General features: G+C 46.4%; 43 protein-coding genes and 4 pseudogenes. 21 read left to right on the top strand and 26 right to left on the bottom strand.

The features are described 5' to 3' along the window. Positions 1 to 141, top strand: a pseudogene (locus NC997_RS25690) (IS630 family transposase); the annotation flags it as partial. Between the two features lie 344 nt (positions 142 to 485). Continuing rightward, the gene (locus tag NC997_RS25685; RefSeq protein ID WP_190526006.1) at positions 486 to 1,376 is read left to right on the top strand and encodes a site-specific DNA-methyltransferase; all 891 of its coding nucleotides are present in this window, start codon (positions 486 to 488) and stop codon (positions 1,374 to 1,376) included. On the opposite strand, the gene NC997_RS25680 is transcribed toward NC997_RS25685, so the two are convergent. The 3 genes from NC997_RS25680 to katG form a co-directional block, all read right to left on the bottom strand. Continuing rightward, complete coding sequence (locus tag NC997_RS25680) at positions 1,339 to 1,887, bottom strand: restriction endonuclease (RefSeq protein ID WP_190526000.1); 549 nt, start codon at positions 1,885 to 1,887, stop codon at positions 1,339 to 1,341. The genes NC997_RS25685 and NC997_RS25680 overlap by 38 nt on opposite strands. After that, positions 1,880 to 2,092 carry a helix-turn-helix transcriptional regulator gene (locus NC997_RS25675; protein ID WP_190525998.1) on the bottom strand — a complete coding sequence of 71 codons (213 nt, stop codon included), beginning with the start codon at positions 2,090 to 2,092 and terminating at the stop codon, positions 1,880 to 1,882. The genes NC997_RS25680 and NC997_RS25675 overlap by 8 nt, the downstream gene beginning before the upstream one ends. A gap of 489 nt (positions 2,093 to 2,581) precedes the next feature. Beyond that, positions 2,582 to 4,810 (bottom strand): catalase/peroxidase HPI, encoded by a 2,229-nt coding sequence (gene katG / locus NC997_RS25670; RefSeq protein WP_190525996.1) that lies wholly within the window; start codon positions 4,808 to 4,810, stop codon positions 2,582 to 2,584. A 526-nt stretch (positions 4,811 to 5,336) separates the two neighbouring features. Between katG and NC997_RS25665 the strand changes: the two genes are divergently transcribed. The 6 genes from NC997_RS25665 to NC997_RS25640 all read left to right on the top strand — a co-directional run bounded on the left by NC997_RS25665 (position 5,337) and on the right by NC997_RS25640 (position 11,389). Continuing rightward, positions 5,337 to 5,690 (top strand): DOPA 4,5-dioxygenase family protein, encoded by a 354-nt coding sequence (locus NC997_RS25665; protein ID WP_190454780.1) that lies wholly within the window; start codon positions 5,337 to 5,339, stop codon positions 5,688 to 5,690. A gap of 508 nt (positions 5,691 to 6,198) precedes the next feature. Continuing rightward, positions 6,199 to 8,094, top strand: a complete 1,896-nt coding sequence (locus NC997_RS25660; RefSeq protein WP_190525994.1) for a potassium transporter TrkA — start codon at positions 6,199 to 6,201, stop codon at positions 8,092 to 8,094. 23 nt (positions 8,095 to 8,117) lie between these two features. Then, complete coding sequence (locus NC997_RS25655; protein WP_190525992.1) at positions 8,118 to 8,738, top strand: DNA-3-methyladenine glycosylase; 621 nt, start codon at positions 8,118 to 8,120, stop codon at positions 8,736 to 8,738. Positions 8,739 to 8,932: 194 nt separating this feature from the next. Continuing rightward, a complete protein-coding gene (locus NC997_RS25650) occupies positions 8,933 to 10,657 on the top strand; it encodes a DUF262 domain-containing protein (RefSeq protein ID WP_190525990.1) in 1,725 nt (574 codons plus the stop codon). A 241-nt stretch (positions 10,658 to 10,898) separates the two neighbouring features. Further along, positions 10,899 to 11,129, top strand: coding sequence for a hypothetical protein (locus tag NC997_RS25645; protein ID WP_190525988.1), 231 nt, complete (start codon positions 10,899 to 10,901; stop codon positions 11,127 to 11,129). Next, positions 11,126 to 11,389, top strand: a complete 264-nt coding sequence (locus tag NC997_RS25640; RefSeq protein WP_190525986.1) for a hypothetical protein — start codon at positions 11,126 to 11,128, stop codon at positions 11,387 to 11,389. The genes NC997_RS25645 and NC997_RS25640 overlap by 4 nt, the downstream gene beginning before the upstream one ends. Here the strand turns inward: NC997_RS25640 and NC997_RS25635 are convergent. Both NC997_RS25635 and NC997_RS25630 read right to left on the bottom strand, forming a co-directional pair. After that, positions 11,368 to 12,744 (bottom strand): aminotransferase class V-fold PLP-dependent enzyme, encoded by a 1,377-nt coding sequence (locus NC997_RS25635; RefSeq protein ID WP_190525984.1) that lies wholly within the window; start codon positions 12,742 to 12,744, stop codon positions 11,368 to 11,370. The genes NC997_RS25640 and NC997_RS25635 overlap by 22 nt on opposite strands. 182 nt (positions 12,745 to 12,926) lie before the next feature. Continuing rightward, a complete protein-coding gene (locus NC997_RS25630; RefSeq protein ID WP_190525982.1) occupies positions 12,927 to 13,823 on the bottom strand; it encodes a pirin family protein in 897 nt (298 codons plus the stop codon). 220 nt (positions 13,824 to 14,043) lie between these two features. Here NC997_RS25630 and NC997_RS25625 point away from each other — a divergent pair, with 220 nt between their 5' ends. Both NC997_RS25625 and NC997_RS25620 read left to right on the top strand, forming a co-directional pair. Then, complete coding sequence (locus NC997_RS25625; RefSeq protein ID WP_190525980.1) at positions 14,044 to 15,243, top strand: FAD-dependent monooxygenase; 1,200 nt, start codon at positions 14,044 to 14,046, stop codon at positions 15,241 to 15,243. 65 nt (positions 15,244 to 15,308) lie between these two features. Continuing rightward, positions 15,309 to 15,782, top strand: a complete 474-nt coding sequence (locus tag NC997_RS25620) for a shikimate kinase (protein ID WP_190525978.1) — start codon at positions 15,309 to 15,311, stop codon at positions 15,780 to 15,782. Between the two features lie 144 nt (positions 15,783 to 15,926). On the opposite strand, the gene NC997_RS25615 is transcribed toward NC997_RS25620, so the two are convergent. Continuing rightward, the gene (locus tag NC997_RS25615; protein WP_190525976.1) at positions 15,927 to 16,808 is read right to left on the bottom strand and encodes a LysR family transcriptional regulator; all 882 of its coding nucleotides are present in this window, start codon (positions 16,806 to 16,808) and stop codon (positions 15,927 to 15,929) included. A 140-nt stretch (positions 16,809 to 16,948) separates the two neighbouring features. Between NC997_RS25615 and NC997_RS25610 the strand changes: the two genes are divergently transcribed. Then, positions 16,949 to 17,311, top strand: coding sequence for a SnoaL-like domain-containing protein (locus tag NC997_RS25610; RefSeq protein WP_190525973.1), 363 nt, complete (start codon positions 16,949 to 16,951; stop codon positions 17,309 to 17,311). A 35-nt stretch (positions 17,312 to 17,346) separates the two neighbouring features. Here NC997_RS25610 and NC997_RS25605 read toward each other — a convergent pair whose 3' ends face one another. The 3 genes and pseudogenes from NC997_RS25605 to NC997_RS25595 form a co-directional block, all read right to left on the bottom strand. Further along, positions 17,347 to 17,886, bottom strand: coding sequence for an inorganic diphosphatase (locus NC997_RS25605; RefSeq protein WP_190525971.1), 540 nt, complete (start codon positions 17,884 to 17,886; stop codon positions 17,347 to 17,349). A 540-nt stretch (positions 17,887 to 18,426) separates the two neighbouring features. Beyond that, the gene (locus NC997_RS25600; protein WP_347276082.1) at positions 18,427 to 19,236 is read right to left on the bottom strand and encodes an ATP-binding protein; all 810 of its coding nucleotides are present in this window, start codon (positions 19,234 to 19,236) and stop codon (positions 18,427 to 18,429) included. Positions 19,237 to 19,295: 59 nt separating this feature from the next. Further along, positions 19,296 to 19,720: pseudogene (locus NC997_RS25595) on the bottom strand (RNA ligase family protein); the annotation flags it as partial. A gap of 351 nt (positions 19,721 to 20,071) precedes the next feature. Between NC997_RS25595 and NC997_RS25590 the strand changes: the two are divergent. From NC997_RS25590 to NC997_RS25575, 4 genes are all read left to right on the top strand, one after another. Next, the gene (locus NC997_RS25590) at positions 20,072 to 21,322 is read left to right on the top strand and encodes a glycoside hydrolase family 10 protein (RefSeq protein ID WP_190525969.1); all 1,251 of its coding nucleotides are present in this window, start codon (positions 20,072 to 20,074) and stop codon (positions 21,320 to 21,322) included. Between the two features lie 508 nt (positions 21,323 to 21,830). Continuing rightward, a complete protein-coding gene (locus tag NC997_RS25585; RefSeq protein ID WP_190525967.1) occupies positions 21,831 to 22,424 on the top strand; it encodes an HPP family protein in 594 nt (197 codons plus the stop codon). A 294-nt stretch (positions 22,425 to 22,718) separates the two neighbouring features. After that, positions 22,719 to 23,582, top strand: a complete 864-nt coding sequence (locus NC997_RS25580; protein WP_190525966.1) for a neutral zinc metallopeptidase — start codon at positions 22,719 to 22,721, stop codon at positions 23,580 to 23,582. 151 nt (positions 23,583 to 23,733) lie between these two features. Further along, on the top strand, positions 23,734 to 24,294 hold the full coding sequence (locus tag NC997_RS25575; RefSeq protein ID WP_190412861.1) for a Uma2 family endonuclease: 561 nt from the start codon (positions 23,734 to 23,736) through the stop codon (positions 24,292 to 24,294). Between the two features lie 132 nt (positions 24,295 to 24,426). Here the strand turns inward: NC997_RS25575 and NC997_RS25570 are convergent, their stop codons facing one another. Beyond that, a complete protein-coding gene (locus NC997_RS25570) occupies positions 24,427 to 25,419 on the bottom strand; it encodes a Rieske 2Fe-2S domain-containing protein (RefSeq protein WP_190425519.1) in 993 nt (330 codons plus the stop codon). Between the two features lies 1 nt (position 25,420). On the opposite strand from NC997_RS25570, the pseudogene NC997_RS25565 reads away from it, so the two are divergent. From NC997_RS25565 to NC997_RS25555, 3 genes and pseudogenes are all read left to right on the top strand, one after another. Further along, positions 25,421 to 26,074 (top strand): annotated as a pseudogene (locus NC997_RS25565) (TetR/AcrR family transcriptional regulator); the annotation flags it as partial. A 57-nt stretch (positions 26,075 to 26,131) separates the two neighbouring features. After that, a pseudogene (locus NC997_RS25560) lies at positions 26,132 to 26,236 on the top strand (TetR/AcrR family transcriptional regulator); the annotation flags it as partial. A gap of 257 nt (positions 26,237 to 26,493) precedes the next feature. Next, positions 26,494 to 27,069: a hypothetical protein gene (locus NC997_RS25555; RefSeq protein ID WP_190432929.1), complete on the top strand. Its 576-nt coding sequence runs from the start codon at positions 26,494 to 26,496 to the stop codon at positions 27,067 to 27,069. Between the two features lie 125 nt (positions 27,070 to 27,194). Here NC997_RS25555 and NC997_RS25550 read toward each other — a convergent pair whose 3' ends face one another. From NC997_RS25550 to NC997_RS25495, 12 genes are all read right to left on the bottom strand, one after another. After that, positions 27,195 to 27,818 (bottom strand): antibiotic biosynthesis monooxygenase, encoded by a 624-nt coding sequence (locus NC997_RS25550; RefSeq protein WP_190525961.1) that lies wholly within the window; start codon positions 27,816 to 27,818, stop codon positions 27,195 to 27,197. A 48-nt stretch (positions 27,819 to 27,866) separates the two neighbouring features. Then, positions 27,867 to 28,520, bottom strand: coding sequence for an antibiotic biosynthesis monooxygenase (locus tag NC997_RS25545; protein ID WP_190430491.1), 654 nt, complete (start codon positions 28,518 to 28,520; stop codon positions 27,867 to 27,869). 127 nt (positions 28,521 to 28,647) lie between these two features. Beyond that, entirely contained in the window at positions 28,648 to 29,523 is an 876-nt protein-coding gene (locus NC997_RS25540) for an AraC family transcriptional regulator (protein ID WP_190525959.1), read from the bottom strand. Between the two features lie 162 nt (positions 29,524 to 29,685). Next, entirely contained in the window at positions 29,686 to 31,959 is a 2,274-nt protein-coding gene (locus NC997_RS25535; RefSeq protein WP_190526004.1) for an ATP-binding protein, read from the bottom strand. A gap of 252 nt (positions 31,960 to 32,211) precedes the next feature. Continuing rightward, a complete protein-coding gene (locus NC997_RS25530) occupies positions 32,212 to 33,036 on the bottom strand; it encodes a M90 family metallopeptidase (protein WP_190525957.1) in 825 nt (274 codons plus the stop codon). A 176-nt stretch (positions 33,037 to 33,212) separates the two neighbouring features. Then, a complete protein-coding gene (locus NC997_RS25525; RefSeq protein WP_190525955.1) occupies positions 33,213 to 34,517 on the bottom strand; it encodes an agenet domain-containing protein in 1,305 nt (434 codons plus the stop codon). A 334-nt stretch (positions 34,518 to 34,851) separates the two neighbouring features. After that, positions 34,852 to 35,271: a Spy/CpxP family protein refolding chaperone gene (locus NC997_RS25520; protein ID WP_348257834.1), complete on the bottom strand. Its 420-nt coding sequence runs from the start codon at positions 35,269 to 35,271 to the stop codon at positions 34,852 to 34,854. A 282-nt stretch (positions 35,272 to 35,553) separates the two neighbouring features. Next, positions 35,554 to 35,823, bottom strand: a complete 270-nt coding sequence (locus tag NC997_RS25515) for a hypothetical protein (RefSeq protein WP_190525950.1) — start codon at positions 35,821 to 35,823, stop codon at positions 35,554 to 35,556. Beyond that, a complete protein-coding gene (locus NC997_RS25510) occupies positions 35,820 to 36,038 on the bottom strand; it encodes a hypothetical protein (protein ID WP_190412440.1) in 219 nt (72 codons plus the stop codon). The genes NC997_RS25515 and NC997_RS25510 overlap by 4 nt, the downstream gene beginning before the upstream one ends. Before the next feature lie 71 nt (positions 36,039 to 36,109). After that, positions 36,110 to 36,289, bottom strand: a complete 180-nt coding sequence (locus NC997_RS25505; protein WP_190525949.1) for a hypothetical protein — start codon at positions 36,287 to 36,289, stop codon at positions 36,110 to 36,112. Positions 36,290 to 36,358: 69 nt separating this feature from the next. Further along, positions 36,359 to 37,690 (bottom strand): response regulator, encoded by a 1,332-nt coding sequence (locus NC997_RS25500; protein ID WP_190525947.1) that lies wholly within the window; start codon positions 37,688 to 37,690, stop codon positions 36,359 to 36,361. An 8-nt stretch (positions 37,691 to 37,698) separates the two neighbouring features. Next, positions 37,699 to 39,687, bottom strand: a complete 1,989-nt coding sequence (locus tag NC997_RS25495) for a PAS domain-containing hybrid sensor histidine kinase/response regulator (protein ID WP_242030510.1) — start codon at positions 39,685 to 39,687, stop codon at positions 37,699 to 37,701. Between the two features lie 292 nt (positions 39,688 to 39,979). Between NC997_RS25495 and ilvA the strand changes: the two genes are divergently transcribed. Further along, the gene (gene ilvA / locus NC997_RS25490) at positions 39,980 to 41,524 is read left to right on the top strand and encodes a threonine ammonia-lyase, biosynthetic (protein ID WP_190525945.1); all 1,545 of its coding nucleotides are present in this window, start codon (positions 39,980 to 39,982) and stop codon (positions 41,522 to 41,524) included. A gap of 119 nt (positions 41,525 to 41,643) precedes the next feature. On the opposite strand, the gene NC997_RS25485 is transcribed toward ilvA, so the two are convergent. The 3 genes from NC997_RS25485 to NC997_RS25475 all read right to left on the bottom strand — a co-directional run bounded on the left by NC997_RS25485 (position 41,644) and on the right by NC997_RS25475 (position 44,482). Beyond that, complete coding sequence (locus NC997_RS25485) at positions 41,644 to 42,753, bottom strand: vWA domain-containing protein (RefSeq protein ID WP_190525943.1); 1,110 nt, start codon at positions 42,751 to 42,753, stop codon at positions 41,644 to 41,646. Between the two features lie 332 nt (positions 42,754 to 43,085). Beyond that, complete coding sequence (locus tag NC997_RS25480) at positions 43,086 to 43,991, bottom strand: type 1 glutamine amidotransferase domain-containing protein (RefSeq protein WP_199306104.1); 906 nt, start codon at positions 43,989 to 43,991, stop codon at positions 43,086 to 43,088. A 188-nt stretch (positions 43,992 to 44,179) separates the two neighbouring features. After that, positions 44,180 to 44,482 carry a hypothetical protein gene (locus NC997_RS25475; protein WP_190525941.1) on the bottom strand — a complete coding sequence of 101 codons (303 nt, stop codon included), beginning with the start codon at positions 44,480 to 44,482 and terminating at the stop codon, positions 44,180 to 44,182. A gap of 109 nt (positions 44,483 to 44,591) precedes the next feature. Between NC997_RS25475 and NC997_RS25470 the strand changes: the two genes are divergently transcribed. Together NC997_RS25470 and NC997_RS25465 are read left to right on the top strand one after the other, a co-directional pair. Beyond that, complete coding sequence (locus NC997_RS25470) at positions 44,592 to 45,815, top strand: ROK family transcriptional regulator (RefSeq protein WP_190525939.1); 1,224 nt, start codon at positions 44,592 to 44,594, stop codon at positions 45,813 to 45,815. A gap of 192 nt (positions 45,816 to 46,007) precedes the next feature. Continuing rightward, positions 46,008 to 47,330, top strand: coding sequence for an amino acid permease (locus NC997_RS25465; RefSeq protein WP_190525937.1), 1,323 nt, complete (start codon positions 46,008 to 46,010; stop codon positions 47,328 to 47,330). A 296-nt stretch (positions 47,331 to 47,626) separates the two neighbouring features. Here NC997_RS25465 and NC997_RS25460 read toward each other — a convergent pair whose 3' ends face one another. Next, complete coding sequence (locus NC997_RS25460) at positions 47,627 to 47,947, bottom strand: hypothetical protein (protein WP_190525936.1); 321 nt, start codon at positions 47,945 to 47,947, stop codon at positions 47,627 to 47,629. Positions 47,948 to 48,139: the final 192 nt, after the last annotated feature.

The raw sequence follows: 48,139 nt of genomic DNA, 5'->3' as shown, positions 1-48,139 counted from the left end.
AACTTAATTGAAATCTTATGGAAGTTTATGAAATATGAATGGATAGAGATAGAGGCTTATCGGGACTGGAAAAGTTTAGTAAAGTATGTCAAAAATGTGCTAAAAAAAGTCGGAACCGAATATGTAATTAATTTTGCTTAAGCACTTACAAGGAAAAATTCCATATAATCCTCCTGTAAAAGGTAGTTATACGGAAAAATTCTGTATATTACCTAAATAAGCGGGTAAAAAAGAAGTTTTCCGTAGATTCAGGCAAGAATCCGTTATAATGCTTGATGTATTAGGATTGAGAAAAAGATTATACGGAAGCTTTCCGTATAATAAATAGTTATGCGGCATTCCTCCCAGATTCCTTGGTATATCTGTCCGTAATATCATTGACAAAAGACAAAATGCACTCTATAAGTATCATATTGATGATACTTTAATGACCTGTGACAGCATTGCCACTTAACGAAGTACTGCTTGGTGACTGCCGCGAAGTGATGGGGAACATCCCCAGTGATTACATATCGGCTTGCATAACTGATCCTCCCTATAACTATGAGTTCATAGGGCACAAGTGGGACGACTCAGAGATACAAAGGCGAATAGATAGAGTCAGCACCAAAGATAGTAAAACCCTGGTGAAAAATATTCCTTACGGTAGTGGTTTAGCTGGCGGAGTTAGAAACGAAAGGTGGTATCAGCGAAATCGTGAGAATATTCTGGATTATGAAAAGTGGTGCTTTGATTGGGGCACAGAACTTTTTCGTATTTGTAAGCCAGGTGCAACAGTTCTTGTTTTTAATAGCACACGTACAGTTGCACACGTGCAGGTAGCTCTTGAAAGTGCTGGTTTTTATGCAAGAGACATAGTTGTTTATAGAAGATCAAGTGGCATTCCAAAAGGAGTGAACATTAAAAAGCAACTTGAGAAGAGGGGGTATAAAAATCCTGAATCATGGGATGGTTGGCATAGCTGCCTGAGAAATGAGTGGGAAGCTATTTGTGTACTACAAAAACCTCTTATTAATAATTACTTGGAAACTTTAATGGAACATGGCACAGGTCTTTTCTTTACTAAGAACGACTTAGGGGGGTTTCAGTCAAACATCCTAGAGAATGTTCCGAGAGAGAAAAATGAAGACTTTAATATCCATTGCACTGTCAAGCCTTTGGCGCTTATGAGAAAGTTGGTTGAAATATTTGTGCCTAGAACTGATAGTTCGATTCTGCTAGATCCCTTTGCAGGTTCAGGAACTACTTTAGTTGCAGCAAAAGAACTGAATATCAACTATGTCGGCATTGAAATAGTGCCTGATTATGTTGACATCATCAAGTCACGGCTCGACAATGTTAGCGGTTTACAGGGTAGGCTCCCGCTCTCTCTATAAGAAAAGCTTTAAGATCAAACCCGGTTAAATTTCTCAAAAATCCAAACGAGTCGTCGCCAATATAAACACCCCAAGTTCCTACGTGACATGCTGTAATGGCAGCAGCTAAATTATCTTTCCTGAGAATCAGGAAAATCGGCTCATATCCATTTTCCCTAAGTAAGGAACCATAAGATTTAAACTTCTTTAAAGTTCCTGAATCACCAGAACCGATTCTGTACTTGGTATCAATCGCGCGATTCCCAACTACCAAGTCGCAAGGTTCATCATTTTTAAATCTAAGGGCTGGTTGAAAGTCATTACAATGGGTTCGACACACCTCAATGACTAACGATTGCCAGCACATGCCGAGTTCTCGTCCCCAGTATTGTCTGTTCTCCCTCTTTAGTTGAGGTGACAAACTGAATACATCCATTAAGGGATCGTGATCATCATTTTCATCAATATAAACTTTTTCGACAAAAGAATTTTGATATTTTATTAAAATACTTTCCAAAGATTGTTCAGTCATTATTCTTAACTAAGTCACACAAACTTACTGAAAGAGCATGAGCTATTTTTTCCGCATTAACTAGGGTGATATTTCTTTCACCCCGCTCAACAGAACCGATATAGGTTCGATGCAGTCCACAGAGCTCAGCCAGTTCATCCTGTGAAAGCTGCCTAAGTTTACGAAAATGCCTGACCTTGCTTCCAAAGAGTTCTACGATGTCCATGCATAAGGCAATGTCAAACAATGATGACTATAAGTAGACAGACTATAGGTGTCAACAGACTATTAGTAGCGAAAATTGAAGAGTTGGTACTCTTGTACAGTGCCTAACCCGCATAACAACCCCAATGCACTCGACCGCCGCGAGTATATCTGTGAGCCTTTAGGGATATCTGCGGCGGGTGATTGGGAACGTTATGCTTCGGAACAAGTAGCGACGTACATCAAGAGGTTAGATTTACTCTGCATGCAGCCGCACATAACGTTGTGGGCAGCTATTTTATATATTGGATTTTCTGTGTGCTTTGGGTCATGTTAACGATCGCACAATTAGGCACCAACAAGAACCTAATTGCAGTTTTTAAGCAGCTTTGCATCAAGGTATAAAGCCGAGAGCGGCGTTTCAAGAAAAGTTGAAACGCCGCTCTCATTTTTGTCTCTGGCTTCTACTCGCGTTCAAAATTACTGCAAGTTAGCGTAGCTGATACTAGGCTTAAAAACTCCTCGCAGAGGTTTTCGCTAAGACTGAGCGAAGGTCATAGCGATCGCAGTTCATCACCTTGTCCCACGCCGCCACAAAGTCATTGACAAACTTCTGCTGCGAGTCCACACATCCATAGACTTCCGCCAGGGCGCGGAGCTGAGAGTTTGAGCCGAAGATCAGGTCAACACGGGTAGCAGTCCACTTCAGGTCGCCTGTTTTGCGATCGCTCCCCTCGAACTCATACTCATCTTCAGAGGTCGCCTTCCACGTCGTACCCAGGTCGAGCAGGTTCACGAAGAAGTCATTGGTCAACGTCTCTGGACGATCGGTGAAGACGCCGTGTTTAGACCCTCCAAAGTTTGCACCCAGAACGCGCAAGCCGCCCACGAGAGCCGTCATCTGAGGGGCTGACAGGGACAGCAACTGCGCCCGATCGACCAGTAGCTCTTCGAGCGATTCGCTATGTTTGCCGCCTTTGTAGTTGCGGAACCCGTCCGCAGTCGGCTCAAGCACGGCGAAGGACTCGACATCCGTTTTCTCTTGCAGCGCATCCGTGCGTCCCGGCTTGAAGGGAACCGTCACATCGTGACCGGCATTTTTCGCCGCTTGCTCAATGCCCGCGCATCCGCCCAGAACGATCAGGTCAGCGAGCGAAACCCGCTTGCCGCCAGACTGCGAGCTGTTAAACTCCTGTTGAATTCCCTCCAGGGTTTGCAGCACTGTTGCCAACTGCTCTGGCTGGTTGACTTCCCAATCCTTCTGCGGCGCGAGACGAATGCGCCCCCCGTTCGCTCCACCGCGCATATCGGAGCAGCGGAACGTTGACGCCGACGCCCAAGCAGTCGAAACGAGTTGGGAGACAGACAGTCCCGAAGCAAGAATCTTGCCCTTGAGGGCAGCGATGTCCTGCTCATCAATCAATTCATGATCGACTGCGGGAATGGGATCTTGCCACAAGAACTCTTCCTGGGGAACCTCTGAACCGAGATACCGCGAGCGGGGACCCATGTCGCGGTGCGTCAGCTTGAACCACGCCTTGGCGAACGCCTCGGCAAACTCATCCGGGTTGTCGTGGTAACGTCGCGCAATCTGGTTGTAGATGGGGTCCATCTTCATCGCCATGTCCGCCGTGGTCATCATGGGGGCGTGCCGTTTCGACGGATCGTGCGCGTCGGGTACCGTACCCGCACCAGCGTCGCCCTTGGGCTTCCATTGCCACGCGCCAGCGGGGCTTTTCGTCAGCTCCCAGTCATATTTAAACAGGGTTTCGAGATAGCTGTTGTCCCACTGCGTCGGAGTGGGAGTCCATGCGCCTTCGATACCGCTGGTGATCGCATCGACGCCGACACCCGTGTTAAAGGCGTTCTTCCAGCCGAGACCCTGATCGATGATGGTGGCACCCCCAGGATCAGCCCCTACGTGCGTCGCCTCGCCCGCACCGTGACATTTGCCGAACGTGTGGCCACCGGCGGTGAGCGCGACTGTCTCCTCGTCGTTCATCGCCATCCGACCAAAGGTGTCGCGAATATCGCGCCCTGAGCCGACCGGATCGGGCTCGCCGTCTGGCCCTTCCGGGTTCACGTAGATCAGTCCCATCTGAACGGCGGCGAGAGGATTCAGGAGCACCCGATCGCCTTCGTAACGCTCATTGCTGAGCCAGGCTTTCTCAGAACCCCAGTAGATGTCTTCCTCTGGCTGCCAGACATCCACGCGCCCACCGGCAAAACCCAACGTCTTGAAACCCATCGACTCAAGCGCGCAGTTGCCAGCGAAGATCATGAGGTCTGCCCACGAGATTTTCTTGCCGTATTTCTGCTTGATTGGCCAAAGCAACATACGCGCCTTGTCGAGGTTGGCATTGTCCGGCCAACTGTTGAGCGGCTCAAACCGCTGGCTACCCGAACCCGCGCCGCCGCGACCATCGCCAATCCGATATGTGCCGGCGCTGTGCCAAGCCATCCGGATGAAGAGCGGCCCATAATGACCGTAGTCGGCTGGCCACCAGTCCTGGGAGGTGGTCATCAGCTCGTAGATATCTGCCCTCAAGGCAGCTAAGTCAAGACTCTTGAATTCCTCAGCGTAGTTGAATTCCTCACCCATAGGATTGGCTTGGGGGGTGTGCTGGTGGAGGATGCTCAGATTCAAATAATTCGGCCACCAGTCTCGGTTCGACGGCATATGACGAGGCTGAGATTTCTGACCGCCGCCCGTAAATGGGCATCCGCTTCCGCTACTCATACTATTTTCCTATCAAGATGTGTGGGTCGATTTTTTGATGTACTGCGGGTATTGCCAACAAATAGCACATAGTAATTACTGGAATAATCGATGAACAAATAATCGAAGAGAAATATAATCAACGTTATGATTTGAAACAATGAATTTGTGATTTGCAACAATTAGTTAATTAGCAATAAACCAAGAGTGCGATCGCGTTAGCGAAGCGGGACGTACTCCAGCGCTGCATTCGCCCTACGGCTCTCCCTTGCATCCTACGGCAGGTGTTACCGAAGCGTCGCGCAGATTGCAACCCGATTAGTTAAGTTACTACCACAGCGTACTGATTGCGATCGCACTGATTGTTCATTATGGAATTGGATCAAACTTTGCCGTAGGTTGAGTTTCCTTCTGTCAACCCAACCTACGGCAAGGGGCGATCGCACTAGACGGACAAGAGTGTCAGTTATGATGCAAGTATTGGCTGCCACAGAGGAACTCAACCGTTACGATTAGTTGACGCCCAGATAAAGTGGAGCTAAGCGCTATGAAAGATACTGCCCAGATTACGGGTTTTCATGCTCATATCTACTTCGATACTTCCAGTCGTGATGCGGCGGCGCGTGTACGTGAAGGATTGGGCGCGTCTTTTGAAGTGCAACTCGGACGTTGGCATGACAAGCCCATTGGTCCACACCCAAAGGCGATGTATCAAGTTGCATTCTTACCAGAGCAATTTGGCAAGGTTGTCCCTTGGTTAATGCTCAATCGTGAGGGATTGGATATTCTCGTCCACCCCTCAACAGGCGATGATGTGGGAGACCACACCGATCGTTCTCTGTGGTTGGGAGAGAAGCTAGAGCTGAATATCGAGATCCTAAGGGCGATTGGAATCCGCTAATAATGAGACAGCTAGTGGCGATCGCAGTTATCTATCTCCCCTAATAAGGGTGTTATGGGGCGATCGCACTCCCATTCACAAAGTGAAGGCTAGCCGCATTTTCACACCTCTCGCCCAGTTCGGTACCTAAACTGAGAGCGATCGCCCAGCATCTGATCGTGTACTAGAAGTTGGTTTCCGTAGGCAATTAGCTTGCTTCATTTGTGAGTTGTGACGGTACACTAAGCTATCTATTTTGTCTTCGAGCGACAGTAACTCCTCATAATATTCCTGGGTTTCATCCGGTCAATAATTGATTCTTTGCAACGTGCGATCGCTTCTACTAAAAAGGTACGCAGCTCAGCCCTTCGTAACAAACTTTCAAAAAATAGCTGTAGTGCCAGTAAATCTGGGAATACTTATATAGATTACCGAAAGGTACTAGGGAACCTGAAATTCATCCAAAATTAGGAGTTCCGCTCCCTCACCTAAAACTATTTGTCATCGCAGCAAGGAAACTTCCATCAAGATGAGTAAAATTACGCTTTCAGAGCGCGTCCGCTACGGGTTCGATAATTTCATGGCTAGAGGTACTGTTGCTCTGATTGGCGGATTAGCCTTGACCTCTCTAGCCTTTATCTTTTTAATGGGGTTCTTGGTCAGCATCACCGGAGTTGCGCCGGAAGGAAGCGATCGCCTTCATCCTCTAGAAGCGATTTGGAGCGTTTTCATGCGGACTCTAGACTCAGGCGCAATGGGCGGCGATACAGGCTGGCTATTTCGGTTTGCGATGCTCTTTGTCACCTTTGGCGGTATCTTCATCATCAGTACCCTAATCGGCATTCTCAGTAGCGGCATCGATACGAAGCTAGAAGACTTACGGAAAGGACGTTCCCGTGTCGTTGAAACCGATCACATTGTAATTTTGGGTTGGTCGCTGCAAGTATTTACCCTCATCTCAGAACTCACCCTTGCTAATGCCAATCGACCCGGTACTTGCATTGTCATTCTCAGTGAAGAGGACAAAGTACAGATGGAAGATACCCTTTCTAATATCTTGGGTAAACGTTCCAAAATTCGCTTAGTTTGTCGCACGGGTAGTCCCAGCAATATTACTGACTTAGGGATGGTTAACGTCCAAACGGCACGCTCAATCGTGATTCTAAGCTCATCCAATGCCCATGCTGATATTCAACTCATAAAAACTCTGCTGGCAATTACCAGTATTCCGCGCAGCGTGTCCCAGCCTTATCACATCGTTGCTCAAGTTCAAGACCCCAAGAGTTCCGACGTTGTTAGTCTAATCGGACGCAACGACATAGAGGTTTTACTGACGAACGATCTCATCTCGCGGATCGTCGTGCAAACTTGTCGTCAATCAGGCTTATCAACGGTTTACATGGAGCTACTTGACTTTAGTGGGAATGAAATCTATATCAAAGCAGAACCAACTTTACAAGGAAAAACCTACGGCGATGCGCTTTTAGCCTACAACGATTCTGCGGTACTGGGAATTAAACACGCTGATGAGACGATCCAGCTTAATCCACCGATCGACAGGTCGTTACAACCCAACGAACAACTTGTTTTGATTAGCGAAGATGACAGTACCATTCATCTGTCTCAACTATCTAATATCCCTATCGATCGTCAAGCGATTCAAGTTAAAGAGAAAAATGCGATCGCTGCCGCAGAAAACACCTTAATTTTGGGATGGAATGACCGGATTTCTACCATTATTCAACTACTCGATCGTTACGTTGCTCCCGGCTCCACCGTTACAGTCGTTGCTGAGTTTCCAGAGGCTGAGGTCGTATCAACTGAATCGCTCAACTTACAACAACAGACTGTGCGGTATTCTCAGGGAAATCCTACCGAGCGTCAGGTATTAGAAAGCCTCGACTTAACTAAATACAATCATGTTCTTGTACTCTGCAATACTGACTTAGAACCAGAGCAAGCGGATGCTCAAATCTTGATTACATTGCTTTATCTGCGGGATATTGCCGATCGCTATAAGTGCAATTTTCAGGTTGTCACGGAAATTTTAGATTTGCGAAATCAAGCCTTGGCACAAGTGGCTCGCCCGGATGATTTTGTCATCAGTGAGCAAATTGTTAGTCGGCTGCTGGCTCAAGTTTCCGAACAGAAAAGCCTCAATGCTGTGTTTGCCGATCTCTTTAGTCCTGAAGGCTCAGAAATTTATCTTAAGCCTGTCGGTGAGTATGTTGCGCTCGATCATCCCGTTAATTTTTACACAGTTGTTGAAGCCGCCAAGCAACGTGGTGAATCGGCAATTGGCTATCGTTGTAAAGCGGATGCTAATAATTCAGGTAGAGCTTATGGGGTGACGATCAATCCCAAAAAAGATCAACTGATTACGTTTGCCCCGCAAGATACGATCGTTCTATTAGCGGAAAACTAAATTTCAGTTTCAATCTTTTTGTATTGATGTACGCGATCGCCATTGACTTTCTTAAGGATTCCGACCCTATCCTGGGACGACTCATTGACCAAATTGGTGCGTGTCAACTGAATCAGTACGAACTGGAAGGAGACTTGTTCTTTTGCCTATCCCGGTCAATTCTCCACCAACAACTTTCTACCAAGGTGGCTAAAGTCATCCACGAAAGGTTTCTCCAGCTTTACCCGGACACTCTGTTTCCTTCAGCGCAAGATGTCCTCGACACGCCGGATGAAGTCCTTCGCAGCGTGGGAATTTCGCGTCCCAAAATCTCTTATATCAAGGACTTGGCGCATCATGCGCTTGATGGATTGCCCACGATTGAGGAGTTGGAAGTCATGGAGGATGAGTCGATTATCAAGACTCTGACGCGGGTGAAAGGTGTCGGACGTTGGACTGTGCAGATGCTCTTGATTTTCCGTCTCAAGCGGTTGGATGTCTTGCCCGTGGATGACTTGGGTGTACGTGCAGGCATTCGGAAACTCTACAATCTTGAGGCACTTCCTGACCGCAAGACTACAGAACGTTTCGGACAAAAGTGGAAGCCTTATTGCAGTATCGCTTCGTGGTACTTGTGGCGCAGTTTGGAACTAAAGCCAGTTTGAGGATTGGTGGTGGAAAAGGGGGGAAGATGCGATCGCTCCTACCGCTCATCCTTTACATCCAGACTGTGCGATCGCACCTACCGTCCTAATATTGACTCTAATCAGTACAAATATCCTAGTAATTAGGTCTGCGTTAAGATTAAATGGACAAGAATCTTTCATATACGGCTTCTTTGAGCTAGAGAAAAAGCACGATGGAAAACGGACAGAAGGCTATCAGTGATCTCTTTGAGAGCCGCAGAATTTTCAACATTCCGAAGTATCAACGTGCATACGCATGGGAAACAAAGCAGCTGCAAGATTTTATTAGCGATCTCGATAACCAGGCTTTAGGCAAAGATTACTTCTTTGGCACAATCCTACTGCAAATAGGAGATAGTGAGGGGTATTTCAAGATAATCGACATTGTAGATGGTCAACAAAGGCTGACAACACTCACAATTTTTATGCGGCTGTTGCTTGAGCAACTTGAGTTTTTGGGTGACGATGTATCAATTCTGCGCGAAACATACGTACAGTACCGAAATGAATATAAGTTACGAGTGCTGGAATATGATCAACAGTTTTTTTGTAAGTGTATATTAGAAGATTATGATAACGCCGAAAGCTTAATTGGTACCCCTTCACAACGTCGTTTACTCGAGGCAAAAAACTTCTTTACTAAAGAATTACAAAAGCGTAATCTTGAAAACTTGCGTGAGCTTCGTGAGAAGATTGAGAATGCGAAAGTGCTAACATATGCAGTTCTCAATAATGCAGAAGCAACACTGATTTTTGAGACAACTAACGACCGGGGTAAACCCCTCACAAGTCTTGAAAAAATCAAAAGTTTTTTGATGTATAAGGTTTATCTTGCAGCTGATGATCCAGATAGCTATCTGAAAACAATACAGAATCGGTTTGGTGAGATATACAGGCATTACGAAGAGACTACTCCTAACCTTTTAATTAGCGAAGATGTTATCTTGCGAAATCACTATATAGCTTTTGAGGCTAATGTAAGAACAGACACTCAAAAGGATTATTCAATCCATTTAGGGTTGATAAAGGAAAGAATTAACTCACTTACAGCGAATCCTGCTACTTTTGCTGAAGCAACAAAATTTATAGATGAGTACTCATGTGAATTGAGAGAAAGTTTTGCAATAGTTAACCAAATCTCCAAAAATCTCAGGGGAAACTTACTAAATCTTTTTCATCTAAATCGAGTTGCAAATTTCTGGCCATTACTCCTCGTATCTTTGAAGTATGACGATAGCCAAGAGTACCATAATTTTGAGCGAGTAACGAAACTTATGGAAATTATAAGTTTCCGAGTGTATGGAATACGAAAGCGAAAACTAAAAAATACTGTAATCCTAAAGCGGCTATATGAGTTAGCACAAAACTTCAGAGGAGACTTTGAGATTTTAATATCAGCTCTTAAGGATATTGTTGGTGAGTTCTGTAGTGATCGTGAGTTTCAGAACCGACTTATTTCATCAGAGTTTTATGACGCTATTTCATTAAATGATTTGAACTATCTATTTTGGCAGTATGAAAATTACCTTCGACGAACTGAGTTCCAGGAAGATGCACAGATAGGGTTTCGTCAGTACAGAGGTCTCTCGATTGAGCATATCATTTCCCAGACTCCTAGGGAAATTCATCCGTGGATGGATGCACGTTTCCGGAGTACTTATATCCATAGTATTGGAAATTTGGTGATTGATATATCTTGGGAAAATTCCGCCAAATCAAATCTACCTTTTAATATGAAATATCATAGCTTCTATCAGCATTCAAAATTTCGCTGTCAGCAAGAACTGAGCAAATTTACTAACTCGAATACTGGTGCGTGGGATGAAACATCCCTTATTGAGCGGCAGAGCAAAATCGTAAACTTTGCAATGAGGTATTGGGATTATAAGATTACCTAATTCACCTAATTATTTCAGATGAGGTGATGAGGTGAGGTAAAGGCAAGCTCCTAGAATCTATATCTAGAGTTAAGCCAACTATAATTGGTGAGCAAGAGGCTCTCAGGTAAGGACATGACTACAGTTGCTATCTTGCCAGTATCCGATGCGAGTGCTAAGAGGATTTATCGAGCGATCACCTCTGATATGCTGTGCGATCGCTCATACTAGAATACAGAATGTCGCATGAGAGCAGTACACCATGTCATCAGCAGCGATTGCCACAGTAGTAAAGATGATGGAGTCTTTGCCTGTTGATGTACAGGCGCAAGTTGCAGAGCATCTTCGAGACTACATTGACGAGTTGCAAGATGAAATTCGATGGAATGAATCTTTCCAGAGAACACAACAAAACCTTATTGCTGCTGCCAAACGAGCCAAACAGGAAATTGCTGAGGAGCAAGCTACTGCAATGGACTACGAGCAACTATGAAGTCGGCAGTTCTTCCCTCATTTTGGGTTGAGTACCGACAGTTAAGCAATGATGTCAGGCAGAGTGCCAGGAAAGCTTATCGGCTGTGGGCAAACAATCCATTTCACCCGTCTTTACATTTCAAGTGCATCAATAGCCAAGAGGATATTTGGTCTGTTCGAGTAACGCGAGGTTATCGGGCACTTGGGATATTAGATGGTGATACAGTTACATGGTTCTGGATCGGTAGCCATGACGATTATGAGCGGTTCTTCTCGTAAGGAGAACAATATTTCCCAGCTACTCGCAGCATAGCTGCCAAACTTTTTTCTACATCAGCATCCGTTGTTGCCCAAGACGAAACACTAATTCGCATCGCCGTCTGCCCTTGCCAAAGCGTACTGCCACACCAACAAGTCCCCTCGGCTTGAATATCGGCGATCGCTCGATGGGTCGTTTCTGCATCCCCAAACGACACTAAGACTTGATTCAACACCACATCGTTGAGAATGGGATAACCCGCAGCTTTCAACTCCTTGGCAAAATGTCTAGCATGGCGACAGGTACGCTCAATTAAGTCTGCCAAACCAGAACGACCCAATGAGCGCAAAGCTGCCCACACTTCAACACCACGCGCACGCCTTGACAATTCAGGAGTATAGTCTGACGGGTTGCGCTGCTCGCTGACGGTGGGTAAATACTCCGCAGTAATCGCCATTGCCGCTTGCAACGCCTGGGCATCGCGAACAAACGCCAACCCGCTATCATACGGCACGTTCAACCACTTGTGAGCATCTGTCGCCCAAGAATCTGCCTCTTCCATACCTGCGGTGAGGTGCGCCAACGATGGAGCGGCGGCGGCCCAGAGTCCGAATGCGCCGTCTACATGCACCCAGGCTCCCACTTCCTTGGCGCGAGCGCAAATTGCTCCAACTGGATCGCACGCGCCGGTGTTCACATTTCCAACTTGGGTACAGATAATCGCAGGACGAATCAGGGTGGGAATAGCTTCCGGGCGCATCCGCCCCTGTCCGTCAACGGGGACTTTCACTACTCGGCTTCGACCTAATCCCAGCAATCCTAACGCTTTCAACAAGCTTGGGTGTACTTCCTCGCTGACGGCAACCGTAATCGGTGGCGCACCAAACAACCCGTCTGCTTCTACATTCCAACCCTCTCGTTCGAGTACCGTGTGGCGGGCAGCGGCTAATGCGGTAAAGTTAGCAACGGTTGCTCCCGTAACGAAGGCACCACCGCAGTCGGCGGGAAGATGCAGTACGTCGAGGAGCCAGCGCAGAGCTACCTGTTCTAGTAAGGCTGTGGCTGGAGTGATGCGATAGAGTCCACAATTTTGATCCCACGCGGCAGCTAGCCAGTTAGCTGCCAAGGCGGCAGGCAGGGAACCACCCGTAACAAACCCGAAGAAGCGGGAGCCTGCCTGTGCTATTGATGCGGGTGAACCAATTTCATCGAGTAGTTGCAAGACGAGTTCAGCTTCGACAGGCTGATTGGGAAGAGGTTCATCAAACTGGATGAGATTAGCGATCGCTGCCTCCGTTGGCTCAACGTTACGAGCGTCTAAGCCTTCAAGATAGCGAATCGCCAATTCAGCCGTTGTTTGCAAGAGTTTTCGCATATCTTCTTCCTTCCCTGCACGGAGCTAAACAATCCCGCATAAGCGAGCATAGCGCTGATGGAATGATTTTTGGATGCAACAAGCTGCCGCCACGCCTCAATAGGAATAAGCTCCTGTACCTAAGAAAGATAATTTTAAACAGGTAGGGCTGAACAGCGTTAAAACAAGTTTGAGGTAGCCTTTTAAAGAGGTTGTTCAGGTCGCGAGAGGGGTTCTTCAGGCAGCGGGATAAACTCGGTTTCATGTGGAACCTGCTCAAACCGTCCGTTCTTCCAGTCCGCTTTCGCTTGCTCAATGCGATCGAGGCGACTAGAAACAAAATTCCACCACTTGTGCCGCTCACCGACAGGTTCACCACCTACCACAATGCAACGAGCGTCAGCTTTCGCACTAATGCTCACAGTCTGCTTAGGTTTCAGTACGATCATTCGTTGTGGCTCCAGCGGTTCGCCATCTATGCTCAGACCGTTTGTAACGCTGTAGACGGCTTGCTCACTATAGTCCGGAGGCAGCGTGAACTGGGTTCCACTCGGCAGTTGGACATCGAGGTAAATCATCGGCGAGAACGTTTGAACGGGTGATGTGCGACCATAGGCCTGCCCTGCAATTAGTGTGATTGAGACACCCCCATCTTGCCAAGCGGGGATGTCAGTCGCTGGGTAGTGACGAAACCAAGGTTCGGTCTCCTCATGTTCCGAAGGAAGTGCGAGCCACGTCTGGATACCATGTAGCCGTCTTTCGCGACTCCGAACCGCATTGGGCGTTCGCTCCGAATGGACAATGCCACGACCCGCAGTCATCCAGTTCACTGCTCCGGGATGAATTTCTTGAACAACCTTGAGACTATCGCTATGGAGCAGCACCCCTTCAAACAAGTAAGTCAGTGTTGCTAAATTGATATGCGGATGCGGTCGCACATCCATCCCTTGACCCGGTGCAAAGGTAGCTGGGCCGAGATGGTCGAAAAAGATGAATGGTCCAACCATCTGCCGAGTTGCGTGAGGCAAGATGCGCCTCGCCTCAAATCCGCCCAAATCTTTAACTTCGGGTTCAAGAACATCACCAATGCTGTTGGACATAGCAAAGATTACCCCGTAATTCTGACCAAAGCCTGATTAATTTTCTAATCTTAGAGCTATATCAGCTTCTTCCTTTTGATTAGGGATACAGATTGTTGATCGCATCTTCTCTACAGCCTGGAGCTGCTTACCTCATTTTGGCTGTGCCACGCTATTGCTAGGAGTTAGATGGCACAGATAACTTTGGTATTCTCAAATCATTCAAAGCAGTTTTAAAGTGATGACTCAGGTTGTAATTGTCGGAGCTGGGCCTGCTGGTGCAACGCTTGCACTGCTTCTCGTGAAACGTGGCATCGCCGTCAAACTGATTGAATCCTCCCGTAACTTCCGGAGAGTTTTTCGCGGTGAGGGACTGATGACTAGTGGGCTAGATGCTCTAGAGCAGATGGGATTGTCGTCTGTGCTAGAGAGCATCCCTCATCGACCTTTGGATGCCTGGGAAGTTCTGATTGAGAATCGGTTTTTGTTTCGAGTTGATGAGCCAATCGAACCGGGTGGTAAGCCCTGCACCCTCGTCTCACAGCCAGCTTTCCTAGAAGCAGTAATTGACAAGGCAAATACTTATCCCAACTTTGAGTTTGTGCAGGGTGAGCCTGTGCAAGATTTGCAGTGGAGCGATCGCCGGGTTTCGGGCGTAAAGCTGGGTAACGATCGCTCTATTTCTGCGAATCTAGTCATAGGGGCAGATGGTCGGAATTCTGTTGTTCGGCAGCGAGCTAACTTGCCTCTAGAACAACAGTCCGGAAGCTTTGATATTCTTTGGTTTAAATTGGCTGATAGCGATCGCTTTGAATCCGAGAACGTATTTTATTCGATTGTGCGCGATCGCAATGCATTTGGGCTGTTTCGCTCTACGTCCGGGAATCTTCAGATAGGCTGGGCACTCCATGACGATGCGCCTATAGACTGGAAGCAAGCCGATTGGCCGGAGATTTTGGCTTCTGCATCGCCCCCGTGGTTAGCCGAGCATATCCGGACTCATGTAGAAACTATTGAACGGCCTGTTCTGTTATCTGTTGTCGTCGGGCGTTGTCCGCGTTGGTATGCACCAGGATTACTGTTGCTAGGCGATGCTGTTCACCCGATGTCACCGATTCGCGCCCAAGGCATCAATATGGCTTTACGAGATGTAATTGTTGCAGCAAATCATCTAGTTCCCCTGTTTTGTGAAGGGGCAACAGATGCGGTAATTGATGCAGTATTGCCAAAGATTCAAGCTGAACGGGAGCCGGAGATTATTCGAGCGCAGCAGCTTCAACATCAGGAAGCGGCTCAGGCTGAGCTATTGCGTAAAAGCGCACTGCTGCGATGGGGAGCAAGTCAACTAGCACCCCTGCTAGGCAAGCTCGTGAGGCTCTCTTGGCTCTCTAGGCAGCGCCAGTTGCGCCAAGGGGTAACGCAGATACAGTTAACGGTGTGAACTAGGGGGTAAACTCCTGTCGTCATGTTTGCAATACCAGTAGAGCCGTTACAGGTAATAACAAGATGAGGAAAATACTATACATACTCATTGGTCCAAAAGGCTCAGGAAAAACCTATATTGGAAGTCAAGTCAATAAAAATACAGACATAAAGTTCTTAAGAGTAGAGCCGCTCTGGCTGAAATTAGCCCCTGGTGAGAATGGGTGGGAAAGAGTTGAGAAAGAAATCGATAAGGAGTTTCAGCAGCATAGTAAGGTGATGATTGAAAGTTTAGGGGCAGGAGACGGATTCAATCAGATGCATTCGTCATTAAGAAATAAATACGAAGTCAAGTTAATAAAAGTCTATGCTGATTTAGAAGAGTGTTTGAGAAGAGTGAGAAACAGAGACAATTCAGAACACATACCCGTATCAGATGAGAAAGTAGAAGAACATAATAAGATAGCAGCAAGCATTAATCATCAATGGGATGCGGTTATTGATAATAATAGTCCGGCTACTGATGAAGATATTCTTAGGGTCATTGAATCTATATAAGCAGCTTCTAACCTTGGCATCAGCGGTGAAGGCATCTGTGCCGACGCATCAATCAAGTTGCGCTTCGCTCTTCTCGCTTCGCTATCGCCTAATTTCAGACCCCATAGTATCCCAGCAGCGAATGAGAGCAAGAGGTCTATTGTATCAAGACAGTCCAGCCTTAAACTCATCTATGAGAAAGTCAATAAAGCATTTAATCTTCGCTGACTGAAAGCGTCCTCGACGGTAAACGACCTGAATCGGTATTGGGTCAGGTTCGTATTCTGCAAGGATGACTTTGACCGATTGATTTCGGAGTTCATCAGTAAACGCCCATATGGGGGAGGTGCCAATGCCAATGTTTGCCAACACGGCTTCACGTAGCGCCATCGAGTTATTGACTTGTAGATTTCCACTCACTGTTACTGTCGTGCCTCGAAAATGCCATTCATTACCCGTAGACTGCCTGGTATAAACAATGCAGTTGTGGTGCAAAAGGTCGGCTGGTACTTGTGGCTCACCAAACTTCTCCAAATAGGCTGCCGATGCGGCTGCGACAAATCGGTATGTGCCGAGTGGCTGTGAGATTAAGTTGGGATCGACAAATTTGCCAATTCTGATTGCTAAATCGATACCCTCTCCAACTAAATCGACAAAGTGGTCAGACATCGTCAGGTCAATCTTGATATCCCCATAGCGATCGAGAAATCGTTTCAGGCGAGGGAGTACCTGCATCTGCCCAAACGCAACCGAGCAATTGAGCCGTAATAGTCCAGACGGGTTCTGCCGCTTTCCCACACTAGACTCTGCCTCAGATAGTGCTTCGAGAACGGATTGGCAACGCTCATAAAAGCGCATTCCCTCCTCCGTCAAACTCACTTGACGCGTCGAGCGCACCAGTAATTGCACGTCCAGATAGTCTTCTAGTGCAGCAATCTGTTTGCTAATCGTGGGTTGAGTGGTACCCATCTCTCTAGCAACGGCGGAGAAACTGCCCGTTTCTACTGTTCGTACATAACTCTTGATGCAGGCGATCAGGTCTGACATGGGAATTGATTCTCAAACGGAATAAGTCATATTCCATTTTGCGGTCTTCTCAAACCATAAGGAATGAAACATCATTAATGTAGTGAGCCAAATCAAGTTTCTCACCTGACAACGTTGAGCTAACAAATAGAACAAAAATCATGATTACAGCAACAGACCTGAAAGCCAACTTTGAAGACATCAAGACCCTGGTTTTACAAGGGAAAGCGATGGAAGCCTTTGAAAAATACTACGGCGATGATGTGGTGATGCAGGAAAATGAAACACCTGCAACTGTGGGGAAAGCAGCGAATCGCGCTAGAGAAGTGGAGTTCTTTTCTAAAGTCACCGAATTTCGGGCAGCAGAACTGAAAGCGGTTGCTTATGGCGAAGACGTGATTATTTCTGAGTGGTTTGTCGATTACACCCATTCTGAATGGGGCAACGTCACGCGCGATCAAGTTTCTGTACAGAGATGGAAAGATGGCAAAGTGATTCACGAGCGTTTCTATTACGCCGCCTAAACTGCCTCAACGATTTTGATGAATCCGACAACTTGCTAACACTCACCAAAACGTTCCGCAGCCTCAATAACCAGTTGGCGGGCTTGCTCCGGTCCAAAGCGACCTTGTGGCTCGAACGTTTTGCCCTTAGCCGCGTTGTACGACACGAAGAAGTGTTCAATCTCGTGGATGAGGTTCTGATTCAGGTCGTCGAGCGTTTTCACGTCATGCTGGTTGCGGGAGTTGGCGGCAACAGCGAGCAAGCGGTCATTGCGATCAGTTTTCCCCTCCTCGGTTTGAAAAGCGCCAAAGCCGCCGATGAGCCGCGATGGGACAAGGCAGCCGACGAAGGCAGGTTCCTCCATCAATACCAGCACGTCGATAGCGTCGCCGTCGTCGGCTAGAGTCGAGGGCACGAAACCGAAGTCGTATGGGAAAAATGCGCCTGCTGCCAGTACGCCGCCCAACTTGTACAACCCGTGCTTCTTGTCCCACTCAAATTTGTTACGGCTGCCCTTGGGCGTGTCAATGATGACGTTGAGCGTTTCGGCATCATCTGAGTCAAACGGAGGCAGGTGGAGAGGGTCGGTTGCCATAGTTTACTAGCACGTATCTATTTCTTGCTAGCGATAGCGAAGCTTCTTGCTAGCGATAGCGAAGCGCTGCTGCGTACTCCGTTGGAGAAGCCGAAGGCTAGCGCAGATCGCACTCATCCTATCCCGATCGATCATCTAGTTTTATCGAGCGTAGGACATAGAGTTCGACTTTGATAAAAGTAGTGGTGTTTTTTCAGGAAAATGGCAAACCTTTTACCTCGGAAACGTTCTGTGGTCTTTTTAAGCAAGTAGCTTACTGCTTGACTGGGAAAGCTTGTAACCCCCAATTGATTCGGGATATGGCGATCGCTCACCTGATGAATTCTAGGACGAGTTCGGCAGATTCTAGAGGGACTAGTTAGCTAATGCCTGGGATAGCTCTGGAAGAGTAGGGGCTTCGTCGGAAGATTCTAGATGGACTGGTGTATTGTCGGTAGACTACAGCGATCGCGCTACTATGCACTCAACTATCCACAACCCAATCTACCTGATGGGCTTCAGTAAGGTCAGGAACTTCTAAGCGATCGCGCATTCGCCCAATCACCGCTTCCGGTACATTTGCAGCACGAGAATGATTGCGCCGCAGCAATTCTTCTCAGAAACTTCCAGGTAGACAATGCAAATTCGTGCCTGGTAAGCAGAAAATAGATTAATTAGCGACGAACGCAGTTGCCGAGAGAGATTTGTCGCATTCCAAACAAAGGATTTTTCGGCTCTCATGTATTGTTTAGCGATCGCCCTTGCTCGTTCCCCTACAGCACCTTGGTCATCTTTAGGAGAGATGTTCATTGCTTGTCGCAGTTCATCGAGGGAGATTACCGCCCAATCTGGAAGGTACTCCCGAATCCAATAGTCTTTGCCAGCACCCGGTAATCCTGACATCAGGAGAACCTCGAATCGAGTTTCATCAAAGGCAGCATAGTTTGGATCGCGATTGTCTTTTTGGAAATAGACAAATCGACTATGATCTGAGGGGAACGGTCGGGGATAAAATAAGCAATTATTCTCTTGACAAAATTCCCGAAAGAACTGAGCGCGCTCCAGCAGTTCTAGCTGGTCGTCACACTCGCGACCCCGAACATCAGCTTCTGCCAGCAGTGCCAGCAGGTCGCAGCGAATGACTTGACTGGCTTTAATGACAGCGCGTTGCGGGTTGGGTTTGTCCCAAAACCAGAGGGGAAGACTGCCATGCTGCACCAGCGAGACAATCGCCTCCCGTTGATGAAATGGCACGTTGAGCGACCAGAGGATTTGCCGCGCCATCTTTGCCCCTTGGGGGACATGACCCTGGGAGGTGATGCTGCCATCCGCTTCAATTTCAGTTGCAGCAGGTTTTGCCACATCATGCAGTAGGGCAGCCGCAAACAGAAGCGATCGCTCGATGGGTGGTAACTCCCGCCAAGCTGGTAAGCTAATAATTCCTTGCGACGTTGAGTACTGAGAAACTGCTGCTGTCAACGTCTAGCACATCAAATTCCAAGAAATAATGGGGTAAGGAGTCTTAAAAGACGGTGTGTTTGGCATAGAGCCATTCACCATAGAGTATGTAACGATCGCCCAGCACCTCCCAGAACGTTCCTGCATGCCTGTACGCCCATTGTTTGAACAAGTTAAAGTGCTTTTCTCGCTCTCCTCCAGTTAAATAATGTCCCCGGCTTCGCAACAGAATTTGGCCATCAGAACTAAAACTTATGGCAGCATTGGCTCCATCGACTTTTTCTTCGACTGCTACATATTGAGACGCGATCGCTCTGAAAGGTACGCTATCCAAATCTTCATCCCCTGGTTGGAGCCGGGAACCTTCAATATGAGGAGTGCGAGGGTATTTGTACATTAAATATCCCTCACTCGCCTTTCTAGGGGGAGCGTGTGAGACAAGGGTGAGGTGAATAGCAGGCGCGATTGCACTGACGGAGCGAGTTGGAATAAAAATGATAGATCCAACTGCCTCTGGGAAAGGATTGAGATGAAGGCGATCGCTAATAATGTTTGATAGAGCGTAGGCCGTAATTCTACTTAGAATACCCCGACGCTTCAGCTTTTCTAATACAACAATTCAAGATTACTGATTGAATGATTCCTGTTAACAATCAATTTTTCAGTAGATATAAATACCTGTAAACTATTAATCGTTCATTTCATCACTAGGCTAAGCGATCGGATAGCTAACTTATCATTCAAACTTATGAAATTGCATTTCATCCCTAGAGGTTGGTGGCGATCGCTCAAGTATCTCTTGTTACTGTTTCTGGCATCATTCATCACAGTATTGCTGGCTGGCAACCCCATCTCTGCGATCGCGCAAAGCCCAATGCCACCAGAAGCAATCGAGCAAATCCCAACACCAGAAGCCACCCCTCAGAAACGTTTTCAGGAAATTCGCGGGGTTTGGATGACCAACAATGACAATAAAATCCTCAGAGATCGCCCCAAGCTGCAAAATGCTGTCAGTCAACTGGCGCAGCTAAACTTCAACACGATCTATCCTGTAGTGTGGAATTCTGGCTATACGCTTTACGAAAGTGCTATAGCACAACGGGAAGGTATTCAATCTTCTGTCAGCAAAGGCTTACAGGGCCAAGATATCATCGCTGACCTGATTGCCCAAGCCCATCGCCAAGGCTTGCTAGTGATTCCCTGGTTTGAGTTCGGTTTCATGGCTCCCCCGCTATCGGAATTGACATCAAATCATCCGAATTGGATTACGCAACGGCGGGATGGTAGCCAAACTTGGATTGGCGCTGCGGGTGAGGTTGTGTGGCTTAATCCCTTCCATCCAGAGGTGCAGCAATTTATCACCGATCTGGTGCTGGAAGTCGTCACTAAATATGATGCCGATGGTATTCAGTTTGACGATCACACCAGTTTGCCCAATGAATTTGGCTACGATCGCTACACGCTTGCCTTGTACAAACAGGAAACCAAGAAAGATGCGCCTTCCAATCCCAAAGATCCTGCATGGGTGCGCTGGCGTGCAGATAAAATTACGGCATTCATGACACAACTCAATAAAGCTGTAAAAGAGAGAAAAACCAACGCAATTTTCTCCGTTGCTCCTAATCCCTACGTCACTGCTTACAATACTTATCTGCAAGATTGGTTGAATTGGGTGCGAAAAGATATTGTGGACGAGTTAATTGTGCAAGTTTATCGTCCCAATCTGCAAAGTTTTCTCGACCAGCTGACCCGCCCGGAAATTCAAGAAGTGCAACAAAAAATTCCAACTGGAGTCGGTGTTCTCACAGGCTTGAGAAATAAGCCTGTTTCGATGCGACTGATTCAATCTAAAGTACGGGCAGCTCGCGATCGCGGCTTAGGCGTAACTTTCTTCTATTATGAAAGCCTTTGGGACGATGCACCAGAACCCAGAGCAGAACGGCAATCTAATTTTCAAAATCTCTTCAACTTCCCGGCTTCCCGCTTTGCGATCAGATAACTTGGGGATCTTTAACAAAGCGATAGCTTCGCTTGCGCCAAGGGCGAACGCGTGCTTCTCCTCTATGCACTAAAAATTCATCTATCCGAGCGATCGCTTGCGTGAATGAAGCAAGCGATCGTTTTTTGCTGTCAAGGTATCAATAAAACTGATTACTTAAATTGCTTATTCTTATGAATTAGAGGTTCCATTTTGATTGCGGAAAAGATAAGGTTGATGGAATGTTAAGATTTCATGACATTTGTTAACGCAGGAGAATATTTTTCATGTTAGATGAGGTTCTTTGTCATCCTTCTGCTCCTATGAAAGCGAATTATGACATCAATAGCCTCTTTCCGTAGATTGAATAACAGCATTTAAGTTTGCTATAGCAATACAGTTAAATTGCAGAATTTACATATTTATCTGAATCATAGCTTGCAAATTTTAGATAAATTTGCAAGCCACTCGGAGTGCTTTTTCATAACTAATTTTACTGAACTTACTTCCTTTTTAAAACAAAAAAACAATGAGAAGTTATCTGCCTAAAGGGCGAAATTATCGTACCATTCTGCCTCAGTTAAATTACAAAAGTATTCGTTTGAGAGTAGACAATTACTGCTTAAAAATACGCGGTAGTAAACGTGCAGTTCCTTTAGAGAAACCCGATCATAGGCATATTCTGTGGAGTTCGCTGGGTAGTTTCATCGGCATTGCAGCCACAGCTTATTTATCGGTGAAAACTGGCGCTCCTCTACTAATGGCTCCCTTTGGTGCTACCAGCGTCTTGATTTTTGGTGTACCTGATAGTCCCTTAGCACAACCGCGTAATGTAATCGGCGGTAATTTTATCGCGGCTCTAGTTAGCTTGACGATTTTGCATCTTTTTGGTGCGGAACCCTGGGCGATGGGAATGGCTGTGGCAACTGCTATTGGCATGATGCAGTTCACAGGGACATTGCATCCACCTTCGGGAGCTGTTGCATTAGTCGTAATGATGACGAAGGCACAGTGGCAGTTTCTGCTAACCCCGGCACTTGAAGGTTCTATTATTTTGGTACTCTGTGCAGTAGTTTTTAACAATCTTGCTCAAGACAGGACGTATCCTAAGCACTGGTTTTGAGCAGTCTGAATCTCTACATGAGTAGTGGTAGAAAGGGTCGGGTTAACTAAGGATCGGAGGTTGATTAACCTCCGATTTTTTGCGTAGGGGCTTTTCTTGTGCCATTCTTCTACTGTTTGACCCTGAGATAGCCTTCCCTAAGAAGGATCGTCTATAAATCAGCGCCGTCCCTCTGGCAGAGGATCTAGATGAAGGCGATCGCTAATATTTGTAGTGGGTTGTGGAAAGTCTGGGTTAGGTGAAATAGCACTTTACTTACTTCTGCTGGATTGAGTAGTTTGGAGACTTGAAGCTATGCGCTGGGAATTCGGTCGTAAAAGCAGCAACGTTGAGGACAGACGCGGGGGTGGGGTTTCTGGCCCTCTAGTTGGGGGTGGTATTGGGACAATCCTTCTGGCGGTCATTGTTGCTCTCTTGGGGGGCGATCCCGGTGCAGTGTTGCAACAAGGACAAGAACCAGCGCCAAGCGATCGCACTTCTTCCCAGTCTCCTCAAACACAATCATCTGCTGCGAACGATCGCATGGCTGATTTCGTTTCGGTTGTCTTGGCGGATACGGAAGATACATGGGGTACGCTGTTTCGTCAAAACGGAGAGAACTATGTCGAGCCGAAGTTAGTTCTCTTCTCAAATTCGGTACAGTCAGCTTGTGGTTCTGCAAGTTCGGCAGTTGGGCCGTTTTATTGCCCCGCCGATCAAAAAGTTTACATTGACTTAAGTTTCTATCAGGATTTGAAGTATAAGCTCAACGCACCCGGAGACTTTGCCCAAGCGTATGTAATTGCTCACGAGGTTGGGCATCATGTGCAAAACTTAATGGGAATTTCTAGTAAAGTTCGTACATTACAGCGTCAAGCTAGTCGCGCAGAGGCGAATCAACTTTCAGTCAGGTTGGAGTTACAAGCAGACTGTTTTGCTGGCATCTGGGCGCATCATGCGAATCGTTCCCGGCAAATTCTGGAGGAAGGCGACGTTGAAGAGGCGCTGAATGCTGCCAGCAGTATTGGCGATGATCGCTTGCAGAGTCAGTCCAAAGGGCATGTTGTCCCGGATTCTTTTACTCACGGTAGTTCAGCGCAGCGAGTCCGCTGGTTCAAGCGGGGGATTCAGACAGGGGAACCTGCACAATGCAACACCTTTGCAGCAGCAAATCCCTAAGAAAATAGGGTGTTGGAACTTTAGTAGGAAGCGATCGCAATCTCCAAAGCGCGATTGCTTTTTCTTCATGGTTGCGATCGCGCTGTGGAGCTTATCGATGGCAAAGACGATAAAATTCTGTCATAGCGGCAACGATACCGAACTCAAGGTGATGACAACAGCGATTCCTTCATCCCTTACCCTCGAAGAATTCCTAAAACTGCCAGAAACTAAACCTGCCAGTGAATTTATTGGCGGTCGAATTCACCAAAAACCGATGCCTCAAGGCAAACACTCTCGCCTACAACTTAAATTTTGTGATGCTGTCAATGCAGTTGCAGAAACTCCACGAATTGCCTTAGCGTTTCCAGAATTACGCTGTACATTTGGTGGGCGCTCGATTGTTCCAGATGCTTCTGTATTCCTTTGGGAACGAATTCCTTTTGAAGCGGATGGCGAAGTACCGAATGCTTTTGAAATTTACCCGGATTGGACGATAGAAATTCTCTCACCCGAACAGAGAGCTACTAAAGTCATTAGTAACATTTTGCACTGCCTTAAATATGGCACTCAGTTAGGATGGTTAATCGATCCAGATGAGCGGTTAATTTTGGCATTTATTCCAGGACAGGAACCTGTCGAGTTAGCAGGAAGCGATCGCCTACCAATCCCAAAATTCCTCGCTTTGGATTTAACCGTTGATCGAGTCTTTGGATGGCTTAGAGTTGGTTGATTGGTACTGAACTCTGCATCATACTCAATTGACACTATACATAAGCGCGATCGCTTCTAGCTTCCGATTGCGAGCGCAATGGGGTGATGCTGAAACGAACAGCTACCATAATATTGAAGAGCTATGCGCCGTCTACTTTGAAAGATTAGGTTCCACAACATTTGGAAAATTTTGAAAATTGCGCCGCACCCAGTCCATACCCACTTCATTATTGAGTTTAATTTTCTGAGGCGTATTCGGATAAATTTTACCCAAAATATCAGCATCTTGATCAACTACCACCTTGCCAAACTTGAGATATGTCCTGCCAAATAGCTTAAAGGCAGGGTGCTTAGCTTGACCAAATAGCAAAATGTAAGTCCTTGTGCGGTTCTCGGCTTCTGGGATAAAGATGTGACACTGGACTACTTTACCTAATGGCATTTCACCATGAAAAATCACCAGAGATGGGAAGTAGTTTTCCAGGTGGGCTTTGATGCTTGTCGGGAGTAGGAATAAATCGAGTTTTCTCAGCTTTTCTGCCAAGCTGTAAGGGGCGGTGGGCATATCATAAAAGGCATGGGAATGATACCCATTGTCAATGAATTGATGAAATTCCACATTGGTAACTCGGAATAATTCCTGGTGAGTACCGTTTTGGTGATTATAGTCGTGCATATTCAGCAACATAGTCAGCAAATCGGTCTCTACACTTGTATCTGCGGTATGCCCGACAAAGTAGTAGGTATCTGCAATGTCATTCAGGACTGCGGGAATCGGCACTTTTGGCTCGTATCCGCCGTAAGACCAGATGAAATCTCCTTGAATTGTTAACTCTAACGGTTTCAGTTGAGGCAACGTTTTCTTTTCCGTTCCCGGCAAAACGGTGCATCCTTCTGAATCAAACGGCAAGGCATGAAACGGGCAGACGACAGTACTCGTACCATCCGTGTGTGCTTCGCACCATCCTTCTGACAACATTGCTCCCATGTGAGGACAGGCATTGGGCAGGGCATGGATTCTTCCAGCAGCGTCTTTCCACATCACATAATCATTACCATACAGAGAAATCTTCCGAGGTTGGTTCACTACCAACATCGACTTGTGCGCCAACAACCAAGGCGCACCGAAAAGCATAGACTGCATAATGTTCTCCGGTAGAGATAAAATTGTGAATAATCCGTCGTGTTTTCAGAATATGACAGAATATTCACATTCGTCAAGAAGTCTGCGCCGTCAACCCAAACAGCAGCGAGGTAAAGAACGGGTCGAAAAAATCTTGGATGCAGCAGCGGCAGTGTTTGACGAAGTGGGCTATGAAGCGGCAACCACCCATCTGATTGCAGCCAAAGCGGGGACGGCAATTGGGTCTTTGTATCAGTTTTTTCCCGATAAAGCTGCCATTTTTAAGGCGATGGAATTACGCCATACCGAGCGCGTTAAGGCCATGTGGTCGAGGGCAGATACGCCAGAGATGGTTCGATTACCACTCCGACAGATGATTCATGGATTGGTCAGCGCGATCGCAGAGATGTTTGAACAGCCTGTTTCACGGGTGGTGTTTGTGCAGTTTTTTATATCCCGCGAAATTTTCCAGTCGATCGATGAAAGCATGACCCAGGAAGCAATTGACTTTATGGCTGGTCTCTTAAAGCAAAGAAATTCGGCATTAAGTAAGGCGCAATGTAGTCTATTGGCAGAGGTTTGCGTCCACAGCAGTAATGCTGTCATTCTGTCGGCACTTCGGAACCCAGATCAACAACATCGTCAAGAGTTGGTGCAGCAGATTGAGGACTTGTTGGTGTCATATTTAGAGCCGTATGTAGGGAACGCTCAGTTGGACAATGTAATGAAAGTAATGAAGTGTCTCCATTGTCAATCGGAGCAGCTATCTAAAAACGGGTATCGAAGGGGGAAGCAGTGCTATCGCTGTAAGGAATGTGGGAAACAGTTTGTGGAGAATTCTCAGCGTTTCTGACCCCCGTTCGCTAGCAGTATCAATCGCCCTGACTTCACACCCAAAAAAAGCGATCGCTTTCTTTATTCATGGTTGCGAATCGCCACCAATCCCCAAATTCCTCACCGTTGAGCAGGTCTGTGGATGGCTTAAAGTAGATTGATGCGTGATGAATGCATCAATATGGGCGATCGCACTAACAGACACCTACTATTAAAAGCAACCTACGGCAAAATAAGAGGGAGGTTAATACGGTCGCGGCTATGTCTAAAAGCAAAAAGCACAATCTCAAATGGCTCAAAGAAACCTTAGAGCTAAAAGAAGACCATAACTGGAAATCAAAGCCAGGAACTCGGATCTTCGTAGCAGGACGAGGAGCCTTGCGCTTCGATGTCCCTGAGGATTGGCATTTTGAACCGGATGAGAAGTCATTCCGGTTTTTAGACAAAAAGCCACCCAACGATGATGCTCGCTTAGAAGCTTCTTTTAATTTACTCCCGCCTGGAAACTGGAAAGATTTTCCCTTGGTTCCCTTATTAAAGAAGGTAGTTAAAGATGATGAACGTCAGCCGATCGAGCAAGGGGAAATTATTCAACTCAAGCGTCAAACTGCCCGCATTGTTTGGACTCAGTTCAAATTTATTGACCCAGAAGAACACCGCGAAGCTTATTCCCGAACCTGTATTGGGCTAGGTTCTGGTGTTCAGTGTCTGATTACTTTTGACTACTGGGTGGACGATGCAGATCGCCTAATTCCTGTCTGGGATACGGTTATGGAATCGTTAGTGCTAGGGCTTTATATCCGCGATCCTCGAACTGGGCTGGCATTACCCGACTAGAGGTTGGGGGATCTAAATTCTCAAACTGTGATGGCAAGAAAAGTTTGCGATCGCTTTGTTCATTCCGAAGAGCGATCGCGCTGGTGCCTACGTGCAGCTAATAACCAACCTACAGCAGCTATCTATTAGGCTGTAGTCTGGGTGTGTACGACATTGTACAGATGAAATTCGTTTCGGGCTAAACCTTCCCAATACGGTTGCTCTGGGTTGAAACCAGGTTGCTTGAGAATTGCTTCAAACGCTTCCTTGCTCTCCCATTGACCGTAATTAAACATCCGAGTACCATCTAGACTTCGATGAAAGGTAGCTGAGAGTAACCCCGTTGAGTTACTCATCGCACGTTCTAATTCAGCAGAGGTTCGTCTAACCATCTCAGGTTGATTAATTGGCATCATCCGAAATTCAGCAAGGTGCGTCACTCGTTCGCCTTCAGCAATTTCAACTTCTGCCGATAGAGATCGACTAGCAGTTACTTCCAGTAAGCGTGAATCAGGCGGGAAGAATTCACTGAACACTGTTGGACGAGGCAAGCTGCGGTAATCAAATTTGGGATTCCATTGGCTATAAGTAAAAACTCGCACTCCATCTAAACTACGATGCACGCTGGCTGATACGAAGTAAGGATTGTCAATCCAAGATTTGATTTGCTCTTGGATAACTGCCTCAATCAAGGTTGACTGATGGCGCTCTGCAACAGTGTACAGGTCTAGCCCAACGATCGCAGTATTAGTCCGGTCAATCTGCACCATAGTTCTATGCTCTTAAACCATTCATTACATGATGATTTTGCTTCACTGCTATGAGTTAGTTGATTCGGTGAAGACTACCTCGTGAAGCGACATTTGAAACTCATTGTTGGCAAGCGAGCGCATCACCATGAGAGGCTCAGCCATCGGAGGATTCGCGTTCATCTTGGCATACAATTGTTGGGAACTCCACAGCCCATAATTGATAGCGCGGGCACCATCAAGACTTCGATGAAAGTGTGTGGTGATTAATCCGGCTTGTCCTGAGATTTGCCGTATTGCTTCTGCGGTCGCTTCTAGAAAGCGGGGCTGATTAGCAGGATCTTTCAATCTAAACATTCCAAAGTTGATGAGTTCCCCCATGTTCGCTGTGATTTGCATCTGACTGTCTGCTGGCTCACTCATAAAAATGTCGTAAAGATGAGAGTCTGGAGCAAAGAAACCAGTAATCTTAGTCGCCAAAGCGATATCGCGGTTATTGATATAGGCTTCATAAGTAGCTAGATTTTGCCACTGCACATAATTGACAACACGCAACCCATCCAAGCTGCGATGAATTGCATTTGCAATGTATCCAGGTTGCTGTTTAAGGATGTCGTGAGTGTAGGCTATCAAACTATCTATCAATAACCATTGTTGGTCGGGCTGGGTAACAAAAATATCTAGTTCTGCCAGAACTGGGTTGTCCTTGAATACGGTAAGCATTTAGATGATTCCTCTGTGCTGACTATGTGATGATTGGTCAAACCAAAACGCAGCGAATTGTCCAACCAATAATACAGAGTCTGCTTACTGGCGTATAGTCGATTTTTGCAGCTTTAGAAGATTCTTGCTATTTCTTAAGAAATTGTTTGGGTGTAACTCCAGTGAGGTGCTTAAAGTGTCTGCCAAATTGACTCTGACTGGTAAAACCAACTTTCAAGGCAATATTTGCAATACTGTGCTGCTCCTGCATCATTAATTCCTGAGCGCGTTCAATCCGACGTTTAATCACATATTGGTAAGGAGAGTAACCTGTAGACTGCTTAAACAGTCGGGCAAAGTAATACTGACTCATACCAAGTTCTGTGGCGATCGCTTCTAAGGAAACATCTTCAGCTAGATGAGCCTGGATATAGTCGATCGCCTGTTGCAATTTATGGCTAGGCAAACGACCTGAGTAAGATCGTATTTCTCGCCTTCGAGTTGAATAGTGCCGTAATAGATGAACAGCTAATGCATTTGCCATCGATTCTGCATAAAGGCGATCGCTTAACCCGTCTATTTCTAGTTCGGTTTTGAGTGCCAAACCAATTTGCTGGATCAAAGGATCGCAAATCTTAAGCTGTGGCGCAACTTGAGCATCGTCTGCATCAACCGATTCGTATAGGGCAGAAGTAAACAGCTTCGGTTCAAGGCGAAGTAACAAGAATTCCGCATCAGTATCCCAAAACAGTTTGCGATGTAGATAGGGAGGTGTAATCATAATGTCACCTTCAGCCAGACGATTGCTGCTGCGTCGCCCATCTATCGTTCGTTCTAACTGAATCGGTTGACCAAGATGAATACTGAGGAGATAATTCGGAAGGCAACACTCAGACTCCCTATTAGCAGGTTGATGATGGTGTTCAACCTGAAGAATATCTGAGACAATGTCTTGACTTCGCAACATTGGCAATCGCGGCACAACCTGTAAGACAGCATTTTTTTTGGTAGAGTCTTGGTTCATGCACTCTCTTCTAGCACTTGTGCCGTACTGTCATTGTCTAAATTTTAGTATAGGCGCTCGCATCGGCTAGATCGTTGTTGGAAAGCTTGCGATCGCACTCACATTTACTCATATGTTATACCGCTCAGCTTGCTCAGTCCGCCTCGCATCCCCTGAATACCGTTAGATAGCAGTGCTGAGTTGTTGACGGATGGGAATCTGAATCACAAACTCGGTTCCCTCACCAGGAGTGGAGAAGCATTCCAATTTACCGCCATGCTTTTCTGTGACAATTTGATAGCTGATGGACATCCCCATCCCCGTTCCTTTCCCAACCGGCTTAGTTGTGAAGAAGGGATTGAATATCCGTTGCTGAATGTCTTTGGGAATACCAACGCCATTATCCGCGATCGCTATTTGCACCCATTGCGAATCAATCACTGAAGTGGAGATAGTGATTTGATCGGGATGGTCTTTTTTCTCCTGATACGTGCAATTGGCTTTGGTTTCTTCGAGTGCATCAATCGCGTTTACCACGATATTCATTAAGACTTGGTTGAGTTGTCCCGGATAACACTCCACAAGGGGCAACTTTCCATAGTCTCTAATCACTGCGATCGCTGGGCGGTCTGGTTTGGGTTTCAGGCGATGTTGCAAGATTAGCAGCGTACTTTCAATTCCTTCATGGATATCTACTTCCTTCATGTCCGCTTCATCCAATCGAGAGAACGTCCTTAACGATTTAACAATTTCTCGAATCCGTTCAGTCCCTAGTTTCATGGATGAGAGCAACTTCAACATATCTTCGTTGAGAAACTCTAAATCCATCTCATCAATTTTGGCTTCAATTGCAGGTGTGGGAAGGGGATATTCTTGCTGGTAAAGCTGCACTAACTCTAGAAGATTCTGAGCATATTCATCGACAAAAGTGACATTGCCATGAATAAAGTTGACCGGATTGTTAATTTCATGGGCTACTCCAGCCACCAATTGTCCCAAACTGGACATTTTTTCGGTCTGGATCACTTGTGCTTGAGTGCGCCGTAAATCAACCAGGGTTTGTGAGAGTTCTGCTGTCCTGACTTCGACTCGATTTTCCAATTCGGCGTTCGTCTGCGCCAGTTCGTTAAAGGAATCTTGTAACTGAGAAGCCATGTGATTGAAGGACTGTGCCACGGCATCTAGTTCTTTGATGTTGGTCGTTTCAACGGTTTGGTCTAACTGTCCAGTCGCGATCGCTTCCGATGCTTGGCTCAACTTTAAGATCGGACGAGTAATCCAGCGTGATGTATAGATTCCTAAAATCGTTGCCGCTGCCAATGCTCCCAGACACAGGAGGATAGTTGTGCGAGTGTTGGCATTAATTTGAGAAGTGAAATCAGATTCCGGCACGGTCACAACCACCAGCCAGTCTAAGCCAAAGCGATCGCGCCAGGGCGTGACCTGAATAAACTGACGCTGCCCGTTGAAAGTCACCTCAAGTTCTTGAGTATTTTGAAAGGTTGTGAAATTCTGGAATTGTTGTTTGAGTTTTTCTGCTACGGTGCGAATCAAGGGATCTGGGCTGTCTAGGGCACTGTGGCGTTTTGTCTCATCCTTGACTTTGTGTACAACGGGTTGAGTGCTGGAACTGCCAATCAGCAAGCCATCCCGTTCCATGATAAAGACTTGTCCGGAAGGGCTAACTTTCAAGTTCCTCAAGAATTCACTCACATTCGTGAGTAGCAAATCTACCATCAGAAGGCTGCGTAGCTTGCCCTTCTGGTCATAAATTGGGTATCTAGCAGGGACTGCAACATAGTAATTAAGACCAATGTCAGAAGTGCCGCTGTGGCTTTTTATTGCCTTACCTGCTTCAGTAATCTGTACCGTGTTCTCAAATGCGTATGTGTAGATACCAGCCCAGGCTGGCTTACCTGCTTTAATGATGTCTTTCACTCCTGGTGGTAAAAAAGGATCGGCCTGATAACTCTGCAAAAGGCTTTTCCGGTTGCCCCGTTGATCGGCGATGTAATCCGATGCCACACCGTTTCCAGGGAGATTTTCAAAAACCAGGAGATTCACGCCATTCACCCAACGCCCAGCACCTGATTCCCCACCATTCGGTAGAGCATAGCCAATGTAGCTGATTGTTTCAAATGCTCTAGCTTGACTCCAGAAATACTGTTCGCTAGCTTTAGGGTCATTCAGATTCAATCGTCCAGAAGCGATCGCATCTGCATTGACTTGGTTTAATTGCTGTGGGAGCGCCAGATATGTATCCAAGTGTTCATCAACCTGTTGACTCGCTTTGTCAATCAGTTGATTGGCTAGGTCATTGACTGCTTTCTGTCCGTTTCTAAATGACAGATAGCCAACTAACCCTACCGCTGCAAATATTTGTAATACAAAGGGAACGATAAGAATCAGACGCAAGGGAAACTGGTGCGTAGACTTAGCAGGACGAGCTGTTTTGATATTCAAGGGGGTCGCTCAGCAGAAGGTTTCAAGGAAGTACACAAAAGTATGGAATCTTACCTTATAGTTCCCGAATCTACTTTAGAAACATCATTTGAGCTTAAGTTTCAGTAGAAAGGCTTAAACGAGAGCGATCGCAGCTTAAGCCTTTGGGAGAATTGCGTGGTTTTGTTGCAGTCTGCGATTAAGCAGCCTCGCTTGCGATCGGTGTAGTTGGGCGATCGCGCTAACCTTCGATGAAATTGAAACTATTTAAACCCATTGCACTGGATCTAGTTGATAGTAGCGTTGCAGTTGGTCATAAAGTGCTGGATGCTGTTTCAGCAATTGGCGGGGCTTTTCAAAAAAAGTCTCTGTTGCTACAGCAAAAAATTCGGCGGGATTCGTTGCGCCATAACTATTCATTACGGTTTTTACGCCTCGTTGAATATCATTGCAGAGTTGTTGATATTCTTCTGTCATCACCTTTGCCCAAAGGTCATAGTCTGAATCTCGCTGCAAAATAGGAACACCCTCAGCTTTACCATCTTCTTGATCTAACTGATGGGCAAATTCATGAAGCACCACGTTATGTCCATCCCGCCAATTGTAGGTGTCTTGCTTCACCTGTTCCCAAGACAGTACCAGTTGATCATTTGTCCACGATTCCCCCAATCTTGCTACACGTCTTTCTTCAACAATATAATTCCCGGTGTAAGCGGTTTCATTAACAAGATATGTGCTAGGGTAAACCAGAATCGAACGAAGTTTAGGAAAGTAGGTTTCTCGCTCGTTGAGTAAGAGTAAGCAGGCGACAGCCGCAATAATCACCTTCATTTCTTCCGTTACCGCTAATCCTCCACAACCAATAAATTGTTTTTCTGCTAAAAACACTTGAATGTGTCCCTGAAGCCGTTTTCGTTCAGCGGGAGAAAGAAAAAGGTAAACAGGAAGATTATTCTCAACAATCGCATTCCATAGAGGTAAAAAAGGGCGCTGTTGCAGGCGGTTCCGTCGCCGTTTAACTAGGACAGGATTGACTAAAATCCCAGTGATAATCAGTCCAACGATCAGAAAAATAATAATTATTTCAACCATTGACTTTTAAGTATTTTATGCTTCCTGATTCACAGATAAGCTTGTGGATGAAATACCTCTAAATTACATTATAGGATTACGCCTTTGTTGCCCGCCTGAAAAACAGAGCGATCGCTCTACTGGTTGAAATGAACCGTGAGAGCGATCGCTGATTTGACTCCTTGCTCATTCAGAAGTTAGCAAATCTCGTCCAGATCGACCCACTTGTCATAGGATGAATCGTAACCAATGTAATGAATAAAGTATTGCTGGCCTTGGATCTTCTCAATCGTTGCAGAATACCAATCTTCTTCTTCATCATCCCAACCTTTTACCTTTTGACCCACCGTATATCCGTTGTCATCGGATGAGCCACTATTGGGAATACGAATGTCATCTTCGTCAATCCACTCATCATGGGATGAACCGTAACCGATGTAATGAACAAAGTATTGGTTATCTTTAATTTTCTGAAGCGTTGCTTGATACCAATCTTCTTCCTCACTATCCCAGACTTCTACTGTTTGACCTACTGCATACTGATAGGTATCTGATATTACAGTTGAGGAAACATCTTGATGGAGCTTTGGCTCCTCTTCCGTAACTTCCTCTTTTACTAAAGTATGGGCCTTTAAAATTAAACTGCGAGCCACACTTTGAACCCCTGTATGCTCGTAGTAATTGGTGGTTTGATCCAAAAAAGCTGCGACAAAGTCTAAGTTATCATCAGCAATCTGGATAAAATTACCCAAACTATTAGAAATAGATTGCGGGGTGACGCCTGTCTTGAATACTAAATTTTGCATCCAGCCTTGCACAGAGTTGAAACCCTGAGTGAGAAAACCAAGTTTATCGGAGGGATTATTCCCTGGTAGAAAGTTCTGGACGGCTAAAAAAACCGGATTTTGAGCTAATACGCCAGCATCAGCGCCACTAATCGCTCCCTGAATCTTGTTGAGAAAGTCAGGACCCAATGGCAGAAGTCCATCTATACAAACTAAAGCCATCATCCGCGTTAGGGATGCATCTTTATAGTTGTTAGCGAGAGAAGTAGCAAATTCTTGTGGATTCGGTTGGGGAATGCCATTCAGTTTACAGAAGGCGATAATTTCGATAGCGATTTTTAGAACAAGGTCAATACTTTGAGTTACGTCTGCTTTGGGAGTGATGTTGCCCAAAAAAGAGAGAAAGCTTATTTTTTCACTAACTTTATTGGCTAAAGCCGCCGCTGCCATCGCTGTATCTGCTTTATCAATTGTTTGATAAAGTTTGATTGCGGTCTGATGGCCTTGTTGAGGATCGTGATATAAAGCAACAGCGCGATCGCGGATTTTTTGAATTACCTTGGCATCAGTTTCTCCAGTAATACTACGGATACTATTATCAAACCCTACTAAGTTATTCCACTGACTTGGCACTACATAATCAAGAGCCTTTAAAACTTTAACCGTGATATTATCAGTTGGTAGTTCATCAACCAACTGAATAATTGATTTTTCCATACGTTGCTTCCTTAAAAACTAAGGTTTTTCTTGAATTGTACTCGATAAAATTTTGAGCCTTGGATTTATTTATATTTCATAACTCTTGTGGATCAATTAACTTTTAGAGGCAGAACAAGCCTATAATTAATAGCTATGAAAGAATATTTATAAAATTATTGTTCAATATTATTGGAAATTGAAACAGATGTTTTGCTAGACCAAATACAGTCTGCGTTTGATGAAAACAAGAGGGCATGGGAAGTGATTATTCCCATGGCCCTTGATGCTGTGTACTTGTTAGGTAAACTCTTTTCGAGCTACTTTTTCTTACAAAGCAATAGCAACGCCCCCGTTAGGACTGTGGTTGTTGACGGCGTTGACGCCATTGCTGGCGCAATTGCTCAAGTTGTTGTTTTTGCTCAGCAGTCAACACTGCTTCCATCTGGCTCTTGCTACTTTGGCGAACCGCTTGGAGTCTTGTTTTCTGGTCTTCAGTCAGGTTTAGATTCGGTCTTTGCCGTTGCTCTTTAGCAAGGCGCATTTGTTCCTTTTGCTCTGCGGTGAAAATAGCATCCATTTGCTGCCGCGTAGACTCTTTAATTTGCTGCATTTGGGCTTTTTGAGCATCAGTCAAATTCAGCTGGTCGTACTTCATTCCTGCACCACCGCCACGACCAGGACCTGCAAAGGCAACGTTGGTGAAAGCGGGAATCATTGGGGAAGCGGCAAGCATCAACGCGATCGCTCCTGGCAAGAAGAACAAAGATTTCATCTTCATAAGTGTGAGAATTCCAGGTTGTTAGTGTGCAGCAACAACGCATTCGATTGTTGTATTACCTTAGACCTGGCAAGGTTAAGGATGGTTCAGTCTTGGTTAAAATTCATCGTGTTCTGCAAAGCCACATATCTCAGATGTATTGCCTACGGCCTTTACTACGCAATGAAATGGGCGGCTAAGAGATTCTCTGAATTGTTCACTCATGAAAAGCGATCGCGTAGCGTACCAAAGGCGATCGCATTTTGTATATACAGCCGAAACCAATGTGCGCGATCGCTATAACTGGGAGAGCAACTTGTCGTAGTCTGTATGTGTACCAATCCAAAACCACACAATACCATTCTCGTTTCTCACGCCGACAGCACGATAACTTTTACTAACACGAGCAGAATAGATAGGAAGGGTGGGATGGACTTGCTTGAAGCGAAGACTAGGATGCCAAGGATCTTGCTTGAACTGCCAATATGCGTCGCGTGCTTGTTGCTGAACCTGTTGAGGAATAGTGGCAAATGCTTTGCGAAACTGAGATGTTGTTCTAGATTTCACAGGGTTTCTGGATCTAACTCTTGGGTTTTGCCTGCCCGATCTTCAGCTAATGCCTCTGCTGCAAGTTTGGCAAGCATATCCTGAGACTGTGAAAACGCTCTATCCCAACAAGCTTCATCTTCAAGCTCTTCAAGGATAAATGCTGCGATTGCATCTTGTTCGGTTTCAGGAAGCTGCATGACTCTTGCGATCGCCTGTTCAAGTAGCTTGGTCATGGTTGTTGCATTGTTGCAGAAAATACTCTGTAATCATTGTACTGTTCTGTTCTAATCCAAGAGCCTGAAACTCACTTATAACCGAACTTGACGAGGCAATGTAATCTTGGTCGTTCCACAGATAACCTAGCGGTAACTTGACACGGTTGCAACTGTGATCGCACTTCTACATACAGCCAAAACCAACCTCCACGAGCGATCGCTTTCTTCATTCCTGCTTGCGATCGCGCTCTTATGGCAGGGTTAGACACACCCTAAATAGCTTCATTGCTCAACTCAGAACTTTCACCGTATGAGGTATTTAATAGCAGCAGTGAGTTCTACGTGACCCTAGCTGCTGCTAGAGTGGCTAGCCGGATTGGTATGGCGATCTTAAACTCTGTACCCTGACCTGGTGCTGAAATGCACTCAAGTTGACCGCCATGTTTCTCGGTAATAATTTGATAGCTAATCGGCAACCCCAAACCTGTACCTTTGCCAATAGGCTTGGTCGTAAAGAATGGATCGAACACCTTATGTTTGACTTCCTCCTTAACTCCCGTTCCGTTGTCACTAATTCGGATACAAACATGACGTTGATCTAACATTTCAGTGCGAATCCGGATTGTGGCACCGTTGTTTTTTTGGCTATTTTCCTCCGAAAGCGAACTATTCAGCATTGACTCCTCTAAGGCATCAATGGCATTAACAATTAAGTTCATAAACACTTGGTTCAGTTGAGCTGGATAACACTCAATTTCAGGCAAAACACTATACTCCTTTATTACCTGAATACCCGTATGCTCTGGATTTGGTTTCAAGCGATGTTGCAGAATCAGAAGAGTACTCTCAATGCCTGCATGGATATCTACGGTTTTCACGCTAGCTTCGTCGAGTCGAGAAAAATTGCGTAAGCCTTGGACAATCTCAAAAATTCTGCGCGTTCCTACTTTTATAGAAGATAAACTTTTCGGCAGATCGGATAGAAGAAATTCGAGATCGATTTCTTGTGCTTTCGCTTGCACTGCTGGCACAGGATTGGGATAGTGTTGCTGATAAACCTGAAGTAAACTCAGGATATCTTGCATATATTTATCAACGTGGACTACATTACCATCCACAAAATTAATCGGGTTGTGAATTTCGTGGGCAATTCCTGCCACAAGCTGACCCAGTGCAGACATTTTTTCATTTTGCACCAACAGCAATTGCGACTGTTGCAGTTGGGTTAGTGCAGTTGATAGCGCTGCTGTTCTCTCCAATACTCGATTCTCTAGTTCTTGGTTGAGGTGATAGAGCTTGAGGTGAATTTTCACACGCGCAAGCACTTCCTCCTGTTGAAAAGGTTTAGTAATGTAATCTACTGCCCCTAGTGTCAATCCTTTCACCTTATCTAAGGTGTCAGAAAGAGCGGTCATAAAGATTACCGGAATTTCTTGAGTAGCTGGCGAGGCTTTGAGACGACGACAAGTTTCAAAGCCATCGATTCCCGGCATCATCACATCTAGCAGGATCAGGTCTGGAGAGACTGATTGCAACCTCTCCAGCGCGCTTTCTCCACTCTTAGCGACTAACACTCGATACCCTGCCTCTTTGAGCAACTCAAACAAGACCTTTGTATTGTTCGGATTGTCATCGACAATCATAATTAGACTGGTTTGATGAGCACTCATAGTTAGAATTACTCAGCTGGTTCAACGTGTTGCTTCACAAATTTAAATATGGCTTCATCATCCATTGCTTGCACAAACTGAAGCAACTGCTGGGCAAAGGGCTGATATTGAACGTTGAGTTGTGCGAGTCGGTGAGCTTCCTGCTCAACGCTGTCGATGTCGCCGATGCGAGCTGCTGCGTACAATGCTTTCAGTTCCTCAAAGGTCGGTGCAATCAGCGCAGACGAAGCAGAGGCTGGAGTGTTCCCCGATCGTTGTGCTTGCGTATGATTCATCTCGTAAATCCAAGTTAAACCCAGATATTGGCGGCATTGTTCAAGCAATTCATTGGATTGTACGGGTTTGGGGAGAAAATCGTTGCAGCCTGCTTGCTGACTTTGCTGGCGATCAAAGTTGAACACGCTAGCAGAAGAGGCAATAATCGCAGTGTTTTGGAATTCCGGGAGCGATCGCACCTTTTGGGTCATCTCCAGCCCACCCAGAACAGGCATCACCAAGTCAGTAATAATCAAGTCAGGCTGCCACTCCACCGCTTTTTCGTAGCCCTCTTGTCCGTTCACCGCTTCCATCAGTTCAAATCCCAATGGTTCCAGCAGGTTGACAATAACAGCACGATTTTCCCAACGGTCATCGACCATCAGGACTTTGCGTTTCTTGCCCTCATAGCCAACGATCAGATTCGCTGCATTACCATTGTTTGACTCTATCCACTCCTTGGATTCTGGCAGTTCTACATCAAACCAAAACTTGCTGCCTTTGCCAGGAAGACTTTCAACCTTGATTTCGCTGCCCATCATCTGGACGATTTGCAGGCTAATCGCCAGTCCCAAGCCAGTTCCTTCTGCCATCCGTTCTTTGTCCCCAACCTGTTCAAACGGCATGAATATCTTCTCGACCTGCTCTGAGGTCATGCCTACGCCAGTGTCTTCGATTTGGAAACGAATCTTGGTGAGGGGTGAGTTTGTCGCAACGGCGGATGGTTGCGCCTCTATAGCAGGAGACTGTGCAATAATGCCAACTTTAAAGGTCACGCCTCCTCGGTCAGTGAATTTAATCGCATTGCCTAGCAGGTTAATCAGCACTTGCCGCAGTCGTTTTTCATCAGCAAAAATGGCATTAGGCAGATGGTTGAGAGCTTCGTAGGTAAAGTGAATTTCCTTCTGTTCGGCTTTGATGCGGCACATTTCCACAATGCTATTTAGGAAGGAGTCAAGGTGGAAATTTTTGGAGAAAAATTCTAGCTTGCGGGCTTCTATTTTGGAGAGATCCAGAATATCGTTAATTAACGTCAGGAGATGGGAGCCGCACTGGTGAATGATGCCGACACCATCTTTTTGTTTGGGGTTTGTCGCTTTATCGCGCAGAAGAATTTGAGCATAGCCCAGAATGCCGTTTAACGGGGTGCGGAGTTCGTGGCTCATGTTTGCCAAAAATTCACTTTTGGCTTTGTTGGCGCTATCAGCAAGTTCTTTGGCTTGTTGCAGTTCAATTGTGCGCTCCTCAACTCGGTATTCCAAGTCTTTGTTGGTTTGTTCGAGTTGCGATTGGGTTTGTTGCAGAGCTTGCAGAATTTGTTCTAGCTGTTGAGTTTTTTGTTTTAATGCTTCTTCTGCCAGCTTGCGGGCTGTATTGTCTCTAGTAAAGCAGCGCGTGTGAATAAACTGACCTTTCTCATCTCGATAGACGCTGGAATCAATCAGGACGTGCTTGATCGATCCGTCCTTGCACACCATTTTGGCTTCGTAATTATGGAGGGTTTCGTTTGCAGTCAACCGACAGAGGATGTCGTTGATGATATCTTCATCAGCATGGAACTCGGCGATGTGTTGACCGATATAGTCTTCAGGAGAGTAGCCCAGAGATTGCAACTCAGATTTATTTGCCCACAAAATTGTGCCATCCGAGCCAACCCAATGCAGGCAGATTGCACCATTTTCAACAAAATCAGTCAGTTTTTCGTATTGATGGCGGAGTTGTTCTTCAGAAAGTGGTTGCATGGCTATATCATCCCTCAACTGCTTAGGAGCTAGTTCTAGGGTTCCCTAAAACTTGACTGAATTTATGATTATGAAATCTTCTTCGCTCCTTATCAGGTGTGTACCACTAATGGTAGAGCTACTTGATCATCTGCATGAAAGTGAGCGATCGCACTTCGCACTTACAGCTAGAACTAATCTGAGCGATCGCTCTGTTGAGTCATGAAGTGCGATCGCTTCTCACTTCCACACCACAGGATCACCAGTGAAGTAAAATTGTCTTCCATCCGCCATCTGTAACCCCCTTCACCCCATGCTTTGCGACTACCTGGTACAAATCCTGACGGCTCGTGTCTATGATGTCGCCCAAGAAACGCCCCTAGAATACGCCCCAAATCTCTCCGCACGGCTGAATAATAAACTCCTGCTCAAACGGGAGGATATGCAATCAGTCTTTTCCTTCAAGTTGCGGGGTGCTTACAACAAGATGGCGCACCTGTCGCCGGATATGCTGGCGCAGGGTGTCATTGCTGCATCCGCAGGGAACCATGCCCAAGGAGTCGCCCTGGCTGCGCGTCAGCTAGGAACGCGATCGCTTATCGTCATGCCAGTCACCACGCCGCAAGTGAAGGTGGATGCCGTCAAAGCGCGAGGGGGAGAAGTTGTATTGCATGGAGATACTTACGACGATGCTTATGCTTTTGCCCGTCAGATGGAAGCCGAAAAAGGCTTAACCTTTATTCACCCCTTTGACGATCCGCACGTAATTGCCGGACAGGGGACAATTGGGATGGAAATTCTGCGGCAATGTCAGCAACCCATTCATGCTATTTTTGTGGCGATTGGCGGTGGTGGATTAATCGCTGGTATTGCGGCGTATGTAAAACGGTTGCGTCCCGATATTAAGATTATTGGCGTTGAACCCGTTGATGCCGATGCGATGTCTCAATCCCTGAAAGCCGGGAAACGAGTGCGCTTGTCGAATGTGGGGTTATTTGCCGATGGGGTTGCAGTGCGGGAAGTGGGGGAAGAAACCTTCCGGCTGTGTCAAGAGTACGTCGATGAAATCATTCTGGTGGGTACAGATGACACTTGTGCTGCAATTAAAGACGTGTTTGAGGATACGCGATCGATTTTAGAACCCGCGGGTGCATTAGCGATCGCAGGTGCGAAAGCCTACGCCGAACGGGAGCAAATCGAAGGACAAACGCTAGTTGCCGTTGCTTGCGGTGCTAACATGAACTTCGATCGCCTCCGCTTTGTCGCAGAACGAGCTGAGTTTGGCGAACGCCGCGAAGCTATTTATGCCGTTACAATTCCCGAACAACCGGGCAGTCTCCGCAAGTTTTGCGAATGTCTTGGCAGACGCAATCTTACTGAGTTTAGCTATCGCATTGCCGATGAAAAAGAAGCCCAGATTTTTGTCGGCGTGCAAATTCAAAACCGTGCCGATGCTGCAAAGATGGCAGAAAGTTTTGAAGCTTGCGGGTTCAAAACCCTTGATTTAACCGATGACGAACTGACCAAATTGCACTTACGTCACATGGTTGGCGGACGTTCTCTCCTTGCTTGCGATGAATTGCTTTATCGCTTCGAGTTTCCCGAACGTCCCGGCGCATTAATGAAGTTCGTCGGTTCTATGAGTCCCAACTGGAATATTAGTATGTTCCACTATCGCAACAATGGCGCAGACTACGGGCGAATTGTCGTAGGGATGCAAGTCCCTCCCCGCGAGATGGAAGAGTGGCAGGCATTCCTCGATACCCTCGGTTATCGCTATTGGGATGAAAGCAAGAATCCCGCCTACAAACTGTTTTTGGGACAAGAAAATTGTATCCCGCTCTCGCCCTATCGCTAATACAAAACAGGGCTTACGCACCAACCCGTTACAGTTGCATCTTTGTTTACTTTTCGGCTTCTGCGTAAGTCCTGTATATCTCAAACCAAGTTTGAATTAACTCTAGAGTACTCCAGGAACTATTGAAGCTTAAATCCTTTAGCTGCTAATTGCTTGCGGAGACTTTGAATAATTACAGAATCAAGGGTATTTTTGCTACTACTAGCACTAACCTGGCGCTGTTTTTCAACATATTCGCTACGTTTTTGATATAAGTCGCGGATCGTTTTTTGAATTGTCTCTCTTTCGGCCTTCTTCGCTGATACATATTCTTGCTTTTTAGCTAAAGTCATCCCTTGCATAGCTTTCGGCAAAGCATTATTCGGTAATTTCTCAAGGCTAACGATTCTCTTATCGAGAGCATCAATCAAATCCCAAGAAGCATTGTTGTAATAGGCAGAAGCTTTGGAGTTACCGCGCATAGCCAAATTCATGCCGGAGTTACTATCTTCAATCGTCTGACGCTGTTGTCCAACTTCTCCTTCTGCACCATAGGGAATGTAAGTTTGATTGAGCTTATCATTCCAAGTAGCAATTTGCTCATCGTAAGGAGATTTAATAAATTCAGTTTTTTCGTCTTGATTAATATTGAAGTGGCTACCTTGTGCTAAATCAGCTCCTGAAGCCCAAAGTTGTCGCTCCCGATCTTCTGATAAACCACAGTAGATAGTATTCACTAAAGTATTTCCCTTAGCAGCGAGATCGACTGCTTCACGCCAAACGATCGGGCCTTGATCGAATGATTCATTACCCGCAATAAAAATAACCCGAAAATCTTCTTTATCTTTACTCCAGTTTAATTCTTTTACGGCTGAGCGGATTACCCAGCCAGCATATTCTTGACCGCCGTTGGTCTGAATACTAAATAGCTTTTCTGAAACTAAATCTAATTCTGGAGTAAATCCAGTTAAAAGTCTGACAAAACCTTCTTCTGAGGGTAAATTATCATTTCCATAATGGTATAAAGCAACTTCTAATTCTGGGACTTCGCCATCTTTGGTTACTTTAGTTAAAGAGTTGACAATTTGCCAAAGTTGGGTACGAGTTTGGTCTATGAGTCCATCCATACTATTACTAGAATCTAAAAGGATGGCGATCTGAATCTTAGCTTTAGCAAATGCTTTGGTGGGAAAACATAGAATGCTTAAGGTTAGGGCTGTAGCGAATAAAATCCGAGTTATTTTCTGCATAGATTTTTTAATTGCTGGATAAAGGAGTATTTTCTGCTAATTTCAGCTAAATTTAGCTTATTGATATCTCCGTTGCCAAAAATGTAACAACAAGTACAGGCAAAATCCAGCGATCAAACCTTTCTGAAAGTTAAAGCGCTGAGTAGCGATTAGGGACTTCAACCACAAGCAACGTCAACCGTTATTGGACATCACGACCAAAGGCAAGAATGGCTGCTCGGATCTTAAAACGAACAGCCATTATGCTCCTGTGAGATGAGGGTTACAGACAAAGACGATTGCGGAACGGTTGGGGTGCAAGAGACAAACGTCAGTGTCTTGGGAAATTTACATTAAGCCTTTCCCAAAAAATGCTTTCTGACCCAGATGGGGATAACTCGCGCCTCGTCGAGCGCTTCGACGAACTCTTGGGCGATCGCGCGATCCGAGGCAAGATTCTGACCGGAGATCAGCTCTCTGTCCTGCACAACAAAGCTTTGGTCGCTCGAACCATGCTCAACCCGACCGCCAGCGCTGGCTAGCGCATCGGCGACGTAGAACGGCACCTGACCGTCGAGTATCTCCCGTTCAATCGGATACTCTTCTTCGTTCGAGAAGCTGGTCATGCGGTAGCCAGCATATTGCCAACCCGCAGCCGCCGCCTTCGCCGCCTCTCGATCGCCATCTACGAGAGCCTTCCGGTAGGCGGTGGCGTTCGGCAAAGCGGCTAGCGTTGCAACTGAGCCGTGGCACAAGAAGGCGCTTGGCTTCGACGTTTTATGGAAGTAGCGCAGTATCTGTCCGAGGTCGGGATCTTGCATTAAGTCATTCATCGGTGCATAACCACCGGGAACGTAGACACCGATGTAGCGATCCAATCCCTCTGACAAAACCGCTTTTAATGTCTTCGGGTTCTGCATACTGGGGTAGCTGTCAAGGAATGCGATCGCGTGTTGTAGCGCTTCGGGATCGTTGTCGAAGCGGGAGTCCTTGGCATGAGCAAGAATGACGGGTTTTTTGCCATCGGGTGTGGCAATGACCACCTCGTAGCCAGCTTCAATGAACTGCTGGACTGGCACGGTAAGGTCTTCTAGGGAGTACCCTGTGGGAACGACGCGATAATTTTTCAGTTGCAGTGTGTTCGTGCTAGAAGCCACCAGTAGCACGCGACCTAGGCTTTTTGCCGAGGAGGGTTGCTCCGGTAGGCTGGTGAGAGCTTTTGAGAACAGAGAGGTCATCATATTCTTTGTGGAGTTCATGGATATTTCCTTCATCAATGGGTTTGTCGAGTGCTGCACAGGTTGAAATCTAGAACCCCTATCCTGCTTGCGCGGGAAGTTACACAGGGGTTAGCACAGTGCAATTGGGGTTGAGATGATGGGGTAATAACCTTGACACAGCAAAATTGAGTTTTCATGTTCTCAAGAACATCGCTTACCGTATGGGCTTAGTCGCTGATGTTCCAGAGATTCGTTTGCGATCTGCGATAATGTCGTTCATCCAGCCAAATCGTCAATTCTTGCCTGTCGTCAAAGCGGATAGTGCGATCGCTTGCCGGATCGCAAACTCGCCAGTATTTGTTGCCAGCGCGATCGCTTTTTTGCTGGATTCGCGGTTCGCTAGCGGGTGTGTACCAGTCATTGACAAAAGCCTGCCACATCCCCTGTAGCTTTAAGCTGACTAACTTACTCACTTGGAGAGAGAGTTGTTCAAGCTGGTTGTAATTCCGTTTTTGTTGGAAGGTTCGCATAACTGAGACCGATTAACTTCAATAATTTCATCTTAGATTGTTTGTTTAACGAACAAACTAACTTATGATAGTTTGTCATTACAACAAACAACAGGGCCGATAGTTTCTTATGAAGACAAATGCCAACCAGAAAAAACTCACGACTGATGCCAGCCTGCTCAAGCAAATCAACTTCGCTCGGATTCTCAGTTTGCTACGCTATCACCCGCGCCTCAGCCGCGCCGAGATTGCACGAAGAACGGGCTTAACTCGTTCAACCGTCACCGTAATTACGGCAGAACTGATTGCAACTGGACTCCTGCGAGAAGGAAAGGAAACTGCATCTGGAAAAGAAGGGGGGCGTCCTGGGGTGGAGTTAGAACTCGATCCAGAGGGAGCCTTTTTTATCGGAGTTGCCCTTGGGGATGAAAATATCCGCGTCATTGAACTCAACCTGGCAGCACAAGTGACTCGTCGAGTAGAAGCATCCATGACCGCAGACACCGATCCAGCAACCGTTACCAGGCAATTAGTCGAGTTGATTCAACAAGTCTGGCAGGCAAATCCAGACGGCGAAGCGAAATATCGGGGAATTGGCATCACGGTTCCAGGCTCCTTAAATCGGGAAGGAATTATCCTTCGTGCCCCTAGATTGCATTGGCAGAATGTGGACTTGCGACCTTATTTAAATCCCTATCTGGATGTGCCGTTGTTTATCGAGAATGATGCGAATGCAGGTGCGCTTGTCGAGACGTATTTGAGTGGCTCGATGCTCAGCCATAGCTTGCTCTACCTGTTTCTGGGTGTCGGGGTGGGGGCGGGAATGGTACTGAATAATCGTTTGTTACGGGGGGCGGGAGGCACTGCGAGCGAAGTTCGCGAACTGATGATTGACCCGCATAGTTCTCAGACATCCGTAGGGGGGCGTGCAGGGACGCTAGAAGCTTTATGCAGCAAGGTTGGGCTATTGAGTGCCTATCATCAACAAAGTGGAGAGACGATCGACCTGAATACGCTACTGTCTCGGTTGGAACAAGCGGATGCGATCGCGCAAGCGGTTGTGAAACAGTGGGGAATGTATCTGAGTTGGGGTGTACGAGGGTTAGTGGGTGTACTCAACCCGGAACGGATTGTCTTTGGAGGATCGCTGGCGGTGCTGGTGCCCTACGTGCAAGAGCAATTGGATGAGATGTTGCAAAATTGTCTGCCCGATAGAAGCGGATATGGCTTTGACAGTGCAGCTCGATTCCGGTTAGAGATTTCCCAATTTGGAGAAGATTCGGCGGCGATTGGTGGTGCAGTACTGGTTTATGAATCATTATTTCAGATGCCGGATCTGCTGCTGCTGCACTAATTATTCTGGATGAAGCTGCTAGCCAAGCCATTCTCGATCGCCTAAATGGGGTGAAACAGTCCTTATTTGCAAGCCTTGTTTAATAGTGGCTTGTGTCTTAGCAATTTGCGATCGCGCTTCCACCTCCTACCCCCTATACTGACGAGCAGAAAGATTGCAAGATTGGGTAAATACAAGGATAAGAAAAATTTTATGGAACCGAATGCAGAAGCGGATTCACTCAAACGAGTGTTTGGATTGCCGACGCTGGTGATTTATGGGGTTGGTGATATTCTCGGTGCCGGAATATATGCAGTGGTTGGAAAAATTGCCGGACTTTCCGGCTCTTTGGTTTGGGTTTCTTTCCTGGTATCTATGACTGTTGCCGCTCTCACTGCATTAAGTTATGCAGAACTCGGTAATCGAGTTCCCCAAAGCGGCGGAGTCGCTAGTTTCATCCACAGAGCATTTCGCCGGGATTGGCTCTCAATCTTGGTAGGCTGGTTGATGTTTTGTACCTGTCTTGTTTCGATGGCGACGCTCTCAAAAGCGTTTGCAGGCTATCTCAATGCTTTTGCTCCAGCGATTCCAGATTGGTTGATTATCCTGGCGCTATTTGCGGGTCTTGCATTTGTCAATTTTAGGGGAATGCAGGAGTCCTCAGCCTTAAATATTTTTTGCACGTCTCTTGAAGTTTCAGGTCTTCTGATTGTTATCTTTGTCGCCACCGTTTTCCTCATCGGGAACCCAGCAGGCGCAGCGAATCCGGTTCCCATTCCCGTCCCCAACGCATCACCGATTGGTTGGATAGCCGTCGTTCAGGGAGCAGCACTCGCCTTCTACGCCTTCATTGGGTTTGAGGATATTGTCAATGTTTCCGAAGAAGTGAAAGATCCCCAGCGCAATGTTCCCAGAGCAATTCTGCTTTCCCTGGGGATTGCCGGTATCATTTATGTTCTCGTTTCCTGGCTTGCCGTTCAGGTAATCAGTTCGGCGGAACTTGCCGCCTCGAAAGCTCCTCTTCTCGAAGTCGTTCAGAGATCGCAGCCAAATTTTCCAGCAGTCATCTTTTCACTGATTGCGCTGTTCGCCGTTCTCAATACTGCTTTGCTGAATTTTGTCACGGCATCGCGGCTGCTTTACGGAATGTCGCGGGAAGGACTGCTTCCAGCTTGGTTAGGAAAATTACATCCACGCCGCGCAACTCCTTACCGAACGCTGGTTGTCATTCTCCCGCTCGTGATTTTTCTCGCGCTTTCAGGTACACTTCAATTCCTAGCCGGAACAACTGCAACCTTGATTCTGGCAATGTTCTCTCTCGTCAACCTCTCACTGCTAGTCATTAAACGGCAAGAACCCCGAACCACTGGGTTTCAGGTTCCTGCTGCGATTCCGGCTTTAGCACTAATTTCCAACTTAGTTCTGATTGCCTTTGCCTCTCGTGAAAGTCACATTTTGGCGTTAGTGTTTACAGGTTTAGGCATTCTCATCATTTTAATTCGCAATGCTCTTAGCAGGCGATTGCCCAGCGCTTAACTTTATCTGCGATACAGCTTGATGAATCGACCTCTTGCAAATTAAACAGGATGAGGCGGAGTGGGAATGCTCATAGTTGTACAGAGCAGCAATCAGATGGCAACGTAACCCAAAGCGGCGTTTGAAGTGTTGACAACAGAAGGTTTGCGCTATTTTATAGTTCATCCACAGAACACTTAAGAATTCAGACGTCCTGATTTTTCTGATTTTCAGAGAACTTCGCAATAGTGCTAACGCCTAATTTGCAAGAGGTCTATTGGTTGGTAAGAATGCGATCGCTTCTGGAGTTTCCTAGCTCAACCGATGTGGAGTCTGAACGCTAGAAGGCCCCCCAACGCCACCAAACCAAGCGCCCGGCGGAAGTAGTTGACCCCCTCAAACAACTCCAGCCATGCCCAGGTGAATAACGCGCCGAACCCTACTAAATCAACTCCTGCCTGAAGATTGCCGCTAGGCAGAACAAGTTGAAGTAGGGTCGCTGCCAACCCAACCAAAAGCGGTAGATTGGGTGGCTGGGCAATGACAATCTTGCCAGAGCTGTCTCGAAAGGTACGATCGAACAATGTGGTTTCTTGTGCCTTAAGCTCTTCTGAATCGCGGTTCAATTGGGACGACATCTGCTCAGCCTTAATACTACTTAACCCAAATGTTAGGGCTGGAGCGCCTACTTGGTGTCTAACTCAAGTTGGAGATTACCTAGGGCGTGTCATCAATTAGGTCTGCAACGGGCTTAAAATCGATAACTGGATTCTATTAAGTCACACAACAGGAGTGCTATCATGACACGTCGCTATGCCTTACGGGATGAC

It is taken from the genome of Trichocoleus sp. DQ-A2 (assembly GCF_039961915.1).
In the GTDB taxonomy this organism is placed as follows: domain Bacteria; phylum Cyanobacteriota; class Cyanobacteriia; order Cyanobacteriales; family FACHB-T130; genus FACHB-T130.
This window is presented reverse-complemented; position numbering and strand designations above follow the sequence as displayed.

What these genes read in the sequence shown, in the direction of transcription:
- NC997_RS25685 (WP_190526006.1), top strand. Translation starts at nt 486, where the DNA reads ATGGGGAACATCCCCAGTGATTACATATCGGCTTGCATAACTGATCCT.
- NC997_RS25680 (WP_190526000.1), bottom strand. Translation starts at nt 1,887, where the DNA reads ATGACTGAACAATCTTTGGAAAGTATTTTAATAAAATATCAAAATTCT.
- NC997_RS25675 (WP_190525998.1), bottom strand. Translation starts at nt 2,092, where the DNA reads ATGGACATCGTAGAACTCTTTGGAAGCAAGGTCAGGCATTTTCGTAAA.
- katG (WP_190525996.1), bottom strand. Translation starts at nt 4,810, where the DNA reads ATGAGTAGCGGAAGCGGATGCCCATTTACGGGCGGCGGTCAGAAATCT.
- NC997_RS25665 (WP_190454780.1), top strand. Translation starts at nt 5,337, where the DNA reads ATGAAAGATACTGCCCAGATTACGGGTTTTCATGCTCATATCTACTTC.
- NC997_RS25660 (WP_190525994.1), top strand. Translation starts at nt 6,199, where the DNA reads ATGAGTAAAATTACGCTTTCAGAGCGCGTCCGCTACGGGTTCGATAAT.
- NC997_RS25650 (WP_190525990.1), top strand. Translation starts at nt 8,933, where the DNA reads ATGGAAAACGGACAGAAGGCTATCAGTGATCTCTTTGAGAGCCGCAGA.
- NC997_RS25645 (WP_190525988.1), top strand. Translation starts at nt 10,899, where the DNA reads ATGTCATCAGCAGCGATTGCCACAGTAGTAAAGATGATGGAGTCTTTG.
- NC997_RS25640 (WP_190525986.1), top strand. Translation starts at nt 11,126, where the DNA reads ATGAAGTCGGCAGTTCTTCCCTCATTTTGGGTTGAGTACCGACAGTTA.
- NC997_RS25635 (WP_190525984.1), bottom strand. Translation starts at nt 12,744, where the DNA reads ATGCGAAAACTCTTGCAAACAACGGCTGAATTGGCGATTCGCTATCTT.
- NC997_RS25630 (WP_190525982.1), bottom strand. Translation starts at nt 13,823, where the DNA reads ATGTCCAACAGCATTGGTGATGTTCTTGAACCCGAAGTTAAAGATTTG.
- NC997_RS25625 (WP_190525980.1), top strand. Translation starts at nt 14,044, where the DNA reads ATGACTCAGGTTGTAATTGTCGGAGCTGGGCCTGCTGGTGCAACGCTT.
- NC997_RS25620 (WP_190525978.1), top strand. Translation starts at nt 15,309, where the DNA reads ATGAGGAAAATACTATACATACTCATTGGTCCAAAAGGCTCAGGAAAA.
- NC997_RS25615 (WP_190525976.1), bottom strand. Translation starts at nt 16,808, where the DNA reads ATGTCAGACCTGATCGCCTGCATCAAGAGTTATGTACGAACAGTAGAA.
- NC997_RS25610 (WP_190525973.1), top strand. Translation starts at nt 16,949, where the DNA reads ATGATTACAGCAACAGACCTGAAAGCCAACTTTGAAGACATCAAGACC.
- NC997_RS25605 (WP_190525971.1), bottom strand. Translation starts at nt 17,886, where the DNA reads ATGGCAACCGACCCTCTCCACCTGCCTCCGTTTGACTCAGATGATGCC.
- NC997_RS25590 (WP_190525969.1), top strand. Translation starts at nt 20,072, where the DNA reads ATGAAATTGCATTTCATCCCTAGAGGTTGGTGGCGATCGCTCAAGTAT.
- NC997_RS25585 (WP_190525967.1), top strand. Translation starts at nt 21,831, where the DNA reads ATGAGAAGTTATCTGCCTAAAGGGCGAAATTATCGTACCATTCTGCCT.
- NC997_RS25580 (WP_190525966.1), top strand. Translation starts at nt 22,719, where the DNA reads ATGCGCTGGGAATTCGGTCGTAAAAGCAGCAACGTTGAGGACAGACGC.
- NC997_RS25575 (WP_190412861.1), top strand. Translation starts at nt 23,734, where the DNA reads ATGACAACAGCGATTCCTTCATCCCTTACCCTCGAAGAATTCCTAAAA.
- NC997_RS25570 (WP_190425519.1), bottom strand. Translation starts at nt 25,419, where the DNA reads ATGCAGTCTATGCTTTTCGGTGCGCCTTGGTTGTTGGCGCACAAGTCG.
- NC997_RS25555 (WP_190432929.1), top strand. Translation starts at nt 26,494, where the DNA reads ATGTCTAAAAGCAAAAAGCACAATCTCAAATGGCTCAAAGAAACCTTA.
- NC997_RS25550 (WP_190525961.1), bottom strand. Translation starts at nt 27,818, where the DNA reads ATGGTGCAGATTGACCGGACTAATACTGCGATCGTTGGGCTAGACCTG.
- NC997_RS25545 (WP_190430491.1), bottom strand. Translation starts at nt 28,520, where the DNA reads ATGCTTACCGTATTCAAGGACAACCCAGTTCTGGCAGAACTAGATATT.
- NC997_RS25540 (WP_190525959.1), bottom strand. Translation starts at nt 29,523, where the DNA reads ATGAACCAAGACTCTACCAAAAAAAATGCTGTCTTACAGGTTGTGCCG.
- NC997_RS25530 (WP_190525957.1), bottom strand. Translation starts at nt 33,036, where the DNA reads ATGGTTGAAATAATTATTATTTTTCTGATCGTTGGACTGATTATCACT.
- NC997_RS25525 (WP_190525955.1), bottom strand. Translation starts at nt 34,517, where the DNA reads ATGGAAAAATCAATTATTCAGTTGGTTGATGAACTACCAACTGATAAT.
- NC997_RS25520 (WP_348257834.1), bottom strand. Translation starts at nt 35,271, where the DNA reads ATGAAATCTTTGTTCTTCTTGCCAGGAGCGATCGCGTTGATGCTTGCC.
- NC997_RS25510 (WP_190412440.1), bottom strand. Translation starts at nt 36,038, where the DNA reads ATGACCAAGCTACTTGAACAGGCGATCGCAAGAGTCATGCAGCTTCCT.
- NC997_RS25500 (WP_190525947.1), bottom strand. Translation starts at nt 37,690, where the DNA reads ATGAGTGCTCATCAAACCAGTCTAATTATGATTGTCGATGACAATCCG.
- NC997_RS25495 (WP_242030510.1), bottom strand. Translation starts at nt 39,687, where the DNA reads ATGCAACCACTTTCTGAAGAACAACTCCGCCATCAATACGAAAAACTG.
- ilvA (WP_190525945.1), top strand. Translation starts at nt 39,980, where the DNA reads ATGCTTTGCGACTACCTGGTACAAATCCTGACGGCTCGTGTCTATGAT.
- NC997_RS25485 (WP_190525943.1), bottom strand. Translation starts at nt 42,753, where the DNA reads ATGCAGAAAATAACTCGGATTTTATTCGCTACAGCCCTAACCTTAAGC.
- NC997_RS25480 (WP_199306104.1), bottom strand. Translation starts at nt 43,991, where the DNA reads ATGAACTCCACAAAGAATATGATGACCTCTCTGTTCTCAAAAGCTCTC.
- NC997_RS25475 (WP_190525941.1), bottom strand. Translation starts at nt 44,482, where the DNA reads ATGCGAACCTTCCAACAAAAACGGAATTACAACCAGCTTGAACAACTC.
- NC997_RS25470 (WP_190525939.1), top strand. Translation starts at nt 44,592, where the DNA reads ATGAAGACAAATGCCAACCAGAAAAAACTCACGACTGATGCCAGCCTG.
- NC997_RS25465 (WP_190525937.1), top strand. Translation starts at nt 46,008, where the DNA reads ATGGAACCGAATGCAGAAGCGGATTCACTCAAACGAGTGTTTGGATTG.
- NC997_RS25460 (WP_190525936.1), bottom strand. Translation starts at nt 47,947, where the DNA reads ATGTCGTCCCAATTGAACCGCGATTCAGAAGAGCTTAAGGCACAAGAA.